The organism is Tahibacter aquaticus (genome assembly GCF_004363655.1).
GTDB classification, from domain to species: Bacteria; Pseudomonadota; Gammaproteobacteria; order Xanthomonadales; family Rhodanobacteraceae; genus Tahibacter; species Tahibacter aquaticus.
Map to the genome: position 1 here is coordinate 158569 of NZ_SNZH01000015.1, position 48705 is coordinate 207273.

The following is a 48705-nucleotide window of genomic DNA, read 5'->3' on the forward strand; positions in this document are numbered from 1 at the left end:
AGTACGCGCAGCCACCAGCGTGGGCGGCGGGCAGTCGTCATGGCAACCTCGATCAGGGTTCAGGTCAGCGCGACGCTGTCGTCGCGCCAGAAGAACACATCGTCCACCTGTTTACCGAACACGCGCGCCAGGCGAAACGCCAGTTCCAGCGACGGCGCATAGCGTCCGGCTTCCAGCGCGATCACGGTCTGGCGCGTGACGCCGGCGGCTCTGGCCAGGGCCTCCTGCGTCATCTCGCCGTGGTCGAACCGCAATCGCCGCAAATGGTTTCCTATCGGCGATGTCGTCATGCGCTGCTGTCCAGGGTATCGCGCCGGTAGCCCCAGAGTTGCAGTGCATGCCTCACCAGACTGCTGACTACCAGGGTGAGCATCAGCACATTGGCCAGAAACGCATGGCTCATGGCCTGCAGCCGTTGCGGCGGGTTGAAGCCCAGCGTGACCGAAATCACGATGATCAATAGCGCCAGCGTCATGCCGGAAAGCGAGGTTGCCCGCGCGTCGATGGCGCGGTCGCGCTCGTCCTTGACCACTTCGCGCCGATGCAGGATGTACCAGCTCAGCAGCGCGCCGCCGATCAGCGTCCAGGTCATCGCGCCCAGCCGGTTCGACGCTGCGCTATGCATCTGCATCGCCGGTCCTGCCATCAGTAGCGCGGTCAGCATCTGCGCGCCGATAAGGCTGGTGCTGGCCAGGCCGTGCCAGACCTCCTGTTCCGGCTCGCCCGGTTCGTCGCCTTGCACCGCAGCGCGCTGCTGCCAGTGTCGGCGCATATACAACGCGGCGCCGACCATCAGCACCACGCCGACCAGGCCTTCGGAAGTCGGCCAGTCGATCCAGGGGCCGGCGAGTAGCGCGCCCGTGAGGGCGCTGATCAGGATGACCAGGGCGATTTGCATGAGTCGATGACTGCTTCAGGGGACGAAATGTATGGTTTACATTACATTCTGTCCGGCGCAGCAGTCAACGGGCGCTGACGTGGAAGGAATGGTGTGCTGCGTGGACGCCCGACGGTTGTGGCAAACCGATCGCCAATGGCGTCCTCGCGCAGAGGCTGTTGCCGGGCACTCTGGCCGGGTCGCCGCTGCTGACGCCGTGAGGCGCGTCCAGGCCCTGCTTGCAGTGGAGCTGTCCGGGGACGCGCCACCCATCAAAGGTCCGCGGCACCAGCGACGCTGCCTGCAGCCGTGGGCACGGCTACCTGCGCTGGTATCGTCAAGCAACTTAATTCAAAAAAGCACGACAGACATTTTAGATAGTGCGGCGTGGTGCGCGGTCCGGCAAGCCGGGCCGCGCAGGCGCTGCGGTTGCGGGCAGCCGGTATACCAGTTTTCGTACGAGGCGTAGTCGTCGCCGGGACAGAACACCGACACTTCCGATCAGAGGGGACGTCATGCAGACAATCAAGACGTGAATGGGCGAGCACCAGGATTACTATCCTGTGCATGGAACTGTTTGTCGCACAAATGCAATTTATTACTTGTTTCTAGCGTGCCGGCGGCGTTGAGTCGTGGCCGAAGTCCAGCAACAGCTTCACCTTTCTTCGCCAGGGCGTACTCGTACTTTGGCCGCGTGGTCTTCGGTGAAGACCGGCGATACCCAGGGTCGGCGGGGCGTTGCCTGCAGGAAACCCGCGCCGGCAAATCCGGCGCGGGCTGGCATCTGCTTCAGTTGATGCTGAAGTTCACATTGGAAACATCGAAGAAAATGTTGTTGCGGCATTTCACCCGCACGCGAGCCTGGCTGCTGGCGGTGTTCGGCACCGTCACGCTGCGGCTGCCGCTGTTGGCAACGTTGCTGGCCAGTGTCGTGGCGAAGGTATTGCCGCCGTCGGTCGACAGCGCGATGTCCACGGCCGCGCAGGAGATCGGCGCGGCCGTCGTGCCGCCGACATTCCAGGTCACGGTGGCGCTGGCATTGCGCGTCCATGTCAGTGCGGTGTTCGGCGCGGTCACGGCAAACGGTGCGGCGGTCGCGACGACGCGGATCGCCGGCAGATCGGCGCTGACACTGGCGCCGCCGCCGGCATGGTTGTCGCGCACGGTGACGCGGAACTTCAGCGCCGTGCGATTGACCTGCGGCAGGATTTCGCCCTTGGCCGTCGTATTCGCCAGCAGGTTGGACAGGCGCGGAAAGGTGCGCGTGCCGCTGCTGGACGGATTGAACGAACGCGCGATGGGGCTGCTGCCGTTGTCCACATTCACCGCCGTGGCGGCACCGAGATCGTATTCCTCCCAGGTATAGCTCAGCGCATCGCCGTCGGCATCCGTGGCGCTGGCCGTCAGCTCGAACGGTGTCTTGGCCGGGATCACATAGGCGGTGTTGAGCGGCGCGATCACCGGCGCCGTGTTCGGCGCTGTGCTGCTGGTGCCGCAGGTAGTGGCGGCCAGCCGTGCGCCGATTTCGTCGAGGCTGCGCGCATGGAAATACGCGTCGGAATTCGGCTGCAGATCGTCGCTGCCGCAGATGCCGGCATAGGCCATGATGGTCGCGCCGCTGCCGGTTTCGTACGCCGACGACGCGGAGCGGTTGCCGCCGCCGCAGGAGCCCGTCGACGAATTGAAGGTGTGGTTGCCGCCGAACTGGTGGCCCATCTCGTGCGCCACGTAGTCGATATAGAACGGATCGCCTACCGGGTTGCTCTGGCCGGTCACGCCGCGAGCCTTGCTGCCGCTGCTGCAGATCACGCCCAGGCCGGCCACGCCGCCGCCGCCGGTGCTGAACACATGGCCGATGTCGTAGTTGGCCGAGCCGATGCGGCTGGTCAGATTGGTCTGGTTTTGCCCCAGCATGGTGGGGCCGTTGCCGTTGCTGTACGGATCGGTGGAGGCGTTGGTGTAGACGATGAGGTTGTTGTTCGGCACCAGGGTCATGCGCACGTTGAAATCACGCTCATAAATCTGGTTGACGCGATTCAGCGCGGTGGTGATTGCCGCAAGGCCAGCGGAAACCGTGCCGCCGAAGACGGCCGTGTATTCGCCCGTCGCGGCGATGGCGACGCGCAGCGTGCGGCGCTGGCTGCCGGTGACGGTATCGATTGCAGGGCCGGCCTTGAGCGCCGGCAACCCATCGTCGTGGCGATGTTCGCCCTCGACACTGCACTGGAAGCCGCGGCTGCCCAGTGCCTCGCGGCGCAGGCTGCGGTAGGCATGCACGCCGGTATCGAAGCCGAGCTTGGACGCGCTGGCCGCATTGGCTTCCAGATCCTGCGGCTGCACCAGCCAGATGCCGCCGTCATGGGCGAACACCATGGCCTGGAAACCGATCGGCGAAATATCGATACGCACCTGATTGCCGTCGGCGTCGATGCCCTTGAGGCTGCGGATCTCGGGATACTTGGCGGCAAGTTCCGCCGGCAGGGTGCCGGAATCTTCCAGCACGAACTCGGCGAAGCCGCCTTCCGGCAGCGGCAGCGCCAGGCTGGCGCCGCGGGTGCTTTCCAGATCGACGAAACGGCGCAGGGCGCCGACATCGAGTGCAATGCTGCGGCCGGCGGCGGCATCGGCCTTGGCGGCGGCCGGTGCATCGATATCCGACCAGAACGAGGTATCGGCGGCGAAAACGACAGACGGCGCGGCCAGCGACAGCAGGGCGCCAATAACAGCAGCGAGACGTTGGATTTGCATGGACTCATCCTCCCGGGATTGTGTGTTGGCCTGTACGGGCCTGAAGCCGGCGCCCCCCGGCGCCGGAAACGCAACACTAGCGCCGGGCAAATGCCAGCGAATGAGAACTGCTAGGCGGTCGCTGAACGTTCTGCCGCATATGCAAATTCGTTGCAGTATGGAAAAGGAGACGATGTTCCCGGATGGCGGAGCGGGCAGGAGGTCGGCGGCGCCTACGGCAGATGTTGCGGTGCCGCAGGGGCCGGGATACGGCCATCACCGGGCGAGCACACCGCGCGATTCACACTGCCGCACAAGGGCCAGCAATCGCGTACCGGACCGGCGCATGCGGGATGTACACATTCAACGGCGAGGAAAACGGCATGGACAAGGGCGAGCCACCGGTATCGATCCGCTTCAAGGCGATGAGCGCACTTGCCAGCGTCTTCGCCGCGGCCGTATTGCTGTTTTTTTCTGGTTGCGCCCATCGTCCGGCAGCGCCGCTGCATGCGGTCGAGAAGGTCGATCTGGCGCGCTTCATGGGCGATTGGTACGTGATCGCACACATACCCAGCCGTCCCGAGCGCAACGCGCACAACGCCATCGAAAGCTATGTGCTGGCGCAGGATGGCCGTATCGAAACCACCTTCCGCTACCGCAACACGCCCGATGGCCCGCTCAAGACCATGCATCCCGTTGGCCGTGTGGAACCCGGCAGCGACAATGCCGTCTGGAGCATGCAGTTCGTCTGGCCGATCCGTGCCGAATACGTGATTGCCTATCTGGACGCGGACTACCGCTACACCATCGTCGGCCGCAGCAAGCGCGACTACGTGTGGATCATGGCGCGGGCGCCGGAAATTTCCGACGAGAAGTACGCCGAGCTGCGCCAGCGCGTGCAGGACATGGGCTATGCGCTGGACGGGTTGCGGCGCGTGCCGCAGGCATGGCCCGAGCGGGCTGCGTGGGATGGCGCGGGCGATCGCGGCGGCTGATTGGCGTGCTTGCGTTGACGGGAATCATGACGAGTGTGGCCGGTCTGCCTGCAGCGGCAGCGGCCGGCGCCTACCGTTGGTGTCCCGGCCAGCCGCTGCACTGCGGCCGCTGTACGAGCAACGACGGCGCCTGGGGCAGAGTGAGCCTCAGCCCGCCGTCTCGGCCGCAATCACCTCCGCAATATTCACAAATTCCATCGGCGACAACTGCTCGGCGCGTTCCTTCGGGTCGATTCCCGCTGCGCGGATCTGGTCTGCCGTCGCAATACCGCCCAAGGCATTCGACAAGGTCTTGCGCCGCTGCCCGAACGCATGCCGTACCACGGTGGCGACCAGTTTGGGATCGGCGTCGTGGCGCTGTTCCGGTGTCAATGGAATCAGGCGCACCACGGCGGAATCGACTTTCGGCGGCGGGTTGAATGCACCCGGCGGCACATGAAACAGCGGCTGTACCGTGCACCCCAGCTGCAGCATCACGCTGAGACGGCCGTAGACCTTGCTGCCGGGCGGGGCGGCCATGCGGTCGACCACTTCTTTCTGCAGCATGAAATGCATGTCGATGATGGCGGCGCTGTGGTCGATGCAATGGAACAGGATCGGACTGGAAATGTTGTAGGGCAGGTTGCCGACCAGGCGCAGCGGCTGTTCTTTCGCCAGCGCGGTGAAATCGACGGTGAGTACGTCGGCATTGATGACGTCGAGCGTGCCGTGCGCTGCGGCAGCGGCCTGGATGCGCGGAATCAGATCGCGGTCGAGTTCGATCACGGTCATGCTGCCGTGTTCGCGCAGCAGGGGCAGGGTGATCGCGCCTTCGCCGGGGCCGATCTCGACCAGGCGCTGGCCGGGCTTGGGTGCCACGGCCTGGACGATGCGGCGGATGATGCCGGGATCGTGCAGGAAGTGCTGGCCAAATTGCTTTTTGTGTACATGTTTACCCTGCGGCTCGCCGCTGGGTGCTACATAGCTTTGCGTGGGCAGATAGCGCTTCAAACGGGAGCCTCGGGCGGCGGCGCAAGCGGCGAGGAATGGTTGAGTTCCTCGATCAGCCAGGTGCGGAATTGCTGCACGGATGGCTTTTGCGCATGGGTTTCGGGACAGACCAGATAGTACGCGTAGAAGGCTGGTATGCGCAGGGCGAAGGGGGCGATCAGTTCGCCTGCGGCGATACGGCCGCCGGCCAGGGAACTGCGCGCCAGCACCACGCCCTGGCCTTGCGCGGCGGCGCGCAGGGCGAGTTCGGTGTCGTCGTAAATGGCGCCGCGGCGCGGTTCGGTGGTGTCCACACCAGCGGCGGCGAACCAGCGCACCCAGTCGTTCAGGCGGGTCTGCTGCTTGATGCGCACCAGCGGCAGTTCCAGCAACTGTGAGGGATGCTTGAGCTTGCGCCGGGTCAGTTTGGGGCTGTAGACGGGGAACAGCTCGTCGTCGAGCAGTTTTTCGCAGCGCAGGCCGGGCCAGGGCCCGTTGCCCCAGCGGATGGCCACGTCGACGCCGTCGTTGCGGAAATCGGCGAGGTTGATCGAGCTTTGCAGGTTGAATTCGATGTCCGGGTGGCGCGCGAGGAAACTGCCGAGGCGGCCGACCAGCCACGCCGCGGCGAAGGAGGGCAGCACGCTCAGGGTGAGCACGTTGCCGGCGGCACGTTCGCGCACGCGGCTCACGGTGGCGGCAAGCTGGTCCAGCGATTCGCGCACGCCCAGGGCGAGCTGCTGGCCCGCTTCGGTCAGCCAGGTTTTCTTGCCGCTGCGTTCGAACAGCTTGAGGCCGAGCTCGTCTTCCAGCGCCTTTACCTGCAGGCTGACGGCGCCATGGGTGAGGTGCAGTTCCTGCGCGGCGCGGGTCCAGTTCAAATGCCGCGCAGCGCATTCGAAGATGCGCAGGGTGCGGAGGGCGGGCAGGTGCTGCCAGGCGCGCATCGGTGAGTCCGGCTAACAGTCGGGCGCAGAAACTATCGATTTTTTGCCGCGCTGTCGAGGCTTACTCTTGGCAGTCATTGGCGTCAGGCACCGCGTTGCGGGTCACGCCAAACGACGAGGAAGCTGCAATGACGCTGGCGATGATGGTGCGGATGCTGGCCCTGGCGATGATCTGGGGCGGCTCTTTCCTGTTTATGCGTATTGCGGTGCCGGAGTTCGGCACCGGGTTTACCGCTGCCGGGCGCATTGCGCTGTCGGCGCTGGTGCTGCTGGCCTTTGTGCGGCTGCAGGGGCTGGATCTGCAGTGGCACAGGCATTGGCGCGCCTATGCCTGGATCGGTGCGCTGAGTGCCGGCGTGCCATTCCTGCTGTTTGCGCATATGGCGAAGTACCTGCCGGCAGGCTATTCGGCAGTGCTGAATGCGACAGTGCCACTGTTTGCGGTGCTGCTGGGCTGGTATCTGCAGCGCACGCGGCCGTCGCTGTCGAAGCTGGCGGGCGTGGTGGTGGGCCTGGCCGGCGTAGTGACGATTGCCCGCTTCGGCACGGTGACCCTGACGGCGGCAACGGCGCTGGCCTTCGTTGCCGGCCTGCTCGCCGCGGCGCTGTATGCGCTGGGCGCGGCGGAATTGCGCCGCCTGTTCGCCGGTACGCCGCCGGTAGTCGCGGCGACGGGCAGCCAGGTCGGTGCAGCGCTGCTGCTGTCGCCGCTGTTGCTGCTGAACACGCCGACCCATCTGCCGCCACTGGCGCCGGGCCTGGCCCTGGTCGCCCTGGGCCTGGTCTGCACCGCGGTTGCGTTCGTGGTGTATTTCCGGCTGCTGCGCGACGCGGGGCCGGAGCGTGCGACCACGGTGACCTTCCTGGTGCCGGTGTTTGCGCAGATCTGGGGCGCCGTGTTCCTGCACGAACCGATTACCGCGGCCAGCCTGGCGGGCCTGGGCCTGGTGATGCTGGCGGTGCTGCTGGTGTTCGAGAAGCTGCGCCTGCCGCAGCGGCGCGTGGCTGCGGTGGCCGTGGCCTTGAAGCCCTGCGTGACGGGCAAGGAGTGAACCCCTAGCCGGCGAGCTGCCGGATGGCGGCGCGGATGCGCGGATAGGTGCCGCAGCGGCAGACGTTTTCGATCGCATCGATGTCGGCGTCGCTGGGCGGCGCCGATTGCGCGAGCAGGGCGGCGACGGCCATGATCTGGCCGGGCTGGCAGTAGCCGCACTGGGCGACGTCCATGTCCATCCAGGCTTGCTGTACCGGGTGCAAGGTATCGCCATCAGCCAGGCCTTCGATGGTGGTGATCTGCGCGCCGGCCGGCAGCTGCTGCATCAGCACGGTGCAGGGCGTGAACGCGGCACCGTCGAGGTGGCAGGTGCAGGCGCGGCAGACGCCGACGCCGCAGCCGTATTTCGGCCCGGTGATGCCGAGCTTGTCGCGCAATACCCAGAGCAACGGCATGTCGGCAGGTGCATCGACGCTGACGGTCTGGCCGTTGATGAGCAGGGTGTAGCTGGGCATGCGGTGGTCTCCTGGCACGCCGTGGGCGTCAGCCGAGCAAGGGAAAGCGCCGCGGCGCAATGCCGGTGGCGCGGGCATAGGCGTTGGCGACGGCGGCGGCGGCCGCGGATACGCCGAGTTCGCCACAACCGCCGGGTTCGCCGCTGGGCGGCAGCACGTGGGCTTCGAACAGCAGCGGTGAATGGCGCATTCGCGCATAGTGGAAATCGGCAAAACTTCCCTCGCGCACGGCGCCGTTGTCGATGTGCAGCCCGGCCTGCAGGGTGACGGAAATACCGTCGATCAGTGCTCCCATCAGTTGCGCCTGTACACCGCGCGGGTTGACCGCCAGGCCGACATCGGCCGCGGCGACGGCGCGGGTGACGCGCGGCGCGCTGGCGTCGCTGCAGTCGATTTCCACCAAGTAGGCAACGCTGGAGCCGTATTCGTCCCAGACGCCGATGCCTTGCGCATGATGCGGCGGCAGGATGCGGCCCCAGGGGCCGGCGCTGGCGACCTTGTCGAGCACGGCGCGCACGCGGGCCGAGGTCACCGTATCGCGGCGGAAGGCGAGCGGGTCGCGGCCGAGTTTTGCCGCAATCGCATCGACCATGATCTCGTGCACCACGCCGGCCATGCCGGAAAACACGCCGCGCCAGCTGCCGGTAGGCATGTCCAGCGGCACTTCGCCGAGCAGGTTGGTGACGACGCCGAAGTCGTAGGGAAGGTTTTGCGTCAGCGCGTAGAACGCCTGGCTGGCCACCGCGGGTGCCAGGCTGAAGCCGAGCGCCGTCAGCGCTTCGCCGGCGCCGTGGCGCAGGTCGGTCTGTACCGCGGCCATGCGGTGTTCGTAGCTCAGCACGCGGCCCAGCAGATGGGTGGCGCGGGCGCGATGGAAACTGGCCGGACGCATGCGGCCGTGGCGCATGTCGTCGTTGCGCGTCCACATCAGCTTGACCGGTCGGCGCAGGCGCTGGGAAATCTGCGCGGCTTCCAGCGCGGCGTCGAAGAACAGGCGCCGGCCGAACGAGCCGCCGCCGCGGATCACGTGAACGTGCACCTGCGACACGGGCAGGCCCAGGCGTGCGGCGATGGTCTGCTGCGCGATGATCGGCGATTTGCCGGCATACCAGATCTCGGCACTGTGCTCGCGTACGTCGGCGACCGCGCCGAGGGTTTCCAGCGGCGCGTGGCTGACGAAGGCGAACTCGAAATTCGCCTCGACCGTGGCGCTGAGCAGGGGCGGCAGCAGCAAAGGCGGCACGGCGTTGCGCAGGCGCGCGCGGATCTGCGTGTCGGACAGGCTGGCGAGCGGGCCTGCCTGCCACTCGATCTGCAGGGCATCGCGGGCCTTGAAGGCCTGGTCGAAGGTTTCGGCAACGACGGCGATGCCGCTGTCGATCTCGGTGATGGCGACGACACCCGGCAGCATTCTTGCCGCCGCATCGCTGTAGCGGCGGACGCGGCCGCCCAGGGTCGGCGCACGGGCGACGACCGTCGGCAGCGCGCCGGGAATCTGCAGATCCATCGCGTAGCGGGCTTTGCCGGTGACGATGTCGCGCGCGTCGAGGCGGCCGGTCGGGGTGCCCACCAGATCGAAGCGGGCCTGGGGTTTCAGCGTGGGCGCGATGGCGGGCAGGACGACCTGCGCCGCGGCGGCGGACAGCGAACCGTAGCTGGCGCGCCGGCCATCGCCGGCGATCACTTCGCCGCGCCGTGTGACCAGTGTGCTCGCCGGCAGGCTCCAGCGCTGCGCAGCGGCGGTGACCAGGCGTGCTCTGGCTGCCGCCGCGGCGGCGCGCAGTGGCAGCCAGAGCGAACGGATGGCATTGGACGAACCGGTCAGCTGGTTGAAGGCGAATTCGGGCCGGGCCGGGCTGAGTTGCACGTCGAGCTGTTCCAGCCGCGCATCGAGTTCCTCGGCGACGATCATGGCCGCAGCCGTGGTGATGCCCTGGCCGACTTCGGCGCGTGGCAGTTCCAGGTGCACGCGATCCTGCGCATCCACTTCCAGCAGTACCGCGAAGGCGGTCAGCGCGCCAGCGAGGATCAGCACATCGCCCAGGTCGACCACGTCGGGCAGGCCGATGGCGGTGACGCTGGCACTGCTGGCCTGGGCTTCTTCGCCCAGGCCCAGGCGCACGGCGATGGTCAGCAGTGGCGCGGCGACGAGGCTGGCGAGGAAGTGGCGCCGGCCGGGGCTGGCTGCAGTATTTGTTTCGTTTGTGCGGTTTACCGCATTTGCCGCATCCGATGCATCCTGGGCATCCGATGCATCTGTGGCGGGCGTTGTGGTGGGCAGACCCGATGCGGGCGCTGCGACGGGGAAGCCTGCAGCATGCATCACGCTTGCGGCGTTCACCGCTGGCGCGGTTTCGCGCGTGTCGGACACCACGGCAGCGGTGGACGGCTCTGAAGGCGGCGCGGTGGCGCTGGCGCAGCGGTCCATGCGGTTCTCCTCGACCCGGATCGTTGCAGGGTTGCTGCGCCCCCCGCGGCCGATGGCGGCCGCCACAGTTTCCAGGGCTTCACCATGCCTTCACTCGCTGGCGTAGGGCAATCGGCGCATTTCCTCAGCGGGCGGGCGGGTTTTCCCACAGGCGCGGGCGACAGGTTCGAAAAAAATCGGACTGTCCCCTGTCTCATCGTCCATGCGGCATTGACCGGCGGGGCGCTGAAAAGCATCGTCAGGCTGGAGCAAGCCGCAGGCGAACCCCGGCATCGCGGTGCGGCACCATCAAAGAACCCTTGCCGAAGGAATTGTCTACATTGCCGCAATGTGGGCGGGAAAGCGGCTTCTGCGTGGGCTTTTTGTTGCGCTGACACCGCGATGCCGGGGTTCGCCTGCGGCTCGCCGCCAAGCGACGGTTCGCGGCTTCAATCCGCCGCGCGACGCCGCAATGCCAGGTCCAGCGCCAGCCGCGTCGCCGCGATCAGGCTGCCTGCCTCGGCCACACCCTTTCCGGCCAGATCCAACGCGGTGCCGTGATCGACCGAGGTGCGGATAAACGGCAGGCCCAGCGTGATATTCACCGCATGGCCAAAGCCCAGCGCCTTGAGCACGGGCAGGCCCTGGTCGTGGTACATGGCGAGTACTGCATCGGCCTTGGCCAGATGGCTGGGCAGGAAGGCGGTATCCGCCGGCAGCGGACCGGTCAGCTGCAGGCCTTCGCCGCGCAGGTCGCGCAGCAAGGGTTCGATGATGTCGATTTCCTCGCGGCCCAGATGGCCGCCTTCGCCCGCATGCGGGTTCAGGCCCAGCACCAGGATGCGCGGCTGGGCGATGGCGAATTTGCCCAGCAGGTCGCGCTGCACGATGCGCAGCGTGGTTTCCAGGCTGGCGCGGGTGATCGCGGCCGGTACGGCCGACAGCGGCAGGTGGGTAGTGGCGAGAGCGACGCGCAGGTCGTTCGCCACCAGCATCATGACGACGTCGCTACCGGCACGCAGGGCGAAGTATTCGGTATGGCCCGAGAACGGAATGCCGGCGTCGTTGATGATGCTTTTCTGTACCGGCGCGGTGACGACGGCGTCGAACTCGCCGGCCAGGCAGCCGTCGCAGGCGCGTGCCAGGGTCGACAGCACATAGCCCGCATTGGCTTTGTCGAGCTGGCCCGGTACGACATCTGCTGCCAGATCGACCGCGACCAGACGCAGGCTGCCGGGCTGGCGGCCGGCAATGGGCTGGCCGTCGTCGGCAACGAGGTGCAGCTCGATGCCGCGCGAGCGCGCCGCGGCCTGCAGCAGGTTGGCATCGCCAACGGCGATCAGGTCGGCGGCAATGTCGCTGCGGGCCAGCTCGGCGACCAGTTCTGGCCCTATGCCGGCCGGCTCGCCCAGGGTGATGGCCAGGCGCGGCAGCGGTGCGTTCATGTGCGCGCCCGCTGCGCGCTGCGGGTGGAGCGGTTCGACACGGATGGCATTGTCAAACGTTCCACTCCTGTACTAATGCGGTGTTGCCTCAGCTGCCGGTCTTGGGCTCGCCCTTGGTATCGAAACCGGCCAGGCGGTATTCGATATAGGCCTCGGACTTGAGCTGGCGCATGAGGTTTTCGTACTCGTCCTCGGCCTTGCGCTGCTGGATCGCTTCGCGCGCCTGGGCGCGGCGCGCGTCGGCGGTGCGGTCGAGTTCGCGCATGCCCAGGCGCTTGACGAAGTGGAAGCCGACATTGCTGCGGAACGGCTGGCTCAGTTCGCCGTCCTTGAGCTGGCTGATCACTTCGCCGACTTGCGGACCGTAGGTGTCGATCGGGAACCAGCCCATGTCGCCGCCGGCGTTGGCGCTGGTGTTGTCTTCGGAATTGGCCTTGGCCAGTGCGGCGAAATCTTCGCCGGATTCGACGCGGCGGCGCAGATCCTTGATCTTCTTTTCCGCCTCGGCTTCGCCGACCAGTTCGGTGACCTTGATCATCATGTGCTGGGCGTGGAACTCGGTGACCATCTGCGTGCCCTGCTCGCGCTTTTCCACCAGCTTGAGGATGTGGAAGCCGCTGGGGCCGCGCACGGCCTGGGAAACCTGGCCTACGCTCATGCCCTGCAGCAGGTCGGAGAACACTTCCGGTACCTGGTCGTAGCGGCGCCAGCCCAGGTCGCCGCCTTCGAGGGCGTCGCCGGCATCGGAGGAACGCATGGCCACGGCGGTGAAGTCGCCCGTGCTTTCGATGTCGCGGCGCACTTTCTCGGCTTTCTCGCGAGCGGCCGAGATCTGTTCGGCGCTGGCGCCGTCGGGCACGCCGACCAGGATGTGCGACAGGCGCACTTCGCCGGTCTTCAGGCTGTTGCTGGCGAGCATGATGTCGATTTCGGCGTCGCTGACCTGGGCCGACTGGGCGACGCGCTGGCGCAGGCGCTGGGTGGTCAGCTCGTCGCGCAGGTTGCGGCGGAATTCTTCGTAGCTGAGGCCGTCGCGGGCGATGGCCGTGCGCAGCTGGTCGACGTCCATCTTGTTGCTGCGCGCGATATTGCCGATGGCTTGTTCGATTTCCACGTCGCCGATGCGCACGCCGGTCTGGCTGGCCTTCGCGACCTGCAGGCGGGTCATGATCAGGCGGTCGAGTACCTGGCGTTCGAGGATATTGCGGGGCGGCAGCTGTTGCGGATTGCGCTGGTACTGGGCCAGCACCTGGGTGACGGCGCGGTCCAGCTCGCTTTGCAACACCACGTCTTCGTCGACGATGGCCACGATGCGGTCGAGGGAGCCGTCGTCGCGTACCGGCTGCTGGGCCGCCGGGTTCGGCGTCTGCGCAGCGGGTGGGGCGAGGAATTGGGCCGGCGCCGCGGCCGAGAACAGAGTGATCAGCAGGGCAAACGCGAGCGCAGGCTTGTTCATCGCAGGTCCGTGAAGAGCTTTGGAATAGCGCGGGCCGGAACCGGCTCCGCGATCGGGCGACGAGTGTGCACGTCGCCCTGGACTGGTGCCTGAACGGTCAGGCACCGAACCGTTTTATTGATAGCCGAGGATACCACGGCGCAGGAAATCGCCGGTTTTCTGGCCGATCGCGCCCAGGCCCTTCAGCTCCATTTCGAAGTACAGGGCGTCGTTGGCCTCGCCGCTGGCATCGCGCAGGTAGTGCCGCGCGAGCAGGCGCCAGACCACGCAGCAGGAGTCGCGCTCCACGCCGAACAGGGTTTCCAGCGGCTTGCGGTCGCGCAGGGAATAATTCCAGCGGCCGATCAGGCGCCATTTGTCATTCAGCGGTATCAGCGCCGAAATGTCGGTCTGTTCGAGGAAATCGCGGCGGTAGCGGTACGACAGGTTCAGCACGCCGTCGCCGAGGAACTTGCGCTGCACGCTGATGGCCGACAGGTCGGTGCGGTCGTTGTTCGGGTCCCACTGGTCGGCTACGCGCAGGCGCCAGCGGTCGTTCAGATGCACGTCCAGTTCGGCTACGTAGTCCGAGCCGGAATAGCGCGTCGGTGCGCCGTACAGCTGTACGCGCTGGTCGTCGAAATAGCGGATCTGGCCCAGGCTGGCCGACAGGCGCTCGGTACCGGTCGCGCTTTCCAGCAGGCGCGTAGTGACGGCGGCGGTCAGGTTGTTCGCGTCCATCTGGCGGTCGGCGCCGGTATAGCGATTGGTGGTGAACAGCTGCGGGAAGTCGAAGCTCAGCAACTGTGCGTCGAACAGCGGCAGCTGGTCCTGGTTGCGGTAGGGCACGTAGAGGTAGAACAGGCGCGGTTCCAGCGTCTGGGTATAGCTCTTGCCGAACAGGTTGGCGTCGCGTTCGAACACCAGGCCCATGTCCAGGCTGCTGATCGGCGTGGTGCGGTCGGGCGAGGCTTTCCGGCGGCTGCCGTCGGCCAGCTCGGTCTGCACGTCGTAACGCGTGTGGCGTACGCCGAATTCGGGGCGCAGGAACCACGACGCGCCTTCCATGGGCAGGCTCAGGTACGGGTACAGGTCCAGGCGCTGGCCGGTGGTCGGGCAGGTGCGCGTGCCGTCGATCGTGAAGCAATCCTTGTCGAAGGCGACGAATTCCGACTTCACGCCGCCGCGCAGGCTGCCGAGCAGGCCGAAATCGCCTTCGAAGGTGGCGCGAGGCAGGCGCCGGTAAGGTTCGAACTGGTCGGACAGGGTGGGATCGGTGATCTGGTACTTGTCGCCGCCGATGCTGGCGCTCCAGCCGCGGCCGCGGCCGTTGAGGTAGGCACTGGACGGCAGCAGGCTGGTGGCGACCGAGGACAGGCTGTCGCCGAAGTCCTCGAAATAGCGTTTGTCCGACACGCCGTTGATATTGGCGGTGAAATTCCAGTTCGACGAGATCGAGGTGAAGTTGTCCCAATGCCAGGCGCCGCGTTCGCGCTCGGCGCGGCGGTCGTTCGACATCCAGCTGCCGTCGATCTGGCCGCGGCTGCTGTCGGTGAGGTAGCGGAATTCGGCGCCGGCCATGAAGCCGCGCTGGGTGACCAGGCGCGGGAACAGGGTCAGGTCGTAGTTCTCGGCCAGGTTGAAGTAATACGGCAGGGTGAAATCGAGGCCGCTGTTGCCGTTGAAGCCGAAGCTCGGATAGAGGAAGCCGCTCTGGCGCCGGTCGTCGGTGGGAAAGCGCGCATACGGCAGCCACAGCACCGGCACGTCGCCGACACGCAGGGTGACATCATGGCCGCGGGCGATGCCTTCGGCCTGGTCGATGTTCAGGTCCTTGGCGCGGATCTCCCAGCTGGGCTGGTCGGGATCGCAGGTGGAGAAGCGCACCATCTTCATGTGCGCGTGCTCGTCGTCGAGCAGTTCGGCCTGGGCCGCGCTGCCGTTGCCGCGCGACGTGAGCATCTGGAAGCGCGCGTCGTCCAGCACGGCGGTGCTCGGCGTGGTCTTGCCCTGAGCCTTGCTGGCCGACAGCAGCATGCTGCTGTCCTGGTAGCGCACATTGCCGGTGGCGAGCCAAGCCGTGGTTTCGGTCCAGTAGGTCAGCTCGTCGGACTGGATCAGCTGGTCCAGGCGCTGGATGCGCGCCTTGCCCTGCAATACGTACTTCGTGGTGTCGGCGGACTGGAATCGGTCTGCGCTGAAATCGGTCTCGGCCTGTTCGCGCACGCCGCTGGTCGGCAGGCCGGGCACATAGAACGCCAGCAGCGCGTTCGGCTTGCACAGGCTGAAATCGTCGGATTTGCGCGGGCATTGATCGCTGCCCGGCAGGCAGGCCGCGGGCTTGGCGGCATGGGCATTCAGGCCGTACAGACACAGTACGGTGGCCTGCACCAGCAGGCGCAGGCGGGGAGTACGCGAAAGATTGCGCGGCACGGTCAGGTCTTTGGCAGACGGGTGAGGCGCGTAAGATGCCCGAAAGCCGACCATGGCAGCAATCGGCACATTGGCAAGTGCTTGATCTTGCTTGCTTGAGGTTCAGCCGTACGGCCCTATTTCGGAGCAACCATGAATACCAAGATCGAAAAGACCGACGCCGAATGGCGTGAAGAACTGACCCCCGAGCAGTACGCCATCTGCCGCTGCTCGGCCACCGAGCGGGCATTTACCGGCCAGTACTGGGATCACCACGAACGCGGCATCTACCACTGCGCCGCCTGCCAGGCCGAACTGTTCGGTTCGGACAGCAAATACGACTCGGGCAGTGGCTGGCCCAGCTATTTCCAGCCGCTGCAGGCGGCGGCGGTGAGCGAGCATGTCGACGAAACCCATGGCATGCGCCGCGTCGAGGTGCGTTGCGCCCGCTGCGAGTCGCACCTGGGGCATGTGTTTCCGGACGGGCCCAAGCCTACGGGGCTGAGGTATTGCATCAATTCGGCGGCGCTAGGGTTTGCGGCTGCCGATGAAGCTGGGAAAAGCTGACCTGAGTGTTGCTGTGTCGCTACAACCAGTCGTCGAGGTTGATTTGAGCGGCAGCCCTCTCCGCCAAACACGTTTGGAGGAGAGGGCCAGGCGGTGTTCCTTCTCCTTCGACACGGCCGGGTAAAGGGCTGGGGCAAGGGGCGAGCCTTGCCACACGAATTTCGCCGATCAGCCCAGGCGCGAGCAGCGGTCGGCACACGCCATCCCGCCTGCCATTCCCGCTCAAGCCCCGCAAAAACGCTTCAACACCCCTGCGCCACCGGCGTCAGCGAACACACGTCCAGCGACAACACATTGCCCTCGTTGGACGTGCGGAACACCACATCGTTGTTCACTATCACCGGCACCGACGGATAGCCCACCACACCGATATCCGGATTCACGCGGTACCGGATCTGCTGGTCGCCTGCCTGCGGCACGCTGGACACCACCGGTATGAGGAATTCCAGCCAGATACCTTGTGCCGAGCGCCAGGCGCCACCCTCGGCGGTATTGCGCGGTGCGCGGATGGCATAGCCCTCCAGCCCCTGGCTCAGCTGCTGCGGACAGCCATAGCCCGAATCGTTGCCCAGGTTGATCAGGCGCGGGCCGTTCGGCACGCGGGCGAAGCAGAAGGCGGGGTTGTCGGTCGAGATGGCCGGTGTGATGCCGTTGGGCAGCAGCAGTTCCAGGCCGATCACGCTGCCGCCGCAGGGATTGCCCGGGTGGCTGATGATCAGGTGGGTATAGAACACTTCGCCGATGGCCGGCGTCAGGTTCGGCGGCAGCAAGGTATAGCCGGTATAGGCCTGTACCCGCGTCTGCAGGATGGGCGGATCGCTGACGCAGGCGATGTTCGTGCCTATGCTCTTGAACACGCCGTCGAACCACGGCAATTGCAAGGCCTGGGCCGGGCGGTTCGCCGCCAGGGTCAACAGCAACGCAAACAAGCCCAGCAAGCGGCGAACCATGAACGTAACCTCGTGACGTCCCCGCAGCAGCGCGGGGTTCGTCGCCAAGGACGCAGTCGCAGGCACAAAACTGTCAGGTGTGGGTCAGTCCAGCAGCGCGGCCACATGCGCCTGCACCGACTGGCGCAGCGCAGTCAGGCTGTAGCCGCCTTCCAGCGTGGATACGACGCGGCCGCGCGCATGCTTGCGCGCAATGTCCAGCAATTCCTGCGTGACCCAGGCGTAGTCCTCGGCGTCGAGGTTGAGATTGGCCAGCGGGTCGAGCTTGTGCGCGTCGAAGCCGGCGGAAATCAGCAGCAGCTGCGGCTTGAATGCATTCAGCGCGGGCAGGATGCGTTCGCGATAGGCCGTGCGGAATTCGCCGCTGCCACCGCCCGATGGCAGCGGCTCGTTGACGATATTGCCCACGCCGGTCTCGCGGCGCAGGCCGCTGCCGGGATACAGCGGCATTTCGTGGGTGGAGGCGTACAGCACGCGCGCCTCGTTCTCGAAGATGTCCTGGCTGCCGTTGCCGTGGTGGACATCGAAATCGACGATGGCGACGCGCTGCAGCCCGCGGGCCAATGCATGCGTAGCGCCAATGGCAACATTGTTGAAAAGGCAAAAACCCATGGCCTGTGCATGCGTGGCGTGGTGGCCGGGCGGGCGCACGGCGCAGAAGGCGCGTTCGTGCTGTGCGTCGATCACCGCGTCGACCGCGGCGCAGACGGCGCCGGCTGCACGCAGGGCGGCTTCGAGCGAGCCCGTGCTCATCACCGTGTCGGCGTCGATGCGTACGTCGCCTTCCTGCGGTGCCTGGGCGAAGACGGCTTCGACCTGGCCCGGGCTGTGCGCGCGCAGCAACTGTTCGCGCGTGGCGCGCGGCGCTTCGATGCGGTCGACGCCGGCAAAGCGGTCGGTGTCCAGCGCTTCCAGCACGGCTTTCAGGCGTGCCGGCGATTCCGGATGGCCGGCGCCGGGCTCATGGCGCAGGCAGCTGGCGTGGGTATACAGAGCGAGTTGCATGGCGGCGGCTGTCCTCGCTGGTCAGGCCTTGGGCTTCTTGCGCCGCTCGTGCTGCCACAGCACCTCGCCGTGGCCGCTGGCGCGGGCGAGTACGCGGGCCAGCACGAACAGCAGGTCGGACAGGCGGTTCAGATAGCGCGTCGCCTCGGGCCGGATTTCTTCCAGCTGGCCCAGGGTCACCACTTCGCGCTCGGCGCGGCGGCAGACGGTGCGCGCCAGGTGACAGGTCGCTGCGGCCATGCCGCCGCCGGGCAGGATGAAGTCTTTCAGCGGCGGCAGGTCGGCGTTGAAGGAATCGAGCACATTTTCAAGGCGCGTGATGTCGTCGTCGAACACCATGGCCATGCCCGGTATGCACAGCTCGCCGCCGAGATCGAACAGGTCGTGCTGCACCTGTACCAGGCATTCGCGCATGGCTTCGTCCATGTCCTGCGCCAGCAGCATGCCGATGGTGCTGTTGAGTTCGTCCACGGTGCCATAGGCATTGACCCGGGCCGAATCCTTGCGCACGCGCGAGCCGTCGCCCAGGCCGGTGCTGCCGTCGTCGCCGGTGCGGGTATAGATCTTGGAAAGTCGGTTGCCCATGGGTGTCGGAAGGTCTCGGAATGGCGGCAGCTACGCGGCCGGTTGGGTGCGAGTGGAAAGGTTTCCAATGAGATTTGTGGTGCCGCGGCGACGGAACCGGCCGGCGGCAGCGCTGCGACGCTCAGGCATCGGCTTCGAAGCGCGAGGCATTCGTGTAGCTTACTTCAAACTGTCCCATGCGATAGCGGATACGGCTGGCGCGGGCATGGCCCAGGCCGATCGCGAAGGCCTTGGCCGGCGGCAGTCCCAGGGCATGGCAGAGCAGGGCGCGGATCGAGCCTGCATGTGCCACCGTCAGCACGAGATCGTCGTCCGCCATAGAGCCGAGCAGGGACGCCAGCCAGGCGCCCGTGCGGCGGATCACGTCGCTGAAACTCTCGCCACCGGGCGCTTCCTGGATCACCCAGTTGTCGGCCCAGTGGCGATAGCGCACCGGATCCTTGGCAGCGATGGCGTCCCAGCGTTCGCCGTCCCATTCGCCCAGGTCCAGCTCGCGCAGGCGCGGATCGGCCAGTGGTTCGATGGCGAAGCGCGCGGCGAAGATCTGCGCCGACTGCTGCGCCCGGCGCAGATCGCTGCAGAACAGGAAACGCGGCGCCGAACCTTGCCAATGCGCAGCCAGGCGCTGGATGGACAGGAAACCTTCGCTGGACAGGGCCACGTCGGTCTGGCCTATGCACAGGCCGGGTGTGGCTTCCGAATCGCCGTGGCGTACCAGGATCAGGTCCATCGCTGTGCTCCCGCTACGGCCAGGTAACAGGCCAGTTCGACGAACTGGTTCGCCGCACCCAGGGTGTCGCCGGTAATGCCGCCGAGCTGGCGGCGGAAATACAGCCCCGCCAGCGCGACCACGATCAGGCTGACCAGCGCCGCCAGCACGGCCAGCCAGCCGGCCGCGGCAACCAGGGCTGCGCTGAGCAGCGTAGCCGCGATGACCTGGCGTGCGCCTATGCCGTCAGCCACGGGTTTGTTCGCCGCGGCACCTTCGCGCGCATACGGCAGCAGGGCGGCCAGCGGCAACACGCTCCAGCGCGCCAGCACGTGGCCCAGGCCCAGGGCAAGGAACAGGTTGGCCGGGCTCAGCTGCGCCAGTGCCAGGTACTTGCCGCCCAGCACCACGATCAGGGCCAGCCCGGCATAACTGCCGATGCGGCTGTCGCGCATGATCTCCAGCTTGCGTTCGCGGCTGAAACCGCCACCCAGGCCGTCGGCCGTATCGGCCAGGCCGTCTTCGTGGAAGCCGCCGGTCACGGCAATCGCCGTAGCCAGCGCGCACCAGGGCGCCAGCGCAGGCGGCAGCAACTGCAGCGACAGCCAGGCCGCGCCCGCCGCGATGGCGGCGACGACGGCACCGACCAGCGGAAAGAACACCGAGGCCTGGGCCAGGCGTTCCGGTTCGGCATAACTCCAGCGCGCCAGCGGCAGCCGCGTCAGAAACGTCACGGCGGTGGCGAACAGGCGCAGCAGCGGGATCATGCGGACCTTCCCAGGAGGGACGGCGAGCGTAGAAGCCGGGTCTGCCAGCGTCAACGCATATGCCGCTGCGTCACCCCGCCTCAGTAGGCGCTTGCGCCTGCCGCGGCCCGTGCCGCTTATCATTGGCCGATGACAGCGCACTATGACGTAACCCTGGTCGGCAGCGGCCTGGTCGGCTCCAGCCTCGCCATCGCCTTGCACGACAGCGGCCTGAAACTGGCCTTGATCGAAGCCGCCGCGCCGCGCGAGCACGCGCAGCCGCGCGAAGACGAACGCAATCTCGCCCTGGCCCGGGCGAGTACCGTCGCCCTGGACAGCCTGGGCGTCTGGCGTCATCTGGCCGCCACGGCCAGCCCGATACGGCGCATCCATATCAGCCGCGCGGGCGAATTCGGCAGCCTGCGCCTGGATGCCCGGCGCCAGGGACTGGACGCCTTCGGCGCGGTGATTCCCGCGCGCGAACTCGGCGCCGCGCTGGCGCAAGAAATGCAGCAATGCACAGGGATACAACGCTACCAGCCGGCCGAGCTGCTGGATGCGGTAGCCGCGGCCGACCACGTCGCCCTGCGCCTGCGCAGTGGGCAGGACGAGCAGTCGATCACCACGCGCCTGCTGATCGGCGCCGACGGCACGCCGTCGCGCGTGCGCGCGCTGGCCGGCATCGGCACCGACGACACTGACTACGGCCAGACCCTGGTCGTCTGTTCGCTCAAGCCCGAGCGCGACCTGGCCGGCCTGGCCTACGAACGCTTCAGCGACAGCGGGCCGCTGGCCCTGCTGCCGCTGGCCGAGCGCCGCGCCGGCCTGGTGCTGAGCTTGGCGCATGCCGAAGCCGCCGCCGTGCAGGCCTTCGACGACACGCAATTCCTTGCCTACGCGCAGCAGCGTTTCGGCTGGCGCGCCGGCCGCTTCAGCCGCGTCGGCAGGCGCAGCGCGCACACCATCCGCCGCGTCGTCGCGCGCAGCCTGGTCGCGCCGCGCTGCGTGCTGATCGGCAATGCGGCGCAGACCATCCACCCCATCGGTGCGCAAGGCTTCAACCTCGGCCTGCGCGATGCGCTGAACCTGGCCCAGTCGCTCATCGCGCAACAGCGCCGCGGCGGCGACCCCGGTGCCGTCGATCTGCTGCAGGCCTATGCGCAGCAGCGTCGCGAAGACCGCGACGGCGTACTTGCCTTCAGCGACGGCCTGGTGCGCCTGGCCTGCCATCCGTCGGCCGCACTTGCGCCGCTGCGCAGCCTCGGCCTGCTGCTGGCCGACGGCCTGCCCGGCCTGGGCGATGCCATCGCGCGCCGCGGCATGGGTTTCCGCGGTCCACCTACCGCCTATGCACTCGGAGCACGTCCATGAGATCGCGCAAGCTGTTCGATATCGCCGTCGTCGGCGCCGGCATGGTCGGCAGCGCGACGGCGCTGGCCCTGGCCCGGCGTGGCCTGCGCGTCGCCCTGGTCGAGGAACGTGCGCCGCCCGCCTGGAGCGCCGCCGACGAAGTCGATCTGCGCGTGGTCGCGCTGGCGCCGTCGAGCATCGATCTGTTCGACGATCTGGGCGTGTGGCCGCGCATCCGTGCCGCGCGCGCGGCGGCGTACCGGCATATGCACGTCTGGGACAGCGGCAACGGCGCCCGCCTCGATTTCGACGCCGCGCAGGAAGGCGGCAGCGAACTGGGCTGGATCGTGGAAAACCGCCTGATCCAGCACTGCCTGTGGCAGGCACTGGAAAACGAAAGCGGTGTCGCGCTGCGCTGCCCCGGCCGCGTCGTGGCGACCGAAGACGAGGGCGAAGCACGCAGCCTGCGCCTGGACGACGACAGCAAGGTCCAGGCCCGTGTCGTGATTGCCGCCGACGGTGGCGCCTCGCCGCTGCGGGCAATGCTCGGCATCGGCGCCGGCGGCCATGTCTACGACCAGCATGCCCTGGTCGCGCATGTGCAGACCGAACGCGCCCACGAAGACACCGCCTGGCAGCGCTTCCTGCCCAGCGGCAGCCTGGCTTTCCTGCCGCTGGCCGACGGACGCTGTTCCATCGTCTGGTCGCTGCCGCCGCAACAATGCCGCGAACTGCGCGAAATGCCCGAAGTGGAATTCTTGCGCGAACTCGGCTGCGCCTTCGACTTCCGCCTCGGCCCGATACTTTCCACCTCGGCGCGGGCGGAATTCCCGCTGCGCCTGCTGCTGGCCGAACGCTATATCGCACCGCGCTTCGCCCTGGCTGGCGATGCGGCGCACGTCGTGCATCCGCTGGGTGGGCAGGGCGTCAACCTCGGCCTGCGCGATGTCAGCGCCTTGGTCGAGGCGGTGATGCAGGCGCAGGACCTCGGCCGCGACATCGGCAGCGATACCGTGCTGCGCCGCTACGAACGGCGCCGGCGCAGCGACAACACCGTTTCGGCCTGGGGCATGGACGGCATCAATCGCCTGTTCCGCAGCGAGTTCGAACCCGTCGTGTTTGCGCGCGGCCTGGGCTTGCGGGCGGTGAATGCGCTGTCGCCGCTGAAGCATCTGTTTGCGCGGCATGCGGCGGGGAAATAGTGCCGCTGGATCGATGGGCTTCTTCACCGACAACGGTGGCGCAGAGTGCTGAACGGTTGCGTCGCTATAGCTTCCTCTCTTCCAAGCTGTGGGGAGACGAGGGCTATAGCGTCCGCATCGTGATGCGCACAGGCTCGCTGCCGTCGGCGCTCGGGACGATGACTATGCCCCTACTGAAAACCTCCCGTAAAAATCGCATCCCCGGCACCACCGCTGTACACATGCAATTTCAGACTAGTGGAATTCGCCGGCAATGAAACCCAGGCCACTTTGCCGCCCGGGGCGCTGCGCAAGGATTCGTCGCGATTGCCCCAGCCGATGCCGGCGACTGTCTCCAGCGCAACGGTGAAATTGCCCGCCGCATCGATGACGCCCAGCTTGAACGCCGCGCTTTCGCGCCAGCCCACCAGGAACCGTTCCGGCGATGTGGTGCCGATGCGCGCCAGCACCGGATCGCGTTCGCTGGTGCCCGTGGTATTGGTCAGCCACTTTACCGACGGTGTCACCGCGGCCGTCGCGGTGAAGTTGAGCAGGCCTACGCCCTGGGCGGGATAGCTGGGCCGGTCCTGTGCGACGAAGGCGAGTTTCCAGCTGCTGTCGGCCGCGGCCAGCTGGCCGAACTGGCCCCAGACCGTGCCATTGCAACCGCCATCGACGGCAAACAGGTTGCGACTGTTGTTGTACAGAATGCCTTTGCTCGCATAACAATCGGACATGCAGATCGCGCTGAAGGTATTCATGCCGGCGTGGTAGCCGACCAGGCCGGCCATCTGGTGCGAGCAGCCCCAGTTCCAGCCGCCGCTGACAATACCGCCGGCATCGTTGAGATAGGTCAGCTGGTCGCCTTCGTGGCCGTCGTAGTCACCGACCGATCCATGTACGGAGAAATACGCGGCATAGCGCCCGTTGCCATAGGCCAGGCGTGCATCGCCGGTGTTCTGCTGCACGATCGCGACGGAGTTCGTGATCGCCGTGGAAAACACCTGTGCATTGCTCGCGCTGCGCCGGCTCAGGCGCAGCGTGTTGTCAGCACTGCGCCGCAGCAGCGCGGCGAAACTGCCGTCGTCGTGGGCGATGAGTCCGCGGATTTCTTCGCCGGCAAAGACAAAGGTGCTGGCGATGCTGCTGCCACTGAGCAGGCTGATGCGGCCGCCGCCGTCGCTGCCGCTCCAGCCCAGCCAATAGCTGCCGTCGCTGCGCGGCGCCAGATACAGGCGCGGGCCTATGCTGCAGAAACCGCCGACACAGTAGCTGGATGAGGTGCCGCTGCCCGTGGCCGGCAACGTAAAGCCGGTCGTGGCGATGCGATCGGCGACAGGGCCCGCAAGCGCGAGCGAGGGAGCAGCGAGCGCCGCGGCGCAAAGCGTGATGGATTTCGCGAAACCTGAGAACAATGCAGCACTCCACAGCCGAAAGTGCAGCCAAAGCGCCGCACGACTCGGAATTCTGGCCCAGCCCCGGCACTGCCTGCGTAACGTGGACGTTAATGCCCGTGTGACCGCTGTAACGAACGCGTCATTGCGCCTGGCCACACTGCGCGGCTTATTGCCGCCGAATCCAGGGGATCGCATGAAGAAGCCGCTACTGCTCGCGCTCTGCGCCAGCTTCGCCACTGTTGCCGCGTGCGCCAACGCGCAGATGCGCATCACCGAATTCATGTACGACGGCCCGGATGGCGAGTTTGTCGAATTCACCAATGTCGGTGCAACAGCAGTCGACATGAGCGGCTGGAGTTTCGACGACGACAGCAATGCGCCCGGCACCGTCGGTCTGGGCGCTTTCGGTACGGTGCAGCCGGGCGAGTCGGTGCTGTTCACCGACAGCACGGCCGCGGCGTTCCGCAGTGCCTGGAACCTGTGCAGCGGCGTGAAGGTGATCGGTGGCAATACCACCGGCCTGGGCCGTGCCGACCAGATCAATCTCTACGATGCGGCCAACCAGCGCGTCGATCGCCTGACCTATAACGACCAGGGCATTGCCGGATCGATACGCACCAAGGACAAGAGCGGCTGGGTTTCCGCCGCCGGCCTGGGCCAGGATGCCATCCTGCAGTGGACTTTGTCCAGTCTTGCGGATGTGGAGAATTCCCGCGCATCCGGTGGCGGCGCCATCGGCAGTCCCGGCCGCAGCGAGCGCCGCCAGTTCGACTTCGATCCCTGCAATACCTCGGCCGGCACGCCGGTGGTGACGATCGACGTGGCCAATACCACGCCGCGCCTCGACCTGGCGGTGAATGCTGCCGGGGCCGTCGCCGGCACCATCGGCGATGCGACCGATCCGGCTGCCGTCGCCGGCATCGCGCTGAATTTCAGCGACAGCGATGGCGATGCGGCAGCGCTGGTCGTCACCGCCAGCAGCAGCAATGCCACCGTGGTCGACAGCAGCGGCCTGCTACTCAGCGGCAGCGGTGCCACGCGTACCCTGCGCATCGTGCCGCAGGGCGTGGGCTATGCCAGCATCACACTGCGCGCGACCGATGCCGACAACAAGACCGGCAGCTATGTGATCAGCTATGCGGCTTCGCGTTCCAGCATCGCGGCCGAGCGCCATTTCACCGGTGCCAGCGATGCATCCGCGGCGATCGTCAGCGGCGACCATATGCTGGTCGCCGACGACGAAGGCCAGAACCTGCGCCTGTATCCGCGCGACGCTTCCGGCCTGGCGCATAACGGTTTCGATTTCACCGCTGCGCTGGCCCTGACCGATATCGACGGCGGCGTGCCGCGCGAAGTGGATATCGAAGGCGTTGCGCGCAGCGGCGACCTGATCTACTGGACCGGCTCGCATTCCAACAAGAAAGACAACGGCGCGGCGCGGCCGAATCGCCAGCGCGTGTTTGCCACACGCCTCAGCGGCAGCGGCGCTGCCACCATGCTGAGCTATGTCGCGCGCTACGATTTCCTGCGTGCCGACCTGGTGGCCTGGGACAGCAGCAACGGCCATGGTCTCGGTGCCAATGCACTTGGCCTTGCCGCCAGCGCGGCAACCGGCATCGCGCCCGAGCGCGACGACGGATTCAATATCGAAGGCCTGGCCATCGCGCCGGACGAAAACGGCCTGTTCATCGCCTTCCGCGCGCCGCTGCTGCCGACCACACAACGGACCAAGGCACTGCTGGTGCACGCGACCAATCTGCGCAGCACGATTGCGAACGCACCGGCGGGCGGTTCCTCGGCAGCGGGTAGTCTCAGCTTCGCGGCACCGGTCGAGATGGATCTGGGCGGACGCGGCATTCGCGACATCGTGCGCGGCAGCGACGGCGAGTACCTGATCGTCGCCGGTCCTACCGCGACTGCGACGGGTGTGGCGCCGTCGGATTTCCGCCTGTATCGCTGGAGCGGCAATGCGGCCGATGCGCCGCAGTTGCTGAGTGTCGATCTGGCGGGACTGGCGGCATCGGGCAGTATCGAGACCATCGTCAATTTCGACGGTGCCGGCGCGACGTTGCTGGAACTGCTGGCCGATAGCGGCGACACGGTCTGGTACAACGACGGCGTCATTGCCAAGGATCTGCCGGAGCCGCGCCAGCGCAAGTTCGTCAGTGGACGCCTGGCGGTGGAGATTCCGGCGGGGAACGATCGGGTGTTTCGGGACTCGTTCGAGGCGCGGTAGATCGCGCGGTGTTCTGGCTTTCAGACTTTGATTTTTGGCGTTGGCGGCATGGCGAAAATCCTGTATTGATTTCTGCGCGCAGGCCTTGGGCCTCGCCCGAACGTCAATCCCGGATTTCGCTTGATAAGGGGGAATTCCCCACATTCCAGAGGTTGCAGCGGGCCGGCCATGTCCGGCCCGCTGGCATTTCGGCACCGGCGGCGATCAACGCGGCAGCACCGCATTTTCGCCGCATGCCGTCATTGCTGGAAGCCGTCGGCGAAAATCGGATCGCCGTAGCTGTAGACGACGAACACGTCCAGCACATTGCTGTTGCCGTCGTCGGCCAGATCGCTACGTGACGAGACGAAGCCGATGCTTTCGCCATCGGTGGAAAAACGCGGCAGCCGGGTGATCTCATAGGCCGTATCGGGTCGATTGAAATAGGTCAGAGCGCGATAGCTGTCATTGTCGGCGTCGAACCGATACAGACGCTCGCCTCTGCCGATGTCCTGCGGGGTGATATTGCCCGCCGCAGCGGCAATGAAAGCGACGCGGCGGCCTTCGGCGCTGATCTCGGCGTTGTAACTTTCCACATTGCCCGCTGAGCCGCCGATATTGGCCGATACCCGCTGCAGTTGGCCGGTTTGTGCATCGTGGCGAAAGATCTGGGCAGTGTTCGCCGGCGAGGAGCCGGTCAGGTTCGCCGCGCGGCTGGCGAACACGCGGTAACGGCCGTCGGTGGACAGGCTGTTGGCCAGGCAGGGCCCATTGCCGGCCGCACCGCTCGCCTCCTGGCTGATGAGCAGGTTAGTGCCGGTTTGACGATCGCGCCCTGAAGTTCGGCGCCGGACTTCACGGCGCCGGCGGTGCTACAGGTACGCCTTTGTCTGATCGGCAAAATCCTGCGATCCGTCAATTTGGCCAGAATCAGGCAATTCCCCCGCAGCTTCGATCTACCGCTACCGCCGCCGAAAACCGCATCGTGGCATCACTCCAACGCCACGAGGTTTCCCATGTCGAAGATCTGGTTCATCACCGGCAGCAGCCGCGGTATCGGTTATCAGGCGGCGCAGGCCGCCCTGGCCGCCGGCGACAGTGTCGTCGCCACCGGGCGCAATCTGGCTGCGCTGCAAAAGCAATTCGCCGGCATCGGCAGCGAGCGCCTGCTGCCGCTCGCGCTCGACGTCGCCGATCCCACGCAAGTGCAGGCTGCGGTCGATGCGGCACTCGCGCATTTCGGCCGCATCGATGTGCTGCTGAACAACGCAGGCTACGGCCAGCTCGGCCTGTTCGAGGAAATTTCCGCCGTCGCCGTGCAGCAGCAGTTCGCCACCAATGTGTTCGGCCTGTACAACGTCACGCGGGCGGTATTGCCGGCGATGCGGCACCAGCGCAGCGGACGCATCCTCAATATCAGTTCGGTCGGCGGTATCCGCGGCGTGGCCGGCGCCTCGCTGTACTGCGCTACCAAGTTCGCCGTCGAAGGCTTTTCCGAAGGGCTGGCCGACGAAGTGGCGCAGTTCGGCATCGCCGTGACCATCGTCGGGCCGGGCTATTTCCGCACCGATTTCCTCGACGCCAGTTCGATCCGCCACGGCGACGCGGCGATTGCCGACTACGCGGCCCTGTCGCAGCAGCTGCGCGAGTTCTTCGATGCGCGCAATCACCAGCAGGCGGGCGATCCGGCCGAGCTCGGCCGCGTGCTGGTGCAGCTGGCGCAGATGGATTCGCCGCCGCGGCGCTTTTCCGCCGGCTCGGATGCGGTCGCGGTGCTGCGCGACAAGATCGCGCACCTGAAGGCGGAACTGGACGCGTTCGAGCCGCTGTCGCGCGGTACCGATCTCGCTGTCTAGCGGCTCTATTGGCGCAGGCAGGCGGCGCCCGCGTAAGGTGGGCGCCTCTTTCCTGCGCGCGGGCTGCCTGTGAACACCTCGACTGTCGAACGCATTGCCACCTCGGTCAGCCGCAAGGAAGGCCTGTTCCTGCTCGCGGCGGTCGGCGCGGTGCTGGTCTGGTCGGGCATCGCACCGAACGACCGCCTGACCTGGCTGATGGAAATCGCCTGGGTGCTGCTGGCGATTCCGCTGCTGCTGGCAACACACCGGCGCTTTCCGCTGACGCGGCTGCTGTACTGGCTGATTGCCGTGCATTGCGTGATCCTGATCTACGGCGGCAAGTACACCTATGCACTCACGCCGTTGGGCGACCTGTGGCGCGACTGGTTCGACCTGACGCGCAACAATTACGACCGGCTCGGCCATTTCGCCCAGGGTTTCATTCCGGCCATCCTCGCGCGCGAGCTGCTGCTGCGCTGTACGCCGCTGCCGCGGGGCGGCTGGCTGTTCTACCTGGTCTGTGCGGCCTGCCTGAGTTTCAGCGCGTTCTTCGAATTCATCGAATGGTGGGCGGCGCTGCTGATGGGCGGTTCGGCCGATGCCTACCTGGCCACCCAGGGCGATATCTGGGATACGCAATGGGACATGTTCTGCGCGCTGTGCGGCGCGATCGTGGCGCAGCTGCTGCTGTCGAGGCTGCATGACCGCCAGCTCGGGCTGCGCTGAATGGGTCGCCCGACAAAGTAGTCCTGTACAGAATGACAAAAGGCCGCCCGAAGGCGGCCTTTTGCGTGGACATGTTGCGTAACGCGTTCGCTTACGGCGTGACGGCCTGGAAGCCGTTGGCGAAGATCACGTCGGTCGGTGCGCTGCGGCAGCTCTGCACGCGGATATCGTCCACGTACCAGCCGTGCGGCGTGAAGCCCTGCGAAGTATCGGTGGACAGGCGGAAGCGCAGGCGCACGGTCTGGCCGGCGTAGCTGTTCAGATCGACGATGGACTTCTTGTAGGCGCGCGTACCGCACCACACCTGCAGGCCGTTGGCCGCACCGGCCGCGGCGGCGCCGGTATACGGATCAGTCAGCAGCTGCGCGTTCGGCACCTGGGTCCAGCTGGAGCCGTCATTGGTGGAAATTTCCAGCAGGCCGCCGTCATAGCAGCCGCCGGACGTGCGCGGTTCCATGTTCAGGTCGCTCATGAAGCTCAGGCTCAGCGGCGTTTCGCCGGCCGGCAGCACGATGGGCGGCGAAATCAGGCGCTGATCCGACGCGGTGGTGATGTCGGCCGCCAGCCACGCCTTGGTCGGCGAGGACGGACGTGCCGAACTCACGGCCCAGGTCGAGCTGCCGCTGCTGCCGGTGGTGGCCCAGCCGCTCACGTCGCCTTCCACGTCGCTGCCGAAGACCGCATTGGCGCTCTGGGTTTCGTCGCAGTCGCCCGGGATCGGCGCGGTCTTGAAGGTGAATACCGTCGAGTTGCTGCCGGCGCCGCAGATATTGCTGGCCCGCACGCGCCAGTAATAGTTCTTCAGCGCGAGCAGGCCCGGCGGCGACCAGCTGGTGCCGGCGACACTGGCGTTGCTGGCGACGATGGTGGCGAACCCTGCATCGGTGGCGACTTCCACGGCATACGCGGTCACGCCGGGGATGGCAGTCCAGGTCAGCGAGACGGCCGGGTCGACCAGGGTGGCATTGTTGGCCGGCGTGTTCAGCGTCGGCGCGGCCGGTGCGGCAACGGCGATCGACAGGTTCACCGTGGCGCTATGGCCCGGGCTGGCGGTCGCCGTGCCGTTGATGGTGATGGGGCCGCTGCTGGCTGCGCTGGCGCCTGCGGTGTTCACCGTCAGCGTGACCGGGTTGCCCGGCACGACCGGGTTGGGGCTGAAGGCCAGCGTGGTGCCGGCCGGATTGCCGGTGCCTGCCAGGGTGACCGGATTGACGAAGCCCAGGTCGCTGACCGTGTCGATAGTGAACGTGGCATTGGCCGGCTTGCACACCGCCTGGGGCGAGTTGGTAGGGGTCAGGCGGAAGTCGGGCGCATCGCCGGTACAGGCCGGGCGCGTGCCGCAGGCAATGCCATGGGCGTTCATTGCGTCCCAGATGCGGCAGGCGTTCGGCGTGCCGTTGGCCAGGTTGCCGTCATCGTCGTCGGCGGGCAGGAAGACCGTATACCAGTTGGTCGCGGCACAGCCGTCGACCGAGGCGTTGATGTTGCAGGTGCCGCCGCTGGCGACGCGGTAGGCGCTCTTGGACGGAGTCAGGCTGGCGTACCAGATGCGGTCCATCTTGGCCCAGCCGCTGGCGCCGTGGCGGGCGATCAGGGCCTGGGTCAGATCCCAGTTGGCGCCGGAGGCGATATACGACTCGCAATGGCCTTCGTAGCCCATCGGGCCCTGGTAGGGAAAGATGCCCTGCTGCAGGTACGGACAGGCATAGCGATCGCAGTTGATGCCGGCGTCGTTGGCCAGGTTGGCCGGCGTGGCGATCTTGGCCGGGGCGGCGGACAGGCCGAAGTCGGCCACGTCGCGCACGCCGGTGCAATTGTCGCAATTGGCACAATTCGCGGCGGGGCGGAAATTCTGGCCGATGCAGGAATCGCGCGTTTCGAGGAAGGCAAAGGTGTCGCCGACCGCTTCGCCGCTGCCGTTCTCGCTGGCCGCGCCGCCGCTGTTGGTGTCCATGCCATGACCCCACTCGTGCAGGAACACCGCGGCAATTTCGCCGGTGTTGGAGCAGATCACGTTGGGATCGCTGGCGGAGGGGCCGGATTTGTAGAAGTTCAGCACGCCGCCGCCCCAGGAGGCATTGCAGGTGTTGTTGACGTTCATGTTCGCAGTCACCTTGCCCTGCAGCCAGGTGTTGGCCGGGAAGAAGGTGCGCGCTTTTTCATTGATGCGGCTCAGGTGATAGAAGCCCGAGCGCGAAGCGTGGGTGTTGCCGGCGCCGCCGATGCCCGGGGTAATGCAGTCGGTGCCGCCGCTGGTGCCGAAGGCCAGGTTGCCGTCGGTGGAATTGGCCAGCGAGATGGCACCGCAGTTGTCGGCCATCTTGAAGTACTTGCCGTCCAGCGTGGCGGTGGCCGCACCGCTGGAATAATCGTAGATGCCCAGCGTGTCGGTGACCTTGGCCGTGCCGTTGGTGACGGCGACGAAGGGAAACGGCACGACGACTTCGGTATCGGTATTGGTGGTCGGGTAGATGCCGCCGCTGACCGTGGCGTTGATGTTGACGGTCAGGTTGTTGGTCTTCAGCACGCGGTTGTCGTTGGCGTCGACGAGGATTTCCCAGGTCGCGTCATCGCCCTTGATGCGGAACACGTAGCGCCAGGCCAGCACATGCTGGTAGCCGCTGCCGCGCACGCCGCCGAAGCGTTCGCCGCGCACGTCGCCGGCGGAACCCGTCGGATAGATGCGCAGCTGGCCTGGTTCGATCATTTCCTCGATCTGCGCGTCGACCGGGAAATGCAGCAGTTCCCAGGCTTCCTGGAACGCGTCTTCGCGCGCGATCGCCGGCTCGGCGGAGATAGTCACCGCGGCCAGGCGCTCGGCGCCGAACTGCACGATATTGCCCTGCGCCACGCGCACGAAGGCGAAGGCGCCGTCGACGCGCACGCCCTTGTGGAACTGGCCGAACTCGATGAACCAGACCGGCTTGTCGCCGCCGGCCTGCACGCTGCGCTCGCTGTCGAGGGCGAGTTCCAGCCCGGCCGTGTCCAGCAGTTCCGGCACCGAGTCGATGAAGGAGCGCGCCTTGGCGGCGACGGTGCCGAGGTTGATGTCGCTTTCGTGGGCCAAGCCGAACTGCTGTGGCGTGAGTGAATTGCCGCGGCCCGGGATCAGCGCGATGCCGCTGCCCTGGACTAGGTTCGGCCGGTCGCTGCGCTCGTCCCAGCGCACTTCCCAGCTGCCGCCGTAGCGCTGCTGGAACGGCGCGATGCGCGCCTGCAGCATCACGTCGCGCTGGGCGTCCAGCTGCAGCGAGGGCAGTACGTCGAGCGCGGGGTCGTTGAAGGCGCGTGCCGGCAGTTTGGCGCTGGCGGAGGTGAAGCCGCCTTCGGCCGCGGGCTGGATGGCGTGGACCGTGGGCGCGCCCCATAGCAGGGTCAGAAGCCCGGCCAGAGCGGCGGTGCGGAAACGATGGTGCATCGGACAATTCCTCAGCTGAGGTGGCGACGAATAAACCGCGACGCCGCCTGCCGCGGCCACTGCGCACACAGGCGTACTTCCGTGTCGGCGGTTGCCCGCCAGCGGCGCATTGCCCGGAATGGCGCACCCGAAGCCGGATGAAGACGCAGGCAGCCGCGGCACTCGCCTCGCGCGCGAATGCAGTAGCGTTGCCGAGATTTCCCCCGCCGCAGGTGTTGCCGGCGCACCCCTGCGCCGTCTTCCGCCGGTGCTCCGTCCTTTGCCGCATGGAACACCGCCGCCGATTATGCCTATCGGGCGGCGGCTTGGAATCGGTATGCAAACCCGCGATTGTTCTGGGGCTTCCGGCCGATGCGCCGCTAGGCCGCAAGGCTGGTGCCTGGTTATTGCCGGAGGCGGTGCCCGGTTTGCGCGGCGGCGTTGTCGTGCAAAAGACAGAAAGATAAAGGTAGATAAATGCGCGGCAGGGGCGCGGTCGAAAATCGACGTGGCGATGGGCTAGCGGCAAACGATGCAGCGACCTATCACGCGCATCTGCAAACTTTTCCCTGGCTTGTACTGGTTACAGCACGGTCCCTACACTCCGGCCAGGCTTGGGCTCGGGGAAACCCTGGGCAGGCCGGAACCTGCTGTCGATTGAGCGCAGCCCCATGGTTTCACAGGGGCTGCCAGTTCCTTGCAACGCAAGGGCTTGGCGAGGTTGTGGGAGCAAGCAGCTGAGTACAGGTGCCGTGGGATCGGCACTTGTCGGACTTTCCAGGGGGGTTACATGAGTCTGATCGGCAAGCTCGCCCGCGCGGCGGCTGCAGTGGGGTTGTTTGTCTCGGCGGCCGTGGGAGCGGCCGGCATCGAGCTGCCGGCGGGGGCCGGCCTGCAGGTCAACGGCGGCCGTATCGACGCGGCCGGTGGCGATTTCGCGATCGGCGGCAATCTGGTGCTGGGCAGCGGGGAACTGCGCGGCATCGGCGCCTTGCGCATCGCGGCCGGCGGCAGCGCCGATTTCGGCAGTGGCCTCGCCACGCTGAGCGGCGACTGGGAAAACCGCGGCAGTTTCCTCGCCGGCAGCAGCCGGGTGGAGTTGCGCGACGGCGGTGCGGCATCCAGCCGCCTTCTTGGTACCAGCGAATTCGCCAGCCTGAGCCTGGTCACGCTGACCGGCAAGCGCTATCGCTTCGAGTCGGGCTTTACCCAGCGCGTGGCGGCCAGCCTGCAGATCCAGGGCAGCGGCCTGCCGCTGCAGGTCGACGTGACCACGCCCGGCAGCATTGCCTTTCTCAACCTGCTGGCGGGCGGTACGCAGGCCATCGCCAATGTCGGCGTGTCCGACGTGTATGCCAGCGGCCAGCACCTCGCTCCGACGCAGACCAACCAGGGCGGCAACGGCAATGCCACGGGCTGGTTCGGCGGCGGGCCGCCGCCGCGGCCGCAGGTGCCGATTCCGGCATTGGGCTGGCCGGCACTGCTCATGCTGGGTCTTGCCATTCTGTTTATCGCCTCGCGGGCTCGCGGGCGTCACGCCACGGTCAGGGGATAACAATGCGTCATTCTGTCTTTGTAAAGAAAGCCATATGTGCCGGCATCGCCCTGGCCTGCGGCAGTGTGGTACAGGCTGCCGACGTGAAAGTCGTGCCGCCGGCTGCCGGCGGCTTCAGCGTGCGCAACGCGGCCGATACCGCTGACCTGCTGCGCGTGGACGACGCGGGCCTGATCTATATCCCCAATTTCGCCGCGGCGGGTACGCAGAGCGCGGCGGTCTGCTTCAACGCGGCTTCCGGCGTGCTCGGGCCGTGTTCCGGCGGCAGTGGCGGCGGTGCTACCGGCGCCACGGGTGCGACCGGCCCTGCCGGTCCCATCGGCCCGACGGGGGCGACCGGCGTCACCGGTGCCGGCGTGACCGGCGCTACGGGCGCGACCGGCATTGCCGGCCCGACCGGCGTGACGGGGCCGCAAGGTATACAAGGCACCACCGGCCCGCAGGGCACGACGGGTGCGACCGGCGCCACGGGTCCGACCGGCTTCGGCGTGGGTCCGACCGGAGCCACCGGCGCGACCGGTGCCACGGGCATCCAGGGCGTTACCGGCCCCACCGGTGCGACCGGTGCCGGCGCTACCGGCGCCACGGGCGCCACCGGTCCTACCGGTACCCAGGGCGTTCAGGGCATCACCGGTCCCACCGGTCCCACCGGCGCCGACGGCGCGACCGGCGCGGGAGTTACCGGTGCAACCGGCAGCACCGGCGCGACGGGCGCTACGGGTCCGATCGGCCCGGCCGGTGTGACCGGCCCCACCGGTGCAACCGGTATCGGCGCCACGGGCGTCACGGGCAATACGGGTGCGACCGGCGCGACCGGTCCGACGGGACTCACCGGTCCCACCGGCGCCACGGGTTCAGGCGCGACGGGCGCCACGGGCGTGACCGGGGCAACCGGCCCGACCGGCCTCACTGGCCCTACCGGCGCGACGGGTTTCGGCGCCACCGGTCCAACCGGCACCACGGGGAACACCGGTTCCACGGGGCCGACCGGTCCTACCGGCGCGACGGGCGCGACCGGCCCCACTGGCGCAGGTGCGACCGGCGCGACAGGTGTCACCGGCGTGACAGGGCCGACCGGCCCGGCCGGCGCCGCGGCAGGGGCCAAGGTCGCCCTGCGCTTTAACGGTACGCTGAGCACGGCGCTGGCCAATCCGCTGTACCTGGTCGGCGTCGTCCCCGGCAACGGCGGCACGGCGGGTTTCATCACCACGCAGGGCTACATGGTCAACTACTCCCTGTCCGACGGCCGCGCGACGGGCTCGCTGACCGTGTCGTATTCGGGGCCGGGCTGCACGGGCAATGTCTATGTCAGCGCGGGCACCTTTTCGCGCGGCATGATCTACGGCTTCGGCCCGGCCAATACCCGCGTCTATGTGCCCAAGACGGCGACCACCGTGACCGATCCCAGCCGCCAGAGCCAGCTGACCAGCAACGGCACCTGTACCACCGCCACCGTCGCCCTTTCGCCGGGTCCGTATTGGGAGGCCTTGCCGATGAATACCGCGGCGACCGGTTACAGCGAATCCAGCGTAGGCCAGCTGACCTGGGAATACGTGCCGTAACGGTTCGATGTCATTGTGCGGCAAAGTTGGGTAGTGAAAAATTGACGCTATGCGGCGCCTGGAGCGGCGCCGCATAGCGCAGAGAGGGTAGATGCCTCGGCACTCGCGGTATGCGCGGCGTCACCGGCGCGGCTGGGGCAACCGGTGCGTCCGGTGGCGGCAAACACCGCGTACGTATCGGCAGCACGGTCAGCATGGTCCTGGCCCAGCCGCTGTATCCGATTGCCGTGAGTAGCTCGCTCGACGAGAGCTGGCTTGCACACCCCGTCCCTTCGTTTCCAGATCCGTGCGACGATCCGCAGCTATCCATAGGGAAGCCGCCCCCGCGGCCACTGGGAGCACGGATGTTTCGGTCCATCGCCGCGGTCATCGTCGTGTTCTGTCTCTCGCTGGTGCTGGCCCCGTGCCGCGCCGCCGAGCCCGATTACGAATTCCCCGCCGCTGCCGCTGAACAGCGCGATGGGCTGGAGCGGGCCATGCCGGTATTGGCCGAACGTGTCATCGCCGGCCACCGCGACGAAGACCGTCCGCGCTACCTCGCGACGCTGTTCCGATTGCAACTTGTCGCCGGCCGCTACGCCGACGCGCGCAGCTCGATCGAACAGTTGCGCGCGCTGTCGCCGCTGGGCGGGCCGGCGCAACAACGCGCGAATTCGGCGCAGTACGAGATCTACGCCCTGGCCCGGGAATACCAGGCGCGGGAGCACGCGGATTTCGAACCTGCCTTCGCCGCCAGTTTCCGCGCCGCGTTCGCGGCCATGGACGACCGCACCGCGGCACTGTCCGCCCGCGGCTTCGCCAGCGACCAGTTCGATCCGGCTGGCCAGCAGCGCGCACTGGACCAGGCCCTGGCGTCGCAGAAGGGCAAGCCGCGCATCGCCGCAAGCGAAGCGCTGGCGCTGCTGCGTACCTACCTGCTGGCACAGGTCTATCGCGACTTTGCCGCCGGTGCGGCACCGCTACTGGCCGAGGACGACGCGCGGCGCTATCTGATCGAGCGCGATATCCTCGTCGCCGGTGCCGACGGCGCGAAGATCTGCACCGCCGTCGTGCGCCCGCGCGGCGCGGCCACGGCGAAACTGCCGGCCCTGCTCAATTTCACCATCTACGCTGATCCAGGCACGCTGTTCGCCGAAGCGCGGCGCAGCGCATCCAACGGCTATGCCGCCGTCGCCGCGCTGACCCGCGGCAAGGGCTGCAGCCCGGATGCGCCGGTGCCCTTCGAATACGACGGCCGCGACGCGGCCGCGGTGATCGACTGGATCGCCGCGCAGCCCTGGAGCGACGGCCGTGTCGGCATGTTCGGCGGCAGCTACGAAGGCTTCACCCAGTGGGCTACGGCCCGGCAGCGGCCAAAGGCGCTCAAGGCGCTGATGCCCTCGGTCACCGTGGCGCCCGGCATCGACTACCCGAAGGAAGGCGGCATCTTTCTCGGCTTCCCGCATTACTGGCCGTTCTACGTCACCAATAACAAGACCCTGGACAAGGCGCCGCTGCAGGACAACGCGCGCTGGTATCGCATGTACCGTCAGTGGTACGTCGAAGGCGGCGCCTTCCGCGACCGCGACCGGCTCGACGGCACGCCCAATCCGATCTACCGGCGCTGGCTCGACCATCCCGCTTACGACGGCTATTGGCAGGGCATGATCCCCTACCGCAACGCGTTCGCCGCCATCGACATTCCGGTGCTGACGACGACCGGCTATTTCGACGGTGGCCAGGTCGGTGCCTTGCACTACCTGCGCGAGCACTACCGGCAGCGGCCGCGGGCCGAGCATTACCTGCTGATCGGCCCCTACAACCATGTCACCGGGCAGCGCGGCACCGTGGCCTTCGGCAATAACGTGAACGGCTACACCATCGATCCGGTCGCGCGGATCGACATCGGCCAGCTGCGCTACCAATGGTTCGACTACGTGTTCAAGGGCGCGCCCAAACCGGCGCTGCTGCGCGACCGCATCAACTACGAAGTGATGGGCGCGGACCAGTGGAAGCACGCGCCGTCGCTGGCGGCGATGGGCGAGCAGCGCCTGCGCCTGTATTTCGGCGCCGCGCGCGACGACGCGACCCATCGCCTGCAGCGCGAGCGGCCGGCGCGCAAGCGTACATTCGAACACGTGGTCGACCTGGCCGACCGCAGCGACATCGACCGTGCCGTCGTGGGCGGCGCTGTGCTCGACAAGGCGATCGACACGGCCGACCGCGTGGTGCTGGTCAGCGAGCCGTTCGAGACGGCGGTCGAGTTCAGCGGCCTGTTCTCCGGCCGTCTCGACCTGCGCATCAACAAGCGCGATATGGATGTGTATATCGACCTGTACGAACTGACGCCGCAGGGCGACTACTTCCAGCTGTCGCGCTACCAGTCGCGCCTGAGCTACGAAGGACACCCGGAACAGCGGCGCCTGCTCAAGCCCGGGCGGCAGGAACGCTTCGACTTCCGCGCGCAGCGCCTGACCAGCCGCCAGTTCCAGGCCGGCAGCCGCCTGGTCGCGCTGATCGGCCCGGGCAAGGAAGCGTCGAACCAGATCAACTACGGCAGCGGCAAGGACGTCAGCGACGAAACCGTGAAAGACGCGGGCGAACCGCTGCGCATCGAATGGTCGGGGCAAAGTTATCTGGAGATTCCGCTGGCGCGTTGAACCGCACAGGGCGTCGCGTCGTTGGCAGTCTGCGCCGCGGCACTCCTCGTTCGCCCGGCCGCCGACGCGCTAGCATGCGGCCATTCCAGCGCCGGAGTCCGTCATGCCCCAACCCCGCCAGCTATTGCGCGAACGCGGCCACGAACACGGCAAGGTCACCTCGGTCGAACTGTTCTTCGACCTGGTGTTCGTCTTCGCCGTCACCCAGCTGTCGCATACCTTGCTGGAACACTTCACCGTACTGGGCGCGTTCAAGACCCTGCTGCTCACGCTGGGCGTGTGGTGGGTGTGGATCTACACCTCCTGGGTGACCAACTGGCTGGACCCGGAAAAAATCCCCACGCGCCTTCTGCTGCTGGTACTGATGCTGGCCGGGCTGATTCTTTCCGCCTCCATTCCCGAGGCCTGGGAACAACGCGCTAAGAGCTTCGCCTGCGCCTACGTCTTCATGCAGGTCGGCCGCAGTGCGTATTTCCTCTGGGCGGTGGCCGGCAACGCGCTGATGGTGGCGAATTTCCAGCGCATCCTTACCTGGCTGAGTGTTTCTGCCCTGTTCTGGCTGGCCGGCGCCTGGCTGGAAGACTGGCGCTTGCCGCTGTGGGGCGCCGCCCTCGCCATCGAATTCGTCTCGCCCTCGCTGGGCTTCTTCGTGCCCGGCCTGGGCCGCAGCAGCACGCGCGACTGGGAGGTGGAAGGCCATCACCTGTCCGAACGCTGCGGCCTGTTCGTCATCATCGCCCTGGGCGAATCCATCCTCGTCACCGGCGCCACCTTCGCCAAGCACGAATGGGACATGGCCGGCATCGCCGCCTTCCTGGTGGCCTTCATCGGCAGCCTGGCCATGTGGTGGATCTACTTCGACACCGCCGCCGACAGCGGCAGCGAACGCATCGCCAGATCCGACGACCCCGGCCGCCTGGCCCGCGTCACCTATACCTACATCCACCTCGCCATCGTCGCCGGCATCATCCTCTCTGCCGTCGGCGACGAATTCCTGCTGGCCCATCCGCTGGGCCACAGCGCCATCGAAACCGTGGTCGCCGTCTGCGGCGGCGCGGCGATCTACCTGGTCGGCAACAGCCTGTTCAAATTGAGCATTTCGGGAAGATTTCCTTATTCCCATCTGGCCGGTTTCGTCGCGCTGGCGATAGTGGCCGCGTGCTCGAATCTGCTGCCGCCGCTGGCGCTCGCGGCATTGACTACAGCGATACTGCTCGGCGTGGCGGCGTGGGATGCGCGCAGGAACCGGGGCTGGGAGCCGTTGAATGTGGAGGGCCCGGCTGCGGAGACGCATTGAGGTTGGTTGCGGCCCGCGGTGCTGCTTTTTCCTTCGATGGGCCTGGCTGCTGAGAGGTTGCACCCTCAAACGGCATATCTACCCAGTACCGCCGGCAGTCGCCCACGCGGGCGCGGCCGTCTGGCGGGACTGTGCTGCCAGCGGCCAGCGGCTGGTGTGACCGCGCAGCGCGAGGGCTTCATCGGTGCTGACGGACGGCCCGCCGGGGTAACACGTGAGTTCAGGCCGGCCGCTGCCGCCCTCGGAGGTGTAGGAGGCCTGGGAGCCGCCGACCTGGGCTGTCCCCGCGTGGGTGGCCAACCGGTTGAAGCGTTAGAAGTCCGACCCGTGGGCCAAACTCGATGACCCCGGCGAACGCTTCCGGCGCTCGCCGCCGACTGAGACCCACGAAGCCAAGGTGCTTGATCCGTTCGGTCAAAGACGAAAGTGGTGGTCCGTTTGGCCATCCCAGAATTTTGTTTTCATCGGTGCATCTCGGCTTCGCTTTGCCCGGTGGAACGTCAGGGTGAAGTGGGCTTGACCCTACTTATCCACTGCGCGACCCGCAGGACAACCTCGGGCTCGACGTGGCCGGCTTCGAGCAGCCTCGCCGGCTCGGGCGGGTCGCTCATGGGCATGAAGGTGTGGCCCAGCGTCGGATAAACGTGGACCGCTAATTCAGTGCGCCCCGAGAAACCCTGGACCCACCGGTCCCTTGCCGGCTCCGCGGGCACTTGGTAGTCCCGCCCCGCCCACAAGGCCAGCACCGGAACACCGAGCGATCGGGCCACGGCGACCGGGTCGTAGCCAGCCAGGTCCTGCCAATACGCCGCCGGAATGCCGAACGGCAATCGTCCCTCCACAGCCTTCCCATGCCGCAGGTCGTCGAGACGCCGCGCCTCCGCGTCGGCCTTGGCAAGTTCCGCGAGCTCGCTATCGTCGACCTGGCCATCCCGCTCGGCAAGAAAACGCAGTTGCCGGCGGTAGGCCTCTTCCAAGGGCTCAACGCTGGCGGCGAGCAGAACGAGACCTGCCACGCCGTGTGCCCGAGTGGCCACCCGGGGAGCCAAGGTGCCGCCCCAGCTGTGGCCCAGCACAAAGACGCGTTTTTTATCTACGCCGGGAAGCGAGGCCAGCTGGTGCAGGGCCGCTGCGGCGTCGTCGATGACTTCGTCGTTTACCGTGGCGATGGCTCGATCCGGATGAGCCAACGTCCGCTTGTCGTAAGTCAGGACCACGATGCCCTGCTTGGCCAGCCCTTCGGCGAGGTCCCGCAACGGCTTGGTCGCACCGAGGGTGCTATTGCGGTCCTGGGGACCGGAGCCCGCCAACAGCAGAACAGCTGGCGCCGCTGCGGACGCCGTGCGCGGGCGGTATAGGGTCGCCCCCAGTTGGACGCCTTCTGCGCCGACGGTGAGCGCTTCCGTCGAGAACGCTCCCGACTCCAACGCCACCGGAGGTGACTGGGCTGCAGGACGGGGCACCAGGTGGAACCCGGCCACCGCCCCCGCTGCATCGCACGCCACCACGGCGTTCAACGCCGCGTGGGCGAAGCGCAGAGGGATCACGGCCAGATGGGGAGCTGTCTCGTTGCCTCGGGCCGCCACCGCAGTGTCCCCGCCTTCGTAGGCACCCGACTTCGCTACCGTCGCGACCCACACCGCCGCCAACGTTTCCGGTGGCAGAGCGGCCCTCATCGTGGCGTCGAAATCAACCGTGGCCTTGGAGGCGTCGCCCGCGGCCAGGGCCGCCACCAGGGCGTTGCCCTTGGCGATGCAGGCTGATGCTGCGTCGTCCGCCATAATGGTTCCTCCGGACCAGCCCATCCCGACGGCCAGGATTACCGACCCGACCCTGCCGGACCGCTTCATCGCGGCGTTCCCAACGCCGCCACGAAGGCGGCTTGGTCGACCGGGCTCACGACCAGGTCGAACGCACCGGACGTGGGCACCAGCAGTGCGGTGCCGCTGCCCGCGGTCGCAAATACTTTTTTGCCGTGCCCCGGCCGGAACCAACCCAGGACAAAGCCCGGCATGCCGACCCCGTTCGTGCGCGTGCCGAGCACACGGGGCAACTCCACCGGCGACAGTGGGCGGATCGCGCCCAGGTCCACGGACGCCAAAGAGACGGACTCCCGGTACAGCCCGCCGCCAACGGTGAGGCGGCCGCCTTCAACACGGACGCGCACGACGCTGAGCTGAACCAACAGGGCCAGCGCCAGGGGCACGGTGATGACCAGGACAAACCACGCGAAAAAGTAATGCCGGCTGTGGGTGGCCCACAGCGCGGCATAGGTCAGCAGGACCGGAAACGCGACAACGAAGCCCAACAGGAACGCCAACGGCTTCCAGCCGACTGCGCCCACGGAAAAGTCCTGCATCGTCCACATCTCCGCGTCAGGCGGCCACGGGCAGGCCTAAGGCCTTGTAAGAGTAGTTCGAGACGGCGTCAATGACTTCCGGGAGGCGGCTCTTCTCCACTTGCAACACTCTCGCAGAGCCTCGATCAGCGTTTCCCGCGTGTGCGGGGATGAGCCGCTCGTCTCCAGAGTTCGCGCCACTTCCCTTTTGTGTTTCCCGCGTGTGCGGGGGATAGGCCAACCGGCCTGGGTCAGCAGCTTGTTCGTGAACAATGTTTCCCGAGTGTGCGGGGACGAGCAGCCCTGGTGGCCGACCGGCTGATGCATGGGCGTTGTGTTTCCCGCGTAGGCGGGAATGGGCCGACTGAACCGACGCAGGTCCGGCCTGAAGCGAAGCAGTTCCAGACTGGAACGACGCAGTTCCGGACTGAAGCGAAGCAGTTGCGGACTGGACCGGCCCAGGTCCGATCTGAAGCGATGCAGCTCCGAAGTGGACCGGCGCAGGTTCAACCTGAAGCAAAGCAGTTCCGGACTGGACCGGCGCACATCGGAACTGAAGCGACCCAGTTCCGGACTGAAACGAAGCAGTTCGGGACTGGAGCGAAGCAGTTCGGGACTGAAACGAAGCAGTTCGGGACTGGAGCGAAGCAGTTCGGGACTGGAGCGAAGCAGTTCGGGACTGAAGCGAAGCAGTTCCGAACTGCATCGCTTCAGGTGGGAGCGGGTCCGAGACAGGTCTCGAGCGGAACGCGGTAGCCGCCGGGATCTTATGGAAGTTAACCTGACCCCGTTTTCGCACTCAGCGGACGGTCGGCGGGACCTGGCTGAGGGCGGGGCTGTCTGAATTTTTGTGTTCGAGGTTCTGTTGTTTAGAAGTCTGCCGAAGCTGGCAGACAGTGGTGCTCAAGCGGCTTCGACCAGCCTCGCAAATTCGGCCTCCAGCTTCGCCAGTTTTGCGCTGTCGCAGCTGCTGCACACGAATGGTGCCCGGCGCCCGGTGACGAGGCGCAAATACCCTCCGCAGTTTTTGCACGTCAGCACCGATGCCCGGTGCGCTTCAATGGGCTCGTCAAGCTGGTGGTTCAGACGCTTTGCCAAGTATGCATACTGGCTTTTCTCGAACTGGTCGGAAAGCTGGAGCTGCCGAAGCTGGCGACAGTCGCCCAGTGCTTCGATGGAATTGTCTGTCAGTTTGGCGTTGTAGAGGGAAAAGGTATTGAGCGACGGCAGCTTTGCTACGGGTGCGATGCTTGCCAGCTTCAGTGGCGGAGTGAGGCTTCCCTCATTGCCGGCCAGGCGAAGTCTGGTCAAGCCGACGAGCTGCTCAATGCCATCGAATTGCTGCAGCTTGGGGAAATCGGAAATCGTCAGAGACGTGAGCTCGGCCATTTTGAAGACGGGCTCGATGCTGGTTATCTTCGTCGCCCAGGTCATCGACAGCGAGCGTACTTCGGTCAGCAGGTGGAGACTGGGTAACGTGGGTGCCGTTATGTGGTAGAGACTGAGGCGTATCACTTGGCGCGCACTCAGGAGTGTTTCCCAATGACGTTCGCTGATATTGCGGACACTGATCTCCTCTGCGCTGAGAAGCGACGTAGTATCAGGGTGTCCGTCTATTGGCAGTAAAGTCATTGAGGGATGCCTAAAAATCATCGTGCCAGGTACAACTCAGGGCTGGAGCGGTTATTTTACAGCCAGGAAAATCGGGATCTTATGGAAGTTAACCTGACCCCGTTTTCTCACGCGCAGCGCCGCCAGTTGACCACCCGCGATCGCCTGCGCGCCCGTGGCGTCGATGCGCGCCGAAAACCCCGGGCTCGACAACTCGATGCCGCTTCACGTCAACGTACCCACCACGCCATTGCACAGCGACAGAGCGCTGATCCACGCCACCTTGCCCGACTGTGCATAGATCGGCGCCCCGTCCTTCGCCGCCTACGTACAGCGCACCACCCCCGCCGCCCCCAGCGTCTGCGAACTCAACGTCGCCCCCTGCGCCGTCCCGGCAGAGTGGCGCCGTCTTGACAGAAAATGGATGTCCTTGTTCGTGCCACCGCAGATCGAACTTGATTGCTGAATCCGCCAGACCCATGTCGGCTGCGCGCCGCTGCCTGCTCACGCGGCGCAGCTTCCCATCAACAACTCGTGGCCGCCAATGAGAACGGACTCCAGACTCCCGATGAAATCGTGCCTGCAGGCATTGTTGCTTGCCTTTGGCATGGCACTGAGCTTTTTCACGTTCGCCGGCTCCCTTGCCGGCCCTGCCACGCCGAACAGCGGCGCGATCGATGCGAAGCTGGTACGCGCTTCAGTGATCAGCACCGTCGAGCTGCTGAACGAGATATACGTCTATCCGGAAACGGCGCGCACGGCCGGGGTGGAGATGCTTCGGCGCCTCGAAGCGGGTGCGTACAACACGATTGCGAGCAAGCAGGAATTCGCCGACCGGATCAGCGCTGAGCTGGTTGAGCTCACCGGGGACGGACACATGGGCGTGATGGTCGCGGAAGGCGACGAGCCGCCGACCCACGTGCTGCAAGAAACCGTTGACCGCTTCCGGCTGAACTATGGATTCCAGAAGGTGGAGGTTCTGGACGGCAACATCGGCTATCTGAAATTGAACAAATTCCACCCGGACGACGAAGCACAACCGATTGCAGACCATGCCCTCGCATTCCTCGGCGGCACCGATGCATTGATCATCGACCTGACCGAGTGCAAGGGCGGCTCGCCCGATCTGGTGCGCCATGTGTTGAGCTACTTCTTCGCCGATGGCACGTCGCTGTGGAGCATCGTCGACCGCGACGGCAAGACCGTTTACGAGGCCGTTGCAAAAGCCGGTGTCGGTTCCGGCCGCTTCAAACGCGACTTCCCGCTGTTCGTACTGACCGGGCCGGACACCGCCAGCGCCGCTGAACTGTTCGCCCACACCTTGCAGAGTTATGGAAAGGCAAAGACGGTCGGACAACGAACTGCCGGCATCGCCCATCTGGTGGGGGCGAAGGCCATCAACGAGCACTTCGTCGGCCGGTTTTCCACCTACCGCAACACCAATCCCGTCACCCACACAGACTGGGAAGGCAAGGGCGTAACGCCCGACCACCCCGCGGCGCTGGGGGATAGCCTCACCATGGCGATCCGGATGGCTGCCGAGTCGAAAGGGAGAAAGTGACGGCGACGCTGACCCAGAAGCGACAGTCGCTCCCGGCCTCCGGAGTCATCAATTCGGACCTTCAATCGGCCCCGCCGTTGCCGGGGTACGCCATTCGTTCGGCCTGCAGAATCAACGAGCCCGTCTGAATTCTTGTGTCCGACGTGCTGTTGCCAGGCCCCTCGATGCCGGCAGGGTAGCGTCCTCCCAACGGGAAATGGACGTCCTCGTTCGCAGCCGATCCATGCAGCCAAACCCGGGGCTGTCTGAACTTCTGTGCTCAGGGCGCGGTTACGAAAAGAAGCGTCGAACGCTCCCGAGCATAGCCGTTCAATCAGCTACCTGCCGTCAGGCGCCGGAGCGGCGCGATGCCGCCCCGGCCACGGTCACTCAAGCACCGGTACGGAAACTGGCTTCCAGCAGCCCGCGCACATCCCGCGACAAGATCGCCACACATTCAAGAATGCCCTGGTGCGAACGCGCATCCGGCGACTCGATACCCGAGTAGGTCATCGTTTCGCTGAGCTGCGCGATGGCCGAAAGCCGCGCCACCATCTCGTCACGCAGCGCCTGGCGCTGCGCCGGCGTATCGGTCGCAAACACGAACAACACCGGGTCTGCCCCGTCGACAAAGCGTTCGATGGGGTGAAACGAGCCGTAGTCCGTCATGGCGTAGCCCTCCGCTGACGAAAACCCGCGGCGGGCGCGGCGAAAGGCATAGCGCGTTGGCTAGCGAGGGGAGAACAAGCGTACCGGTCTTCCATGGACAACTCCTTGATAGGGAGTCGCCACCCGAGACGGATGCGAAAAGGGTGGCGAACGGTGTGCGGGTTAGCAGACCGGTCACAGGGGCCGGCGAGCCTTGCGGCTCCCCGCACACCGCCGCCAGAAATCGGCCGACCACGCCGCGGGAATTCCGGGCATGAAAAAGCGCCGGCTTTCGGTGCGGCGCTGTGTGCGCCTGTGAGAGCGGGCTGCTAAACCCGGTTGCCGAATTGGCGGCAACGGGCACATTGTTTATTCGGGAATAGGCTGCGTCAAGAGTACGGATATGCCCCCTCAGTTCTGATCGAGCACATTCCTTGCAAGCCGCTGAGAGGTCTCGGCCTGCGGTGACAGGCTAGGAAAGCTTCTGGAGCGGATGTGGCGTGGCTTCTTTCTTCAGTTCGTTTCAGGGGGGGGCCACGCTCCGATTCCTGGGCAGATGGCAATCGGCACCGAGATGGTTTGGATAGAAAACGGGGATGCGGCTTGGATAGGCGCCAATCAATGGGGCTGACCAGCGTGGTCACTGCCGCCGAGATGAAGCCGACGCAGATGCTGGCTACTTGCGCTGATCGGAACAGCAGCAACAATGCCGCTAGCAACGGCAACAAGGGAGGAGCGGTACGCAGCGGCGACTGATCGGCGGCTACTTCTCATCGCACGAAAGAGGGGTGGGCGGGGGCAGGCGTCGGCATACCCTGTCAAGGCGAGGAATCTAACGTAGGGAGATCTGACTCGACCGGTCAGGTAGACGAAATATCTGCCTAGTCACAATATACTTGTTTCAAAGGTAGCGCGGCCAATCGTTGCCGGATTCAGTGCGACTTTCGAAAGTAGTGTTGCCACCTTTGCAATCCGTAGCAGCAGCGTGCGCAAGAGATCACGAAGCGCTCGGCAGGAGTTTTGCATGTGAGATTCCGAAATCGATCGACACCGCAATGGTTGCTTGGCTGATGAATGAGAGGGGTTTCATACTGGCGCCGAGTGGCGGTTTCGCGTGCGATCAGTTGCGAAAACATCGACCGAGCCGATCGCAGGTTCAATCTGTACCGGGGAGAATACAGTGGAGTATTTCAGCGAGATTATGTCCTTTCTGGCGGGTCTGGTTTCGGGGTATGCCATCAAAGTGATCGTTAATTGGCGAAATGAAAAGCGGTCAAACGTGGTTACTCAGCATTCGATTAAGGCAGGCGGTGACGTCGTAGGTGGCGATCTCCACAAAACTGACCGCACAAAGTAATGAGCGTCAAGCAAAGTCACATTGTTGCGGGCGGTGATGTGGTTGCGGGCAGCAAAACTGTGATCAGCTACGCTGCTTGTCCGCTTCGGCCGCAGATGCAGAAGCTTAATCAGCAACTCAGTGAAAACGGAAAGGGAGAGCTATCTAATGGCTACCTTATACCGGAGCTGCATCACTATCTAAGTGCAGCGAGCGTTGATGTGCGAGGTCTGGAGGAAAAGCTGGCGGCCGCCGGGCGGTCCGATCTGCTTACTTTTGCCATGGTATGTAAGGAAAAAGCGGCAAAACTCATTATGGTCCACCAGATGTCTCTTACGGCTCAGAAAATACTGACGATTGTATTAAGCGATATATACGTAAAGTTTTTCCATGTTGTTTGGCCTGCAATTCTGGAAGACGCGACGCGAACAGAGGTGGATATGAAAATCTCTGCAATCTTAGATGAATGTGTCGCAAGTCTGGATCAAAACGCCATGGAGTTAACTATGGCCGATGTTGCTGGCCTATTGTATTTCCTTGGAGGAAACTGCCACATTCGCTGGGACAAATGCTGATCTATCATCCAGCTCAGGACGCATATCACTGCGTTTTTCGCATGACTGCGATCGTTGAGCGAATCGCGCTTCTAGAGTTTGATAAAGCTCGTTTGATCGATTTCTACTTGGTATTTCCCGCATCGCTGCAATCAATTCGGTTTACAAGAGGGTTGAGTAAGTTTCGGCGATATGCGAAGGATCGATCAAATATCTATAGAGACCCTAGCAATCCGTTGGAAGCTTTCAGAGCTCTGAGACCTATGCAAGAAGCTGCGGTTAGGTGCTTGGCCTCTGCAGGAATTATCGACTCTGCCCTGCTTGGCAAAGGGCTAATTAGTAGGCGTGCTGCGACTAGTGTGTGGCCGAAGCTGGCGGCGTCGATTGCTGCATTCACTGAAGATCTTGGCCCGCTATCGGAGGCAATCATTGGCTTGGGCGAACTGCAGCTTGCTGAGCTGAAGGAGCGCTCCGGACTTATGGAGCATCGTTATGGCCATCTTTGAGCCAACGCTACGTGTAGCGAGGCTTGTGGTCTTGCAAGGGCAGCGAGTCGTGTTCGATGAGAAGTTCCTTCCCGGAGTTAACATCATCAGGGGCGAGAATAGCTCTGGTAAGACATCAATAATGGATTTTATTGCTTTTGTTCTAGGCGCCGAGAGCATTCGATGGAAGCCAGAGGCTTTAAGGTGCTCTCAGGTTTTGGCAGAAGTCTCACTAAATGGCAAAGTTGCGTGTTTTCGGCGCGAAGTGGCGGACGCCCATAGCATACCAACGTATGTCTACTGGGGCGCGTTGGAGTCGGCGTTGGTGGCCGCAGTTCATCAGTGGGAGTCATTTCCTTTCAGGCGCTCAGAAAAGTTGCTTAGCTCTTCTCAAGTAGCATTTAACGCCTTGAACATTCCTCAGGCTCAGGGCGATGGCGCATCCAATTTAACTATGCATCAGATTTTGCGAGTTCTGTATGCGGATCAGCCTTCTGTCCACAGTCCGATATTTCGTCTGGATCGCTTTGACAACGCAATAATACGTGCCACGGTAGGGTGGTATTTGACCGGTATCTATGACGATAACCTGCTCGAGGCCCAGCTACGCATGCGTGAGCTCGGAAAGGAACTCGAGAAACTTGGTTCGGAGCTGGTGAACCGCCCCGAGATTCCCGGAGACTCCGGATTGTGAGTCACGCCGTCATGGCGGACTCGCGGATTGCTGCGTAGTAGCGTGCCTCGGCTTCTG

Annotated in this window: 39 protein-coding genes (1 of these 39 only partly in view); 16 read left to right on the top strand and 23 right to left on the bottom strand. The window is 65.7% G+C overall.

Annotated features, from left to right (window positions below):
* From DFR29_RS21700 to DFR29_RS21715, 4 genes are all read right to left on the bottom strand, one after another.
* Positions 1 to 41 carry the beginning of a serine hydrolase domain-containing protein gene (locus DFR29_RS21700; RefSeq protein ID WP_133820743.1) on the bottom strand. 1231 nt of this gene lie to the left of the window's left edge, so 41 of the gene's 1272 nt are visible here — the first part of the coding sequence; its start codon is at positions 39 to 41; its stop codon lies off the left edge, out of view.
* A gap of 18 nt (positions 42 to 59) precedes the next feature.
* Complete coding sequence (locus DFR29_RS21705) at positions 60 to 263, bottom strand: helix-turn-helix transcriptional regulator (RefSeq protein WP_341829863.1); 204 nt, start codon at positions 261 to 263, stop codon at positions 60 to 62.
* A gap of 23 nt (positions 264 to 286) precedes the next feature.
* On the bottom strand, positions 287 to 898 hold the full coding sequence (locus tag DFR29_RS21710) for a DUF2178 domain-containing protein (protein ID WP_133820745.1): 612 nt from the start codon (positions 896 to 898) through the stop codon (positions 287 to 289).
* 768 nt (positions 899 to 1666) lie between these two features.
* Positions 1667 to 3625: a reprolysin-like metallopeptidase gene (locus tag DFR29_RS21715; protein ID WP_133820746.1), complete on the bottom strand. Its 1959-nt coding sequence runs from the start codon at positions 3623 to 3625 to the stop codon at positions 1667 to 1669.
* Positions 3626 to 4029: 404 nt separating this feature from the next.
* On the opposite strand from DFR29_RS21715, the gene DFR29_RS21720 reads away from it, so the two are divergent.
* A complete protein-coding gene (locus DFR29_RS21720) occupies positions 4030 to 4599 on the top strand; it encodes a lipocalin family protein (protein ID WP_133820783.1) in 570 nt (189 codons plus the stop codon).
* Between the two features lie 147 nt (positions 4600 to 4746).
* Here DFR29_RS21720 and rsmA read toward each other — a convergent pair whose 3' ends face one another.
* Positions 4747 to 5577 carry a 16S rRNA (adenine(1518)-N(6)/adenine(1519)-N(6))-dimethyltransferase RsmA gene (gene rsmA / locus DFR29_RS21725; RefSeq protein ID WP_133820784.1) on the bottom strand — a complete coding sequence of 277 codons (831 nt, stop codon included), beginning with the start codon at positions 5575 to 5577 and terminating at the stop codon, positions 4747 to 4749.
* Between the two features lie 8 nt (positions 5578 to 5585).
* The gene (gene gcvA, locus DFR29_RS21730) at positions 5586 to 6515 is read right to left on the bottom strand and encodes a transcriptional regulator GcvA (RefSeq protein WP_133820747.1); all 930 of its coding nucleotides are present in this window, start codon (positions 6513 to 6515) and stop codon (positions 5586 to 5588) included.
* 128 nt (positions 6516 to 6643) lie between these two features.
* Here gcvA and DFR29_RS21735 point away from each other — a divergent pair, with 128 nt between their 5' ends.
* Positions 6644 to 7567: a DMT family transporter gene (locus tag DFR29_RS21735; RefSeq protein ID WP_133820748.1), complete on the top strand. Its 924-nt coding sequence runs from the start codon at positions 6644 to 6646 to the stop codon at positions 7565 to 7567.
* A gap of 4 nt (positions 7568 to 7571) precedes the next feature.
* On the opposite strand, the gene DFR29_RS21740 is transcribed toward DFR29_RS21735, so the two are convergent.
* The 5 genes from DFR29_RS21740 to lptD form a co-directional block, all read right to left on the bottom strand.
* Complete coding sequence (locus tag DFR29_RS21740) at positions 7572 to 8024, bottom strand: (2Fe-2S)-binding protein (RefSeq protein ID WP_133820749.1); 453 nt, start codon at positions 8022 to 8024, stop codon at positions 7572 to 7574.
* Positions 8025 to 8052: 28 nt separating this feature from the next.
* Positions 8053 to 10452 (bottom strand): xanthine dehydrogenase family protein molybdopterin-binding subunit, encoded by a 2400-nt coding sequence (locus tag DFR29_RS21745; protein WP_208113678.1) that lies wholly within the window; start codon positions 10450 to 10452, stop codon positions 8053 to 8055.
* 428 nt (positions 10453 to 10880) lie between these two features.
* Positions 10881 to 11876 (bottom strand): 4-hydroxythreonine-4-phosphate dehydrogenase PdxA, encoded by a 996-nt coding sequence (gene pdxA, locus DFR29_RS21750; protein ID WP_133820750.1) that lies wholly within the window; start codon positions 11874 to 11876, stop codon positions 10881 to 10883.
* 88 nt (positions 11877 to 11964) lie between these two features.
* A complete protein-coding gene (locus DFR29_RS21755; RefSeq protein ID WP_133820751.1) occupies positions 11965 to 13332 on the bottom strand; it encodes a peptidylprolyl isomerase in 1368 nt (455 codons plus the stop codon).
* A gap of 114 nt (positions 13333 to 13446) precedes the next feature.
* Entirely contained in the window at positions 13447 to 15744 is a 2298-nt protein-coding gene (gene lptD / locus DFR29_RS21760; RefSeq protein ID WP_133820752.1) for an LPS assembly protein LptD, read from the bottom strand.
* A gap of 132 nt (positions 15745 to 15876) precedes the next feature.
* Here lptD and msrB point away from each other — a divergent pair, with 132 nt between their 5' ends.
* Positions 15877 to 16290, top strand: coding sequence for a peptide-methionine (R)-S-oxide reductase MsrB (gene msrB, locus DFR29_RS21765; RefSeq protein ID WP_133820753.1), 414 nt, complete (start codon positions 15877 to 15879; stop codon positions 16288 to 16290).
* A 242-nt stretch (positions 16291 to 16532) separates the two neighbouring features.
* Here the strand turns inward: msrB and DFR29_RS21770 are convergent, their stop codons facing one another.
* The 5 genes from DFR29_RS21770 to cobS form a co-directional block, all read right to left on the bottom strand.
* On the bottom strand, positions 16533 to 17240 hold the full coding sequence (locus DFR29_RS21770) for a hypothetical protein (protein WP_133820754.1): 708 nt from the start codon (positions 17238 to 17240) through the stop codon (positions 16533 to 16535).
* An 84-nt stretch (positions 17241 to 17324) separates the two neighbouring features.
* Entirely contained in the window at positions 17325 to 18245 is a 921-nt protein-coding gene (locus tag DFR29_RS21775) for a histone deacetylase family protein (RefSeq protein WP_133820755.1), read from the bottom strand.
* 21 nt (positions 18246 to 18266) lie between these two features.
* Complete coding sequence (locus DFR29_RS21780) at positions 18267 to 18830, bottom strand: cob(I)yrinic acid a,c-diamide adenosyltransferase (protein WP_133820756.1); 564 nt, start codon at positions 18828 to 18830, stop codon at positions 18267 to 18269.
* A 121-nt stretch (positions 18831 to 18951) separates the two neighbouring features.
* On the bottom strand, positions 18952 to 19560 hold the full coding sequence (locus tag DFR29_RS21785) for a histidine phosphatase family protein (RefSeq protein WP_133820757.1): 609 nt from the start codon (positions 19558 to 19560) through the stop codon (positions 18952 to 18954).
* Entirely contained in the window at positions 19551 to 20306 is a 756-nt protein-coding gene (cobS, locus tag DFR29_RS21790; protein ID WP_166654262.1) for an adenosylcobinamide-GDP ribazoletransferase, read from the bottom strand. The genes DFR29_RS21785 and cobS overlap by 10 nt, the downstream gene beginning before the upstream one ends.
* A 129-nt stretch (positions 20307 to 20435) precedes the next feature.
* Here cobS and ubiH point away from each other — a divergent pair, with 129 nt between their 5' ends.
* Entirely contained in the window at positions 20436 to 21656 is a 1221-nt protein-coding gene (gene ubiH, locus DFR29_RS21795; RefSeq protein WP_133820759.1) for a 2-octaprenyl-6-methoxyphenyl hydroxylase, read from the top strand.
* On the top strand, positions 21653 to 22837 hold the full coding sequence (locus tag DFR29_RS21800) for a UbiH/UbiF/VisC/COQ6 family ubiquinone biosynthesis hydroxylase (protein ID WP_133820760.1): 1185 nt from the start codon (positions 21653 to 21655) through the stop codon (positions 22835 to 22837). The genes ubiH and DFR29_RS21800 overlap by 4 nt, the downstream gene beginning before the upstream one ends.
* Before the next feature lie 170 nt (positions 22838 to 23007).
* Here the strand turns inward: DFR29_RS21800 and DFR29_RS21805 are convergent, their stop codons facing one another.
* Complete coding sequence (locus DFR29_RS21805; protein WP_166654263.1) at positions 23008 to 24231, bottom strand: hypothetical protein; 1224 nt, start codon at positions 24229 to 24231, stop codon at positions 23008 to 23010.
* Between the two features lie 175 nt (positions 24232 to 24406).
* On the opposite strand from DFR29_RS21805, the gene DFR29_RS21810 reads away from it, so the two are divergent.
* Positions 24407 to 26449 (top strand): DUF3616 domain-containing protein, encoded by a 2043-nt coding sequence (locus tag DFR29_RS21810; RefSeq protein ID WP_166654264.1) that lies wholly within the window; start codon positions 24407 to 24409, stop codon positions 26447 to 26449.
* Positions 26450 to 26688: 239 nt separating this feature from the next.
* On the opposite strand, the gene DFR29_RS21815 is transcribed toward DFR29_RS21810, so the two are convergent.
* The gene (locus DFR29_RS21815; protein ID WP_133820763.1) at positions 26689 to 27153 is read right to left on the bottom strand and encodes a hypothetical protein; all 465 of its coding nucleotides are present in this window, start codon (positions 27151 to 27153) and stop codon (positions 26689 to 26691) included.
* Positions 27154 to 27444: 291 nt separating this feature from the next.
* Between DFR29_RS21815 and DFR29_RS21820 the strand changes: the two genes are divergently transcribed.
* Both DFR29_RS21820 and DFR29_RS21825 read left to right on the top strand, forming a co-directional pair.
* A complete protein-coding gene (locus tag DFR29_RS21820; RefSeq protein ID WP_133820764.1) occupies positions 27445 to 28284 on the top strand; it encodes an oxidoreductase in 840 nt (279 codons plus the stop codon).
* A gap of 69 nt (positions 28285 to 28353) precedes the next feature.
* Positions 28354 to 28992, top strand: coding sequence for a DUF2238 domain-containing protein (locus tag DFR29_RS21825; protein ID WP_243746140.1), 639 nt, complete (start codon positions 28354 to 28356; stop codon positions 28990 to 28992).
* 91 nt (positions 28993 to 29083) lie between these two features.
* Here the strand turns inward: DFR29_RS21825 and DFR29_RS21830 are convergent, their stop codons facing one another.
* Complete coding sequence (locus DFR29_RS21830; protein WP_133820765.1) at positions 29084 to 32410, bottom strand: fibronectin type III domain-containing protein; 3327 nt, start codon at positions 32408 to 32410, stop codon at positions 29084 to 29086.
* 769 nt (positions 32411 to 33179) lie between these two features.
* On the opposite strand from DFR29_RS21830, the gene DFR29_RS21835 reads away from it, so the two are divergent.
* The 4 genes from DFR29_RS21835 (at position 33180) to DFR29_RS21850 (ending at position 39442) form a co-directional block, all read left to right on the top strand.
* Entirely contained in the window at positions 33180 to 33944 is a 765-nt protein-coding gene (locus DFR29_RS21835) for a hypothetical protein (protein ID WP_133820766.1), read from the top strand.
* A gap of 2 nt (positions 33945 to 33946) precedes the next feature.
* Entirely contained in the window at positions 33947 to 35506 is a 1560-nt protein-coding gene (locus DFR29_RS30360) for a collagen-like domain-containing protein (RefSeq protein WP_279571531.1), read from the top strand.
* A gap of 344 nt (positions 35507 to 35850) precedes the next feature.
* Entirely contained in the window at positions 35851 to 38145 is a 2295-nt protein-coding gene (locus DFR29_RS21845; protein ID WP_166654265.1) for a CocE/NonD family hydrolase, read from the top strand.
* Positions 38146 to 38248: 103 nt separating this feature from the next.
* Entirely contained in the window at positions 38249 to 39442 is a 1194-nt protein-coding gene (locus DFR29_RS21850) for a low temperature requirement protein A (protein WP_133820768.1), read from the top strand.
* Positions 39443 to 39942: 500 nt separating this feature from the next.
* Here the strand turns inward: DFR29_RS21850 and DFR29_RS21855 are convergent, their stop codons facing one another.
* From DFR29_RS21855 to DFR29_RS21865, 3 genes are all read right to left on the bottom strand, one after another.
* Positions 39943 to 41292: an alpha/beta hydrolase gene (locus tag DFR29_RS21855; protein WP_133820769.1), complete on the bottom strand. Its 1350-nt coding sequence runs from the start codon at positions 41290 to 41292 to the stop codon at positions 39943 to 39945.
* Positions 41289 to 41801: a PH domain-containing protein gene (locus tag DFR29_RS21860; protein WP_166654266.1), complete on the bottom strand. Its 513-nt coding sequence runs from the start codon at positions 41799 to 41801 to the stop codon at positions 41289 to 41291. The genes DFR29_RS21855 and DFR29_RS21860 overlap by 4 nt, the downstream gene beginning before the upstream one ends.
* Before the next feature lie 882 nt (positions 41802 to 42683).
* Positions 42684 to 43412 (bottom strand): leucine-rich repeat domain-containing protein, encoded by a 729-nt coding sequence (locus DFR29_RS21865; protein ID WP_133820771.1) that lies wholly within the window; start codon positions 43410 to 43412, stop codon positions 42684 to 42686.
* Positions 43413 to 43959: 547 nt separating this feature from the next.
* Here DFR29_RS21865 and DFR29_RS21870 point away from each other — a divergent pair.
* A complete protein-coding gene (locus tag DFR29_RS21870; RefSeq protein WP_166654267.1) occupies positions 43960 to 44952 on the top strand; it encodes a S41 family peptidase in 993 nt (330 codons plus the stop codon).
* A gap of 369 nt (positions 44953 to 45321) precedes the next feature.
* Here DFR29_RS21870 and DFR29_RS21875 read toward each other — a convergent pair whose 3' ends face one another.
* Positions 45322 to 45600 (bottom strand): hypothetical protein, encoded by a 279-nt coding sequence (locus DFR29_RS21875; RefSeq protein ID WP_133820773.1) that lies wholly within the window; start codon positions 45598 to 45600, stop codon positions 45322 to 45324.
* A gap of 1335 nt (positions 45601 to 46935) precedes the next feature.
* Here DFR29_RS21875 and DFR29_RS21880 point away from each other — a divergent pair.
* From DFR29_RS21880 to DFR29_RS21890, 3 genes are read left to right on the top strand one after another with little or no spacing between them, the layout of a single operon-like run.
* Entirely contained in the window at positions 46936 to 47490 is a 555-nt protein-coding gene (locus tag DFR29_RS21880; protein ID WP_133820774.1) for an ABC-three component system protein, read from the top strand.
* A 41-nt stretch (positions 47491 to 47531) separates the two neighbouring features.
* Positions 47532 to 47975, top strand: coding sequence for an ABC-three component system middle component 5 (locus DFR29_RS21885; protein WP_208113679.1), 444 nt, complete (start codon positions 47532 to 47534; stop codon positions 47973 to 47975).
* On the top strand, positions 47962 to 48648 hold the full coding sequence (locus DFR29_RS21890) for an ATP-binding protein (RefSeq protein ID WP_133820776.1): 687 nt from the start codon (positions 47962 to 47964) through the stop codon (positions 48646 to 48648). The genes DFR29_RS21885 and DFR29_RS21890 overlap by 14 nt, the downstream gene beginning before the upstream one ends.
* Positions 48649 to 48705: the final 57 nt, after the last annotated feature.

Coding starts and splice junctions, on each gene's coding strand:
- DFR29_RS21710 (WP_133820745.1), bottom strand. CDS start 898: ATGCAAATCGCCCTGGTCATCCTGATCAGCGCCCTCACGGGCGCGCTA.
- DFR29_RS21715 (WP_133820746.1), bottom strand. CDS start 3,625: ATGCAAATCCAACGTCTCGCTGCTGTTATTGGCGCCCTGCTGTCGCTG.
- DFR29_RS21720 (WP_133820783.1), top strand. CDS start 4,030: ATGAGCGCACTTGCCAGCGTCTTCGCCGCGGCCGTATTGCTGTTTTTT.
- gcvA (WP_133820747.1), bottom strand. CDS start 6,515: ATGCGCGCCTGGCAGCACCTGCCCGCCCTCCGCACCCTGCGCATCTTC.
- DFR29_RS21735 (WP_133820748.1), top strand. CDS start 6,644: ATGACGCTGGCGATGATGGTGCGGATGCTGGCCCTGGCGATGATCTGG.
- DFR29_RS21740 (WP_133820749.1), bottom strand. CDS start 8,024: ATGCCCAGCTACACCCTGCTCATCAACGGCCAGACCGTCAGCGTCGAT.
- DFR29_RS21745 (WP_208113678.1), bottom strand. CDS start 10,452: ATGGACCGCTGCGCCAGCGCCACCGCGCCGCCTTCAGAGCCGTCCACC.
- pdxA (WP_133820750.1), bottom strand. CDS start 11,876: ATGAACGCACCGCTGCCGCGCCTGGCCATCACCCTGGGCGAGCCGGCC.
- DFR29_RS21755 (WP_133820751.1), bottom strand. CDS start 13,332: ATGAACAAGCCTGCGCTCGCGTTTGCCCTGCTGATCACTCTGTTCTCG.
- msrB (WP_133820753.1), top strand. CDS start 15,877: ATGAATACCAAGATCGAAAAGACCGACGCCGAATGGCGTGAAGAACTG.
- DFR29_RS21770 (WP_133820754.1), bottom strand. CDS start 17,240: ATGGTTCGCCGCTTGCTGGGCTTGTTTGCGTTGCTGTTGACCCTGGCG.
- DFR29_RS21775 (WP_133820755.1), bottom strand. CDS start 18,245: ATGCAACTCGCTCTGTATACCCACGCCAGCTGCCTGCGCCATGAGCCC.
- DFR29_RS21780 (WP_133820756.1), bottom strand. CDS start 18,830: ATGGGCAACCGACTTTCCAAGATCTATACCCGCACCGGCGACGACGGC.
- DFR29_RS21785 (WP_133820757.1), bottom strand. CDS start 19,560: ATGGACCTGATCCTGGTACGCCACGGCGATTCGGAAGCCACACCCGGC.
- cobS (WP_166654262.1), bottom strand. CDS start 20,306: ATGATCCCGCTGCTGCGCCTGTTCGCCACCGCCGTGACGTTTCTGACG.
- ubiH (WP_133820759.1), top strand. CDS start 20,436: ATGACAGCGCACTATGACGTAACCCTGGTCGGCAGCGGCCTGGTCGGC.
- DFR29_RS21800 (WP_133820760.1), top strand. CDS start 21,653: ATGAGATCGCGCAAGCTGTTCGATATCGCCGTCGTCGGCGCCGGCATG.
- DFR29_RS21810 (WP_166654264.1), top strand. CDS start 24,407: ATGAAGAAGCCGCTACTGCTCGCGCTCTGCGCCAGCTTCGCCACTGTT.
- DFR29_RS21820 (WP_133820764.1), top strand. CDS start 27,445: ATGTCGAAGATCTGGTTCATCACCGGCAGCAGCCGCGGTATCGGTTAT.
- DFR29_RS21830 (WP_133820765.1), bottom strand. CDS start 32,410: ATGCACCATCGTTTCCGCACCGCCGCTCTGGCCGGGCTTCTGACCCTG.
- DFR29_RS21835 (WP_133820766.1), top strand. CDS start 33,180: ATGAGTCTGATCGGCAAGCTCGCCCGCGCGGCGGCTGCAGTGGGGTTG.
- DFR29_RS30360 (WP_279571531.1), top strand. CDS start 33,947: ATGCGTCATTCTGTCTTTGTAAAGAAAGCCATATGTGCCGGCATCGCC.
- DFR29_RS21845 (WP_166654265.1), top strand. CDS start 35,851: ATGTTTCGGTCCATCGCCGCGGTCATCGTCGTGTTCTGTCTCTCGCTG.
- DFR29_RS21850 (WP_133820768.1), top strand. CDS start 38,249: ATGCCCCAACCCCGCCAGCTATTGCGCGAACGCGGCCACGAACACGGC.
- DFR29_RS21855 (WP_133820769.1), bottom strand. CDS start 41,292: ATGAAGCGGTCCGGCAGGGTCGGGTCGGTAATCCTGGCCGTCGGGATG.
- DFR29_RS21860 (WP_166654266.1), bottom strand. CDS start 41,801: ATGCAGGACTTTTCCGTGGGCGCAGTCGGCTGGAAGCCGTTGGCGTTC.
- DFR29_RS21865 (WP_133820771.1), bottom strand. CDS start 43,412: ATGACTTTACTGCCAATAGACGGACACCCTGATACTACGTCGCTTCTC.
- DFR29_RS21870 (WP_166654267.1), top strand. CDS start 43,960: ATGAAATCGTGCCTGCAGGCATTGTTGCTTGCCTTTGGCATGGCACTG.
- DFR29_RS21875 (WP_133820773.1), bottom strand. CDS start 45,600: ATGACGGACTACGGCTCGTTTCACCCCATCGAACGCTTTGTCGACGGG.
- DFR29_RS21880 (WP_133820774.1), top strand. CDS start 46,936: ATGAGCGTCAAGCAAAGTCACATTGTTGCGGGCGGTGATGTGGTTGCG.
- DFR29_RS21885 (WP_208113679.1), top strand. CDS start 47,532: ATGACTGCGATCGTTGAGCGAATCGCGCTTCTAGAGTTTGATAAAGCT.
- DFR29_RS21890 (WP_133820776.1), top strand. CDS start 47,962: ATGGCCATCTTTGAGCCAACGCTACGTGTAGCGAGGCTTGTGGTCTTG.